Source organism: Acidobacteriota bacterium, assembly GCA_039028635.1.
Classification (GTDB): Bacteria; Acidobacteriota; Thermoanaerobaculia; order Multivoradales; family JBCCEF01; genus JBCCEF01.
Window position 1 is genome coordinate 1 of sequence record JBCCHV010000056.1, and the last position, 45,793, is coordinate 45,793.

Annotated in this window: 41 protein-coding genes; 25 read left to right on the top strand and 16 right to left on the bottom strand. The window is 67.4% G+C overall.

The features are described 5' to 3' along the window. The 4 genes from AAF604_19400 to AAF604_19415 all read right to left on the bottom strand — a co-directional run. The coding region (locus AAF604_19400; protein ID MEM7051841.1) for a hypothetical protein at positions 1-246 on the bottom strand (246 nt) is incomplete at its 3' end. Next, entirely contained in the window at positions 243-875 is a 633-nt protein-coding gene (locus tag AAF604_19405; protein MEM7051842.1) for a hypothetical protein, read from the bottom strand. The genes AAF604_19405 and AAF604_19400, both read right to left, overlap by 4 nt. A 128-nt stretch (positions 876-1,003) precedes the next feature. Further along, complete coding sequence (locus tag AAF604_19410) at positions 1,004-1,414, bottom strand: hypothetical protein (protein ID MEM7051843.1); 411 nt, start codon at positions 1,412-1,414, stop codon at positions 1,004-1,006. Further along, entirely contained in the window at positions 1,411-1,938 is a 528-nt protein-coding gene (locus AAF604_19415) for a 4a-hydroxytetrahydrobiopterin dehydratase (GenBank protein MEM7051844.1), read from the bottom strand. Before AAF604_19415 ends, AAF604_19410 begins: the two co-directional genes overlap by 4 nt. Before the next feature lie 237 nt (positions 1,939-2,175). On the opposite strand from AAF604_19415, the gene AAF604_19420 reads away from it, so the two are divergent. Further along, positions 2,176-2,658 carry a helix-turn-helix transcriptional regulator gene (locus tag AAF604_19420; protein MEM7051845.1) on the top strand — a complete coding sequence of 161 codons (483 nt, stop codon included), beginning with the start codon at positions 2,176-2,178 and terminating at the stop codon, positions 2,656-2,658. Further along, positions 2,655-3,728 carry a hypothetical protein gene (locus AAF604_19425; GenBank protein MEM7051846.1) on the top strand — a complete coding sequence of 358 codons (1,074 nt, stop codon included), beginning with the start codon at positions 2,655-2,657 and terminating at the stop codon, positions 3,726-3,728. The genes AAF604_19420 and AAF604_19425 overlap by 4 nt, the downstream gene beginning before the upstream one ends. A gap of 307 nt (positions 3,729-4,035) precedes the next feature. On the opposite strand, the gene AAF604_19430 is transcribed toward AAF604_19425, so the two are convergent. Together AAF604_19430 and AAF604_19435 are read right to left on the bottom strand one after the other, a co-directional pair. Then, positions 4,036-4,680, bottom strand: coding sequence for an outer membrane beta-barrel protein (locus tag AAF604_19430; protein ID MEM7051847.1), 645 nt, complete (start codon positions 4,678-4,680; stop codon positions 4,036-4,038). Positions 4,681-4,900: 220 nt separating this feature from the next. After that, positions 4,901-6,913, bottom strand: coding sequence for a M35 family metallo-endopeptidase (locus tag AAF604_19435; protein ID MEM7051848.1), 2,013 nt, complete (start codon positions 6,911-6,913; stop codon positions 4,901-4,903). A 193-nt stretch (positions 6,914-7,106) separates the two neighbouring features. Here AAF604_19435 and AAF604_19440 point away from each other — a divergent pair, with 193 nt between their 5' ends. Then, positions 7,107-8,318 (top strand): adenosine deaminase family protein, encoded by a 1,212-nt coding sequence (locus AAF604_19440; GenBank protein MEM7051849.1) that lies wholly within the window; start codon positions 7,107-7,109, stop codon positions 8,316-8,318. Positions 8,319-8,618: 300 nt separating this feature from the next. Continuing rightward, the gene (locus AAF604_19445) at positions 8,619-10,208 is read left to right on the top strand and encodes a SpoIIE family protein phosphatase (protein MEM7051850.1); all 1,590 of its coding nucleotides are present in this window, start codon (positions 8,619-8,621) and stop codon (positions 10,206-10,208) included. On the opposite strand, the gene AAF604_19450 is transcribed toward AAF604_19445, so the two are convergent. After that, a complete protein-coding gene (locus AAF604_19450) occupies positions 10,205-10,615 on the bottom strand; it encodes a DUF3224 domain-containing protein (GenBank protein ID MEM7051851.1) in 411 nt (136 codons plus the stop codon). The two genes, AAF604_19445 and AAF604_19450, sit on opposite strands and share 4 nt — an antisense overlap. Positions 10,616-10,837: 222 nt before the next feature. On the opposite strand from AAF604_19450, the gene AAF604_19455 reads away from it, so the two are divergent. The 10 genes from AAF604_19455 (at position 10,838) to AAF604_19500 (ending at position 22,526) form a co-directional block, all read left to right on the top strand. Beyond that, complete coding sequence (locus tag AAF604_19455) at positions 10,838-11,395, top strand: TIGR00730 family Rossman fold protein (GenBank protein ID MEM7051852.1); 558 nt, start codon at positions 10,838-10,840, stop codon at positions 11,393-11,395. Positions 11,396-11,598: 203 nt separating this feature from the next. Beyond that, complete coding sequence (locus tag AAF604_19460) at positions 11,599-13,035, top strand: hypothetical protein (GenBank protein MEM7051853.1); 1,437 nt, start codon at positions 11,599-11,601, stop codon at positions 13,033-13,035. Beyond that, positions 13,032-13,637 carry a hypothetical protein gene (locus AAF604_19465; protein MEM7051854.1) on the top strand — a complete coding sequence of 202 codons (606 nt, stop codon included), beginning with the start codon at positions 13,032-13,034 and terminating at the stop codon, positions 13,635-13,637. The genes AAF604_19460 and AAF604_19465 overlap by 4 nt, the downstream gene beginning before the upstream one ends. After that, positions 13,634-14,899: an ATP-binding protein gene (locus AAF604_19470; protein MEM7051855.1), complete on the top strand. Its 1,266-nt coding sequence runs from the start codon at positions 13,634-13,636 to the stop codon at positions 14,897-14,899. The genes AAF604_19465 and AAF604_19470 overlap by 4 nt, the downstream gene beginning before the upstream one ends. After that, positions 14,896-16,296: a sigma-54 dependent transcriptional regulator gene (locus tag AAF604_19475; protein MEM7051856.1), complete on the top strand. Its 1,401-nt coding sequence runs from the start codon at positions 14,896-14,898 to the stop codon at positions 16,294-16,296. Before AAF604_19470 ends, AAF604_19475 begins: the two co-directional genes overlap by 4 nt. A gap of 160 nt (positions 16,297-16,456) precedes the next feature. Next, positions 16,457-17,140: a DNA alkylation repair protein gene (locus AAF604_19480; GenBank protein MEM7051857.1), complete on the top strand. Its 684-nt coding sequence runs from the start codon at positions 16,457-16,459 to the stop codon at positions 17,138-17,140. An 11-nt stretch (positions 17,141-17,151) separates the two neighbouring features. Continuing rightward, positions 17,152-18,612 (top strand): ankyrin repeat domain-containing protein, encoded by a 1,461-nt coding sequence (locus AAF604_19485; protein ID MEM7051858.1) that lies wholly within the window; start codon positions 17,152-17,154, stop codon positions 18,610-18,612. 140 nt (positions 18,613-18,752) lie between these two features. Next, positions 18,753-19,697, top strand: coding sequence for a hypothetical protein (locus tag AAF604_19490; GenBank protein MEM7051859.1), 945 nt, complete (start codon positions 18,753-18,755; stop codon positions 19,695-19,697). An 11-nt stretch (positions 19,698-19,708) separates the two neighbouring features. After that, positions 19,709-21,214 carry a DUF1800 domain-containing protein gene (locus tag AAF604_19495; protein ID MEM7051860.1) on the top strand — a complete coding sequence of 502 codons (1,506 nt, stop codon included), beginning with the start codon at positions 19,709-19,711 and terminating at the stop codon, positions 21,212-21,214. A 16-nt stretch (positions 21,215-21,230) separates the two neighbouring features. Continuing rightward, the gene (locus tag AAF604_19500) at positions 21,231-22,526 is read left to right on the top strand and encodes a DUF1501 domain-containing protein (GenBank protein ID MEM7051861.1); all 1,296 of its coding nucleotides are present in this window, start codon (positions 21,231-21,233) and stop codon (positions 22,524-22,526) included. A gap of 743 nt (positions 22,527-23,269) precedes the next feature. Here AAF604_19500 and AAF604_19505 read toward each other — a convergent pair. The 3 genes from AAF604_19505 to dinB all read right to left on the bottom strand — a co-directional run bounded on the left by AAF604_19505 (position 23,270) and on the right by dinB (position 25,992). After that, positions 23,270-23,653 carry a S4 domain-containing protein gene (locus tag AAF604_19505; protein MEM7051862.1) on the bottom strand — a complete coding sequence of 128 codons (384 nt, stop codon included), beginning with the start codon at positions 23,651-23,653 and terminating at the stop codon, positions 23,270-23,272. A gap of 15 nt (positions 23,654-23,668) precedes the next feature. Next, positions 23,669-24,793, bottom strand: a complete 1,125-nt coding sequence (locus tag AAF604_19510; GenBank protein MEM7051863.1) for an AI-2E family transporter — start codon at positions 24,791-24,793, stop codon at positions 23,669-23,671. A 122-nt stretch (positions 24,794-24,915) separates the two neighbouring features. After that, positions 24,916-25,992, bottom strand: a complete 1,077-nt coding sequence (gene dinB, locus AAF604_19515) for a DNA polymerase IV (GenBank protein ID MEM7051864.1) — start codon at positions 25,990-25,992, stop codon at positions 24,916-24,918. Between the two features lie 168 nt (positions 25,993-26,160). On the opposite strand from dinB, the gene AAF604_19520 reads away from it, so the two are divergent. The 7 genes from AAF604_19520 (at position 26,161) to AAF604_19550 (ending at position 33,710) form a co-directional block, all read left to right on the top strand. After that, on the top strand, positions 26,161-26,715 hold the full coding sequence (locus tag AAF604_19520; protein MEM7051865.1) for a hypothetical protein: 555 nt from the start codon (positions 26,161-26,163) through the stop codon (positions 26,713-26,715). A gap of 67 nt (positions 26,716-26,782) precedes the next feature. After that, positions 26,783-27,724 (top strand): zf-HC2 domain-containing protein, encoded by a 942-nt coding sequence (locus AAF604_19525; protein MEM7051866.1) that lies wholly within the window; start codon positions 26,783-26,785, stop codon positions 27,722-27,724. A gap of 142 nt (positions 27,725-27,866) precedes the next feature. Next, positions 27,867-31,190 (top strand): CHAT domain-containing tetratricopeptide repeat protein, encoded by a 3,324-nt coding sequence (locus AAF604_19530; GenBank protein MEM7051867.1) that lies wholly within the window; start codon positions 27,867-27,869, stop codon positions 31,188-31,190. A gap of 58 nt (positions 31,191-31,248) precedes the next feature. Further along, entirely contained in the window at positions 31,249-31,530 is a 282-nt protein-coding gene (locus AAF604_19535; protein MEM7051868.1) for a hypothetical protein, read from the top strand. Positions 31,531-31,534: 4 nt separating this feature from the next. Then, positions 31,535-31,819, top strand: coding sequence for a hypothetical protein (locus tag AAF604_19540; protein ID MEM7051869.1), 285 nt, complete (start codon positions 31,535-31,537; stop codon positions 31,817-31,819). A gap of 83 nt (positions 31,820-31,902) precedes the next feature. Next, positions 31,903-32,778, top strand: a complete 876-nt coding sequence (locus AAF604_19545; protein MEM7051870.1) for a serine/threonine-protein kinase — start codon at positions 31,903-31,905, stop codon at positions 32,776-32,778. Positions 32,779-32,954: 176 nt separating this feature from the next. Further along, on the top strand, positions 32,955-33,710 hold the full coding sequence (locus AAF604_19550; protein MEM7051871.1) for an EAL domain-containing protein: 756 nt from the start codon (positions 32,955-32,957) through the stop codon (positions 33,708-33,710). A gap of 13 nt (positions 33,711-33,723) precedes the next feature. Here the strand turns inward: AAF604_19550 and AAF604_19555 are convergent, their stop codons facing one another. Further along, complete coding sequence (locus AAF604_19555) at positions 33,724-35,124, bottom strand: class II fumarate hydratase (protein ID MEM7051872.1); 1,401 nt, start codon at positions 35,122-35,124, stop codon at positions 33,724-33,726. Between the two features lie 245 nt (positions 35,125-35,369). On the opposite strand from AAF604_19555, the gene AAF604_19560 reads away from it, so the two are divergent. After that, the gene (locus AAF604_19560) at positions 35,370-36,203 is read left to right on the top strand and encodes an SDR family oxidoreductase (protein ID MEM7051873.1); all 834 of its coding nucleotides are present in this window, start codon (positions 35,370-35,372) and stop codon (positions 36,201-36,203) included. 255 nt (positions 36,204-36,458) lie between these two features. On the opposite strand, the gene AAF604_19565 is transcribed toward AAF604_19560, so the two are convergent. From AAF604_19565 to AAF604_19585, 5 genes are all read right to left on the bottom strand, one after another. Further along, positions 36,459-38,336 (bottom strand): hypothetical protein, encoded by a 1,878-nt coding sequence (locus tag AAF604_19565; GenBank protein ID MEM7051874.1) that lies wholly within the window; start codon positions 38,334-38,336, stop codon positions 36,459-36,461. 133 nt (positions 38,337-38,469) lie between these two features. Next, the gene (locus AAF604_19570) at positions 38,470-38,775 is read right to left on the bottom strand and encodes a type II toxin-antitoxin system RelE/ParE family toxin (GenBank protein ID MEM7051875.1); all 306 of its coding nucleotides are present in this window, start codon (positions 38,773-38,775) and stop codon (positions 38,470-38,472) included. Further along, positions 38,772-39,098, bottom strand: coding sequence for a type II toxin-antitoxin system ParD family antitoxin (locus tag AAF604_19575; GenBank protein ID MEM7051876.1), 327 nt, complete (start codon positions 39,096-39,098; stop codon positions 38,772-38,774). The genes AAF604_19570 and AAF604_19575 overlap by 4 nt, the downstream gene beginning before the upstream one ends. 239 nt (positions 39,099-39,337) lie before the next feature. Beyond that, on the bottom strand, positions 39,338-40,465 hold the full coding sequence (locus AAF604_19580) for a PEP-CTERM sorting domain-containing protein (GenBank protein ID MEM7051877.1): 1,128 nt from the start codon (positions 40,463-40,465) through the stop codon (positions 39,338-39,340). 127 nt (positions 40,466-40,592) lie between these two features. After that, positions 40,593-42,380 (bottom strand): hypothetical protein, encoded by a 1,788-nt coding sequence (locus tag AAF604_19585; GenBank protein MEM7051878.1) that lies wholly within the window; start codon positions 42,378-42,380, stop codon positions 40,593-40,595. Between the two features lie 241 nt (positions 42,381-42,621). Here AAF604_19585 and AAF604_19590 point away from each other — a divergent pair, with 241 nt between their 5' ends. Genes AAF604_19590 through AAF604_19600 form a run of 3 tightly spaced genes read left to right on the top strand, consistent with a single transcriptional unit; the run spans position 42,622 to position 45,571 of the window. Then, positions 42,622-43,488 (top strand): hypothetical protein, encoded by an 867-nt coding sequence (locus tag AAF604_19590; GenBank protein MEM7051879.1) that lies wholly within the window; start codon positions 42,622-42,624, stop codon positions 43,486-43,488. Between the two features lie 33 nt (positions 43,489-43,521). Beyond that, a complete protein-coding gene (locus tag AAF604_19595; protein MEM7051880.1) occupies positions 43,522-44,754 on the top strand; it encodes a peptidoglycan-binding protein in 1,233 nt (410 codons plus the stop codon). A gap of 46 nt (positions 44,755-44,800) precedes the next feature. After that, the gene (locus tag AAF604_19600) at positions 44,801-45,571 is read left to right on the top strand and encodes a hypothetical protein (protein MEM7051881.1); all 771 of its coding nucleotides are present in this window, start codon (positions 44,801-44,803) and stop codon (positions 45,569-45,571) included. The last annotated feature ends 222 nt before the right edge of the window (positions 45,572-45,793 follow it).

Sequence of the window (45,793 nt, forward strand, 5' to 3'; positions counted from 1 at the left end):
GTCGGCGAGGATCGCGGTCGAGCGAGGCGACGAATGGCGAGGCTGGTCGGCGGTCGCCGCCGAGCTCGGGTACGCCGGCGCCAGCACCAGGTTGCCGTTGAACAGGTTCACCGAATCCAGACCCGAGTAGTCGTAGACCTCACCGGGTGAGAAACCGCGCGCTTCCACCGGCTTTGGCTGGGCGAGGGCCGGGGCCACGAGCGCGAGAAGAAGAATGAGAATCGCGGCAAAGACGAGGCGGCTCACGGCGACACCTCCTCACCGGTCCAGATCAGCTCCAGGGTCGACGTGTCGATCACCACCAGCACGTCCTCCGGTTGCAGAGATCCCGGAAGCTCCGAGCCGCCGTCCTGGGCCGCCAGAGACGACAGCGAAAGGTTCACCGAGCCGTTCTCGAAGCCATCGCCGTCCGCCGAAGAACCGTCGCCGATCGACTGGCGCCAGCCGGCGGTTCCAGGACGCACCAGGAACGCCTCCACCTGGCGGTGCGGCAAGGTCAGCGACTCGCCGGTGGGGTCGAGCGCCGTCGCCGGCAAGCTCGACACCGAACCCTCCCAGCCCGGCGACGGGAGGACCGTCACCGCACCGGTGGAAAGATCCGCCACCCCCCAGGAGGCCAGCGCCGGCATCCCGCCGGCGGGCTCGTAGGTGATCCGGCCGTCGCCGTCCGAGTCGCTCAAGGTCTCCGAGTAGGTCGTCAGCACACGGTTGTAGCCGTCTCGGCCCTTGCCGACTCCGAAGACCCAGAGCTCCGAGTCTGCCGGGACCCGGGCGATCGTCAGGGACTTCGGTCCCGAAACCAGCTCCAGGCCCGATAGTGAGCCACCCAAGAACAACAGCCCCGACACCGCCAACATCAACGCTCGATGCATCACGTTCAACCTCCCAAGAAATGCCCTCGTCCTTCTAGGACAACGTAAAACTCGATTCAGTTCCTTGCCAAATCTCTAAAGCAAGCGCCATGCCGTGGAGGCCATCGCCGTTTGACGGGCGTTTTTGGCGATCAGGCCCGAAAAAGATGTCCGGAAGACGTCCGGAAGATGTCCGGAAATCTCGAAGAGGGCGGCGGCCTGCCCGCGGGCCTATGCAGGTTGCGGAGGCTTTCCAGGGAACGCGCCAGCAGCTCGAGGGAGTCGGCCGCGCGCTCGGCAAAGGCAGCGCGAGTGATATCGCAAGGCTCACCCTGCGGGTCCATTCGGCGCAGCAGACGGCAGAGGTACCGCAGGTCGCTGGCCACGGCGGCAAGCTCCGGGGCGAGGGAGCGGTCGACGCTCGGTGGCGTGGGCTGGCAGACGAGGCGCTCGTGGAGCGCCTCGCCCAGCCAGCGCAGGGCAGAGCGCGTTTCGGCGTCCGCCACCAAGGCGAGGGCCGTTTCTCGCAGAACCGATTCCGGCACGGGAGATCGCAAGCTCACGACACGTTCGCCTGCGAGGGATGGTCCGGCGACTGGCGCGACAGGCGCTCGGCGAGGGCGAGCTCGACCTCGGTCAAGCCCCGTACCCGAGGGTTAGTGAGGACCACCCACACCGTGTTGAGGACCACCGCCATCGCCGGGAAGGAACCCGCTGCCTGCAGAATGCCGGTGATGAACGCCGCAAAGCCAAGGGCTGCTTCCGAGCTGTCGAGCACGAAGGGCCGCACCAGGCTGCGGTTGTCATCCGCCAGGCGCCAGCCCGCAAAGGCCTCGGAACGCTCGCGCAGGGCGGCATCCCCCAGTCGCGGCAGGGTGATCGCGGGGCCTGGGGCGGATTTCTTGCCCGGGGAAAGGAGCGCCGCCCGGCCTTGAGCCAGGGTCTTCTGGATACGCTCCGGCTTCAGGTGGCCGGGCAGGTCGCCCGGGCCGGGAAAGCCGGCGAGGCCGCTCTCCCAAAGGAGTTGGTAGTAGGCCGCCGGTTCAAGATCTAGAGATGTTGAGACCGAAGATTGTCCTTTCGTCATCGGAGACCTCCCAATAGTCAAGTCGGGACTTCGCGAGACTGCGAACCGCGACAGAAGAACGTTACATTGACTTCGGAAACACAATAGATTTAAAGGGGAATTTTGTCAAGAATTCTAGACTTCTAGTAGACTTAAACAAAGGAACCAGGAACGCAGGAAGTCTCAATAAAGACTTGGCGAGAGTCGATTCGCTGCCTCTTTCGCCTGATCAAGATGTCGTGTATAGTCTTCCTGCAAATGCGACAGACCAACGATCCGCTAGGGAAAGCTCTGCGGGAGCTGCGGGAGCACGCAGGCCTGCAGCAAGGCCAACTCGGGCGCAAGTCGGGCGTGACGCAGTCGAACATTAGCGCCTACGAGTTGGGCAAGCGGGCTCCACAATGGCCCACCTTGGTGCGGCTGCTCGACGCCATGGGGGCTGACCTCCTCGACCTGAGCGTCAAGATGGAGGAGCCGGGCCGCCTCGAAGAAACACGGGAGGCTCTATGGCAGCTCTTGAAGCCCGCAGAACCCGAGGAGGCTGAACCGAGTCCTCCGGCAACAGACTCGCCGAGTGACGACGCCTCAGATCAGAAAGACCAAGAGCATCCGCTAGACTACTTAGTTGACGCAGTCATCGACCGAATTGCCGAGCGCACCGTCATGCGTCAAGCGGACAGAGCTACGGCCCAGCGGTCGGCGCTGGCGACACGGAACGCCTTGGAGAAGGCACTGCCTTGACCGACAAGCCCTTCAAAGCACTCGACGCCGAAGAGCTTGCGGCCCACGATCAAGCTGCTCGGTTGGCCGGCCTCGAAGATGAGGCGCGAGTAGATGCTGCCCGCAAGCTCTCGGGCTGCCATCGCCGGGCCTTCATCCAACTCGCGATGAGCTTCTGTCGTCAGGGAGACGAACCGCTCGTTTGGGGCCGAGTCGCTGTCGCTGCCGCCGAAGCAAGTCCGCTGTCTTACGGTCCCGAGCTACTTCCCCTCGCCTGGGCGACCCTCGGTAATGCATACCGGGTGGCGGATGACATGAGAGCGGCGGAGCGAGCTTTTCTCATTGCTCGGGACCTTACCGACGATATAACCGATCCCCTCGACCTAGCGAAGCTCAACTCTCTAGACGCCTCGCTCAGTCTAGACCTGTGCAACCACGGCAGAGCGGAGACTCTCCTTCGACGGGCCATACAAGATGTCCAGTACATTGCAAGCAGCGGTTTCATCGCCCGCCTAGAAGTCAAACTAGGCCTTGTCCTCACTGACGCCGAAGAAACTGAAGAAGCCCTGAAGTGGCTTATTCGAGGGCTCCTTCATATTGATGCCAAAGAAAGTGGGCGACTGTTCCTCAGTGCCGCCCATAACCTGGCATTCTGCCTAGCGGAACAGGGGCGCTACGAGTCCGCGATGCGACTCACTCATCGCCTTGCTGACGAGTACCAAGAGTCTGGGACCGCTAGGGATCGTGTCCACCGAGATTGGCTCGTCGCCAGAATCACAGCGAACCGCGGGCATCACCGAGAGGCCTGTGACCTCTTCCAGATGGCGAGCGAGAAATCAGAGGCCCTCGACCTCCTCAACGTCGCCGGAGCGATTCACCTCGATCGCGCCGGCCTCCTCCTGACGCTAGGTAGGTTCTCAGAGGCGAGCTTGGCTGCAGCCGCAGCCAGCAACGCCTTTACTACTTCCGGCTCCCCGCAGGAACTCCTGACGGCAGTGCTTGCGGTTCAGCGAGGACTCTCACAACAAGTTGCCCTCCCTCGCCTCCAGCATGCAATCGAAGCGGCAAGACGCAAGGCGAGACGTGCCTAGCCGTCGGGATCTATCCCAGGATTAGACTCGTTATCGCCACTCCCTCCAGTCGAGGCCGTCTCCCCTCCCAATCCCAATAGCTCGAGAATCCATTCCCACATAAGGCGCCTCCTTCTCGCTATGGACACGGCAGCGGCCTCCATGGCCCGCCGGGCCACAGTCTGCACCATTCTCTCATCTCCAGGGTTCAATTCCGGGCATGAGTATTGCCCCACATGCTCAGCGCACCTCACCCCTTCCGGAAACGAAAAAGCGGAGGGACGGAAAATTCCGCACCCTCCGCTCGAAGGCCGACGCTGGCGAATTCCTAGAAGCGCAGGATGAGGCCGACGCGGCCCTCCCCCTGGTAGAGGTAATTGCCATCGTCGTAGTCGTAGCAGTAGCGACGGTCGCAGAAGACCTCGTCGTCTTCGTCGACCACGGTCGAGAAGACCCGGCCCTCGAAGCGCAGGCCGAAGTTGTCGCTGAAGAATACCTTGACGCCACCGCCGACGCTGGCGGAGAAGTAGGTCTCGTCGCCGCTGCCGTTGTTGGGAGAAAGCTGCGTGACGCCGGCGCTCGCCACCACGAAGGGCTTGAGCTGGCCGGGATTCCACTCGTAGAGAATGCCGCCGTGGTAGTAGTCGACATCGATGTCGAAGAGAGTGTCGTCGGGCTCGAACAAGCCGCCGTCGAAAATCAGCTCCGACTCCTGGCGGCTGGCGAAGAGCTCGACGTAGAAGTTCTGACCGATCGGAAAGTCGACGATGACGCCGAAGCTCTCACCGTTGTCGACCTCGATGTCGGTGTCGAAGTCGAGGTCGCCGAAATCTTCGTCGAAGCGGTCGAATTCACCGCCGACGCGATAGCCGAAGAAGGGCGTGATCTCGAAGGATTGTGCCTGCACCACGGGAGCGGTGGCGAGCAGCGCCAGAGCGAACCCGATCACCCAGTTGTATTTCGAACGGTTCATCCGAACCTCCAGAAGGACTCGTGCTGCGTGTGTCGCGAGGAAATCTCGAGTTTCTTGGACTCCGCGGCCCCGACCCGTCCGTCGAGCAAGGGAAGTTTCGTTTCGGAACCCACTGACTTCTACGTAATCGGATACGAAAATATTTCCCCGATCCCGCCGTTCGACGGAGGTCGAGAGGAAGACAGCCTGCGACCGGCGGATCGGCGAGTAAGGCCGGCGATCAGAAGGCGCCGCAGTCGCTGACCTTCTCGGCCAGGTAGCGCAGCGCGGCCGCATTGAGGGCCGCCTCGTCCGGAGCCTGCTCGGCCAGCTCGCGCACCGCCTCACAGGTCTGCACCTTGCCGGAGGCACCGAACCAGCCGGCGATTGCCTGGATCAGGGCGCCGGCCTGGGAGTCTTGACCGCGGTCCGGCGGCAGCTGCCAGAACTCCGGACAGAGCCAGAGGGTGCGGTCGGAGCCGCCGACGCAGGAGAAGGCGACATTGCCCGCACTGCAGGAAGACGCGACGCCGTTGCACGCCACCTCACCGGAGCACGAAAAGGAGAGCTTCTTGTCGAAGGACTGGCGAACGTCGGCGAGCACGCTGATCGCCTTGGCGTGGCGCTCGCGGCTGTGCTCGCCGAGCCAAGCGTTGTAGCGCGCCGCCTTCGATGGGCGCGCCCAACCGCCGCGATAGAAGAGCAACAGCTCGTCGCCGTAGGGCACCAGCGCCGGCACCGTACCGGACTCCAGCCGCCCTTCGGGAGTCTCGAGGAAGCCGCGACCGACCCAACCCTTGCCGTCGTACTCGATCCAGGCGAGGTGAGCCTCGTTGAGCCCGCGATAGACCCCGTGGAGGCGGCCCCCGAAGCTGGCGAGGGCGCCACCATCGACGGTCAGCAGGCGTTCGCCGGCCCGGGTGGTGATGGCCTCGCCGCCGCTCCAGGACGCGCCGTCGAAGGTCGCCCAGGAGAGGGCCGAGTCGCGCCCGTCTCGGTAGATGACGTGCAGGCGGTCCCCGAAGACCGCCAGTGAAGGGCTGCCGATGGCCGGCAGGCGCTCTCCGGAGGCGAGCTCGATGGGGCGGTTGCCGCTCCAGGTCTCGCCGTCGAAGGAGGCGCTGTAGAGGACATCCTCATCCTGTCCGCGATAGACCATCTGGAGCCGCTCGCCGAAGACCGTGACGGCCGGCGTGCCGACGGTCTGGGGCCGCGACCCGTCCGCCGTGACCACCGGCTCGTTGCCATGCCAACCCTCGCCGTCGAAGCTGGTCCAGGAGATGTCCGTTCGGCCCTGGCTGCGGTAGAACAGGTAGAGCTGATCTTCGAAGACCGCCATGCCGGGACTGGTGGAGGTCCGCGGATGGCTGTCGGGATTGGTCTCGAGCTGCTTGTTGCCGAACCAGTCCTTGCCGTCGAAGATCGACTCGTAGATATTGAAGCGAGTGAAGCCGATGAAGTACATGAAGAGGCGCTCGCCGAAGGCCTCGACCCCCATCCGCGTCGGGGTCATCGGAACATCCTTGATGGTGGTCTGGATGCGCTCGCGGCGACGCCACCGCTGGCCATCGAAGGCGGCCCAGTAGATGACGTAGTCGGCGCGCGAATCGAGGTAGTCGAAGGCCTCTTTGGACCAGGAGGTGCCGCTGACGTTGGCCTCCGAGATATAGAAGCTCGAAGCCGCCTCGCAATCCTCGAACTCGACTCCCAGGGACTGGGTGGCGGTGCCGGTCCTGCCCGCGTCGCTGCCGCGACTGCCCTCGGCGGCGGCTCCGAGGCTCAGGGTCAGAGCTTCCGCCGCCAGCGACCGGTGAATCCAACCGCCGTCGTCGCCCCGCACCCACACGGGAACCGACAGCTCGACGCGATATTCGCCGGCCTCGTCGAGGCCGTAGGCGGCCGCCAGGTCGAGCAGGCGGTCGATGGAACCGCCCGAGGGCAGCTCGATCGGCTGCTCCATTGGCACTGCCTCGACGGGCAGCGAACCACGCACCGCCTGCGGCCCGCGATAGCCAAAGCGGCGATCGCCCCGGGTCACCGTGAAGAGATCCGCCGACAGCTCCTCGGCGGGTGTGTTCCAGGGCAACAGCAGGATCGGCTGCGCTTCCTCGGAGGCCAGCGTATAGCGCACCCGACCATCGTCCTCGGCGGTCAGGGAAGCGCTGAGATCACCGGCGGCGAGGCTCGGCACGGAGACTCCGGCCAGCAGAGCGAAAAGGCCCACGAGGCCCCGAAGACGCTGACTTCCCACCATCGCAAGAATCCTCCCTGGGAGCGTTGCCACTCGCCATCGCCCGATGGCCGACGAGAGCGGCGATCGAGGCTAGCACGCCGCTCTCCCGAGGGACTTCTCCCGCCTTGACCAGCCGACGACGGGAACGGGATGCTAGGATCCCGCCCCACCGTCGGCGCGCAGCGCCGCAGCACCCTCGGAGACCCGAAAAAAGATGTCGCGAGAGCCCTACTCCACCGCCTTTCTCGAAGCTCTGCCAAAGTCCGACCTCCATCTCCACCTGGACGGTTCGCTGCGCCTGCCGACGCTCATCGAGCTGGCTCGCGAACGCTCCGTCCCGCTGCCTTCGGAAACTCCCGAGGGCCTGCTCGAGCTGGTCTTCAAGGAGAGCTATCGCGACCTGCCCGATTACCTCCACGGCTTTGCCTACACCTGCGCCGTGATGAGCGACCCGGAAGCCCTCGAGCGCATCGCCTACGAGCTCGCCGAAGACTGCCTGGCGGAGGGCGTGCGCTACATCGAGGTGCGCTTCGCGCCGCAGCTCCACGTCCGGCCGGGCTTCGACATCGGCCAGGTGCTGACCGCCGTCGACCGTGGTCTCGATCGCGCCCGCAGGGAACACGAGAAGGACCTGCCGGAGGGCGAGCCGCCCTTCCGCTACGGCATCATCGCCTCCGCCATGCGCATGTTCACGGGCGGCTTCGCTCCCTACTTCAAGAACTTGATGGAGGCCCTCGACCAGTGGCCCGCCAAGGAGGTCTACGGCGTCGCCTCCCTCTCCCTGGCGCGTTCCGTGGTCGAGGCTCGGGACCGTCTCGGGGTACCGGTGGTGGCCTTCGACCTCGCCGGTGCCGAGGCCGGCAATCCGGCCTCGGACCACGTCGACGCCTACGAGCTGGCGAGCCAGCACTTCCTCAAGAAGACGGTGCACGCCGGTGAGGCCTACGGCCCGGAGAGCATCTTCCAGGCGATCACCCTGCTCAACGCCGACCGCATCGGTCACGGCACTCATCTCTACTCCGTCGACCAGGTGCAGGCCGATGAGCCGGAGCGCTACGTTCACCAGCTCGCCGAGTACATCGCCGACCGGCGCATCACCCTGGAGGTCTGCATCACCTCGAACCTGCAGACCATGCCGGACCTGCGCCGGGTGGAGAACCATCCCTTCGGACGCATGCTGCGCGAGAAGCTCTCGGTCACCCTGTGCACCGACAACCGGCTGGTGTCGCGCACCAGCGTGACCCAGGAGATCGCCCAGGCCTGCGACGCCTTTGCGATGACTCCCGAAGAGCTGCGCAACGTCGTCATCCACGGTTTCAAGCGCAGCTTCTTCCCCGGCACCTATCGCGAGAAGCGCGCCTACGTGCGCCAGGTGATCGACTTCTACGACCGCGTCGCCGCCGAGCACGGCATCGGTCCGAAGTAAGCGCCGCCGGGACTCCGCCGGCAGCGGCGGCCCCACCATGGGCCCGCCCGGTTGCGCCGCCCGCGGCGCGCCCTCACGAGCCTCCTCCGGGCACTTACTCCGCGCCGCGGCACCCTCCGATGGCCATCGTGCGGCCCACCGACGGCGGTGCCGCGCCGAGGACGCAGCGCCCCGGCGGCGAGCCCGATGGCATAATGCAAATTCGATCGCTGAGAATTCGTTGAAGATGAAAGTTACCGCCTTTTGCCGATGAGTTTCCACCTGGTCATCGAACCGCGGGAAGGGCCCACGCGACAACGCGTGTTCACCGGCGAGGAGCTCATCCTGGGGCGCTCCACCGGCTGCGATGTGGTGCTGCGCGACCAGTACCTGTCGCGCCGCCATACGCGCATGGTGCAGAGCGACGGTCGGGTGATGGTGGAAGACCTCGGCTCCCGCAATGGCACGCTGGTCAACGGCCGCGCCATCGCCGAGCCGACGCCGGTGGGCATCGGCGACGTCATCCAGCTCGGCGGTTGCCGCATCCACCTCGACGACGCCACCACCACCTCCGGCACCGGCACCCTGCCGACCGGCGTGAAGACCATCTTCCGCAAGGCCGCCGAGCTGATCGAGGACCAACCCGGCGACCCCGAGCTCTACAGCCACCGCCTCAAGCTTCTCAACCAGCTACACGTCGATCTCGCCCGCCCGATGAACCTCGCGGGGCTCCTCGACCTGGTCCTCGAGCAGGCGTTTCGTCATCTCGAGCCGGAGGAAGGAGCGGTCTTTCTCGAGCGTCCGGACGGCACCTTCGAGCTCAGCGCCAGCCGCTCCCTGGCGGGCGCCAAGGAGCCCTATCCCTACTCCCGCAGCCTGGTGCGGGAAGTGGTCGAGAAAGGCCTCGCCGCCCTCGTCCTCGATCTCCAGGCGGACGAACGCTTCGCCGCCTCCGAGAGCATCCTGAGCTCCGGCCTGCGCAGCCTGGTGGCCGCCCCATTGCTCGCCCCGGAAGGCACCCTCGGCATGATCGTGGTCAACTCTCGCCGCCACGTGCGCGAGTTTCGCGAGGAGGACATGCAGCTCCTCGCCTCCCTCGCCGGCGCCGCCGGCTTGCGGCTACGCAACCTCACCCTCACCGAGGAGGCCGTCGAACGACGGCGACTGGAGGGTGAGCTCCACCTGGCGCGCAAGATCCAGGTCGCCCTCCTGCCGCAAACCCTGCCGACCGTGGCGGGCTACCAGCTCCACGGCGCCAATGCGCCGTCGCGCGGCGTCTCCGGCGACATCTACATGGCCGTCGAGCGTTCGTCCCAGAGCAGCGAGGAGGCCCGCGAAGAGTGCGTTCTGATGGTGGTGGATGTCGCCGGCAAGGGCATGTCCGCCTCGCTCCTGACGGCCTCCCTCGAGGCCCTCTCGGCAGGTCCGATCGAAGAAGGCGACAACCCCGACGAAATCTGCAACAAGCTCTCGCGGCGGCTGTTCTCGCGCACTCCGCCGGAGCGCTACGCCACCGCCTTTCTGGCCATCCTCGACCCCGACCAGGGTGCCCTCGAGTACTGCAGCGCCGGCCACAGCCCGGCCCTGTGCATTCGTCTTTCCGGGGACGTCGAGCCGCTGCCCTGCACCGGCATGCCCCTCGGCCTGGTACCGGATGCCGGCTACCGTAGCTGCGCCCTTCAGCTCGCTCCGGGGGATACGCTGGTGGCCTACACGGACGGCATTTCCGAAGCCATGAACAGCGAGCAGGAAGAGTACGGCATGGAGCGTCTCGGCGAGGTCTGCAGCCGACACCGCGATCTGCCGCCGAGGGAGCTCGCCGCCGCCATCGAAGCCGACCTCGACGAGTTCGTCGCCGGAACGCCCTTCGACGACGACCGCACCCTGCTCATCCTGCGCCGCGAGCGTTAGTCCGTCTTCGGAAGGGTGTACTCGAAGCGGTAGGAATGCTCGCCCTGATCGATCTCGATCACGAAGTCGCCGGCGATGCCGGTCAGCTCTCCGGTTCCGGAGCCCGGCACCACCTGGATGGTCTGCTGCTGCGACTCCGGCGTCATGGTCGCCAGATGCTGCAGCAGGAAGGAACCCTGGCGACCGTGCAGGGTGCCGGTCACCCGCTCGATGGCGACATAGCCCGCGGAGCCTTCCGCCGGCGAGCCGCCGGAGAGCATCTCGCCGACGCTGCTGCCGGCGAGATCGCCGGCGAGGGTCTTGTCGATGGACATGCGACCGATCTTGGTCGCCTTGGCGTCGGCGTAGGTTTCGAGGGGCGCCAGCGAAACCTCGAAGGTGCCGGTGGCGGTGTGACGCGTCGTCATCTCTCGTTCTCCTTCGGCGGCCGCGACGGTTAGCGCCAAAAGCGCCGCAACCAGCGTTGCGAGGCCAGCTCGGCCAGTGGGGTTCGAAGCCATTCACAGATCCTCGAGTCGTTGCAGATCCCGACGAACCGATCTTAGCCCAGCCTCTTGCCGGCGATGCTTGGGGGCGCGTTCGTCCGCACCTCCATCCGGGAGGCGAGGGGCAAGCTACAATGCGCCCCCATGATCCGATCCGTCTGTGTCTTCATGGGCTCCAACGCCGGAGCCGATCCGATCTATCGCGACGCCGCCCTCGATCTCGGCACCGCCCTCGGTCACCGCGGTCTCGATCTCGTCTTCGGCGGCTCCCACGTCGGCCTGATGGGCAAGGTCGCCAACGCCGCCCTCGCCGCCGGCTCGTCGGTGGTCGGGGTCTTGCCCCAGGTGCTCTCCGATCGCGAGCTCGCCCATGAAAGCCTCACGGAGCTGCACATCGTCGACACTATGCACGACCGCAAGGCCCTGATGGCGGAGCGCGCCGACGCCTTCATCACCCTGCCGGGCGGCCTCGGCACTCTCGAGGAGACCTTCGAAGTGCTCACCTGGGGCCAGCTCGACATTCACCGCAAGCCCTGCGGCATCCTCAATGTCGGCGGCTACTACGACGGCCTGGTGAGTTTTCTCGAGCATGCCGGTCAACAGGGCTTCGTCAGGCCACAGAGCTCGCCCTTGATGATCGTCGAGGGCGAGGTCGAAACTCTCCTCGACCGCCTGACCGCGGCCACCCCACGCAGCTCCTGAGCGCCTCCAGAGCCTTCCTGTAGTTCCTGGCCCGCGGCGGGTCGACCGTCACGCCCAGCGAACGAGCGGATGATTTTTCATACACTCCTCGAGCGGCGGGGGTCGCGACGCAACCCCTGGACGGCGCCGGCGTAAACGGCATCGGCCTTGCTTGGAGGAGATTCACGAAGCTCCTCCCCACGCCGCATCCGAACGGAGACCGAATGGCGAAGAAGTCCGTCCTTTTCATCCTCTGCCTGGCCCTGTTGGCGGGATCCGTCGGAGCGCAGGCTTCGCCCACCCTCGAGGAGGGGAAGCCTGAGCTCGGACTGAGCGCGCCGATCTTCGCCATCGAGGCTCTGCGGGTCGAGGGCAACGATCGGGTGTCGGATGAGATCGTCCTCTCCGAATCGCGCCTCACCGCCGGCCGCTCCTACGCCGAGAACGAGCTGCGCCAGGCGGCCTACCGCATCGCCCGCCTGCCGTTTATCTACTCGGCCGACTTCTCCCTCGCCAAGGGCAGCGAGCGCGGCCTCTATGTGCTGGTCATCGAGGTCGAAGAGACCCGGCGCTTCTTCTTCGGCGGCGACCTGCTGTTCAACCGCTTCCAGCCCGAGGTCACCTACGCCGACGACCAGGAAGTCGACCTTCAGCCCACCGTCGGAGTGCGCTTCTTTCCCGGCCGCCACACCCTGCTCTACATCGCCACCGGCGGCGACAACCCCGGCTTCGGCATCACCCGCTATCGCCTCTTCGATCGCCCGGCCCTGCTCAACCTGTCCTATGCCCGCACTTCCTGCGAAGGCTCCCTCGAGATCCGCACGTCGGACACCGACGACGTCATCATCGGGACCGAGAACTCCGAGTGCCGCACCCGCATCTTCAGCCTCGGCACCGATCCCGCCTACGGTGCCTGGGATCAGCGCGGCACCACCCAAGATGCGCGCTTCGACCTGCGCCTGCCGATCGCCGGCGCCCACTCCGTCGCCCTGCGCGGAAGTTGGCTGAGCGGCGAGCGCGGCGAGCGCCCGCCGGTGATCGGAGACCCGAGGGACTCATCGACCTTCCTGTTTCGCGATCTCATCGCCACCGACCTCGAGCTCGCTTGGCTCTACGACACCACCGACGACCCGATCTTCCCGGCCCGCGGCCAGCGCCTGTCGGCGGGCCTCGGCTGGCGCACCCTCGAGGCCCGCCTGACGCGAGTCTCCTCGCCGACCATCGCCGGCGCCGGTCCAGCGACCTTCGACCTGCCGCAAACCGACAGTCGCGAGCTCACGGTGCGCTTCTCCGGCGACCGCCACTGGGCCCTCGATGACCGCCAAACCCTGTCCCTGGGGGTGAACGCCAGCCTCGGTCGCAGCCGCCTCGACAACTTCCCTATCGCGGCCGAGGTGGTCGACGACAATCTCGGCCTGTGGCGTGGCCAGCTCAGCCTGCGTCACACCCGCTCCCTCCTCGACCCCCAGTCGGCTCGCCGCTGGGGCGAGCTGCGCTGGGAGACCACCCTCCAGGTCGGCCACAGCGGCACCACCCCCAGCCTCGGCGTCGGCAACAACCCGGTGACCACCTGGACCGCCCACACGGGCCTCGCGCTGCGCAACCGCTGGGGCCTGTTCCGGGTCGGCTTCGCCTTCACCCACGCCGGAGATCGCGAGTGAGATCTCGCCTCCTCCTCGGCCTGGTGCTGATCGTCTGGCTGGGCTCATCGGCGGCCTTCGCCGCCCCTCGCCTGGAGGCCGTCGACGGCGCCTGGGCGATCGCCGGGCTGCCGGATCTGCTGACCGAGGAGGAGATCGCCGGTCAGCTCGAGACCGGCCTCACCACCACCTTCGCACTGGTCGCGAGCCGCGGCGGTCAGACCGTCGGCGGGGCCCGCATCGAGATCCGCTACGACCTCTGGGACGAGGTCTTCCGAGTCCGCCTGCTCGGCGCCGACGGACGACGCCAAGGGCACGACCTCGCCGGCCGCGATGCGCTCCGATCCTGGTGGCGATCGGCCCGCCCGGTGGTGCTGCGCTCGCAGGCCGTCACGGCGGGCCAGGAGGTTCGCCTGCGCCTCGACATCATTCCGTTTTCCCAAGCCGAAGGGCGCGACACGCAACGCTGGTTCAGTGACGCCCTCGGGGGCTCCGAGGCGGAGCTCGACAGCGATTCCGTGCCCGGCGTCGACGAAGTGCTCGGCGTGCTCATCGCCACCTCCATCCGGCGCCGCGCCCTGCGCACCTTCCGCTGGACGGTATCCGTTCCGAGGAGCCGATGATGCCTCCGACCCGCTCATCCGATGGCTGGCGAGCCCCCGCCTGGCGAGGTCCCCTGACCGTTCTTCTGCTGCTCGCCGCCGCCGCGCTTCTCTTCCAGTTCCTCCAACGTCGCATCTCGGGAGCCTGGATCGCCTTTGCTTCCCACCCCGAGGTGATGTCCGCCCTCGACCGTTCCCTCGACGACCCGAAACGCCTCGCCGAGCTCGATCCGGACGGCGAAACCGCTTACCGCAGCCGCTTCGCCGAGCTCGAGACCCTCAACCAGCGCCTGCGCATCCTGCGCCACAACCGCGATGAGATCGTGCGCCGTTACGAGCAGCTCCTGCTGGTCGCCTTCCTGGCCGCGGCCCTCCTCGCCGCCACCGTCGTCGTCCTCCGCCAGCGGCGCGACGAGCGCCGTCTGGCGCGCCTCGGCGAAGCCCTCGCCGGCCTCGCCGAAGGGCGCATCGATCTCGGCCTGGGGGAGCCGCGGCGCGACATCATCGGCCGCATCGCCGGCATGGTCGAACGCACCTCGCGGCGCATGGCGCGCGACCGCCAGCGCCTCGAAGCGCTCAAGAACCTCTCCGCCTGGCAGGAGGCGGCGCGCCGCCACGCCCACGAGATGCGCACCCCACTGACCGGTGCCCGCCTCGAGATCGAGCGCATCGAGCCCCTTCTCGGGACCGCCCCGGACGGTCAGCGGGACGAGGTCCGCCGCGCCACCGAGAGCGCCCTCCAGGAGCTCGAGCGTCTCGGCAAGTTCACCCAGCGCTTCGCTTCCTTCGCCCGCCTGCCGGCCCCGCGCACCGAGCGCCACGATCTCGCCGCCCTGGTGGAGGAGTTCGTCGCCACCTTCGCCAGCGCCTGGGACAACCTCGAGCTGCGCTTCGCCGGAGCGCCACGCTGCGACATCGAGATCGACCGCGAGATGCTGCGCCAGGTGTTGGTCAACCTGTGCGACAACAGCTCCCTGTCCCTCGCCGAGCACCCTCCCGAGGGCCGCACCCAAGGCACCGTGACCTTCGAGATCGCCGCTGGCGCCTTCGGTCCCTCGCTGGTGGTGGCCGACGACGGTCCCGGCGTCGCCCCGGAGATGCGCCACCGCTTGTTCGATCCCTATGCCTCGACCCGCACCCTCGGCGAAGGTCTCGGCCTCGGCCTGGCAATCTCGAAAAAGATCCTCCTCGACCACGGTGGCGATCTCGAGCTGGTGCCGAGCCAGCACGGCGCCACCTTCCGTTTGAACTTTCCGCAACCGCAGGAGACCTCCGCCCCATGAGCCGCGTGCTGATCGTCGAGGACGACCCCAAGATTCGCGCCAACCTGCTCTTCCAGCTCCGCGACCAGGGCCTCTCGCCCACCGCCATGGAGAACGCCGAAGGGGCCCTCGCTCAGCTCGAAGGCGGCAATGGATCGCTGCCCGACCTGTTGCTTCTCGACGTCCGCCTGCCGGGGATGAGCGGGGTCGATCTGGTGAAGCAGCTCGCCGCCATCGACCGCCTGCCGCCGACCATCATCCTGTCCGGCGAAGCCTCCATCACGGAGACCGTCGACGCCCTCCAACTCGGCGTCCACGACTTCCTCGAAAAGCCCTTCAGCCGTGAACGCCTGATGCGCTCGATCGAGAACACCCTCGAGCACACCGCCCTCAAGAAGCAGGTTCACGACCTCGAGCGCGAGCTCGCCGGCGAACCCAAGCTGCTCGGTGACTCACCGGCCATGGACCGCCTGCGCGAGCTCATCGCCCGCGCCGCCGCCACCGAGGCACGGGTGCTGGTCCAAGGCGAGAGCGGCACCGGCAAGGAGCTCGTCGCCGCCGCCCTCCACCACCAGAGCTCGCGCCGGGATCGCCCCTTCATCAAGCTCAACTGCGCCGCCATTCCCAGCAATCTGATCGAGGACGAGCTCTTCGGCCACGTTCGCGGCGCCTACACGGACGCCAAGGAGTCGCGCCCCGGCCTGTTCGAGGAAGCCGACGGCGGCACCCTCTTCCTCGATGAGATAGGCGACATGGACGTCCAGCTCCAGGCCCGCCTGCTGCGTGTCCTCGAAGACGGTAAGGTGAGACGCATCGGCGACTCCCGCGAGCGTTCCGTCGATGTCCGCATCCTGGCGGCGACGCACCGCGACCTCGAGGAAGCGGTACGCCAGCAGAGCTTCCGCCAGGACCTCTTCTTTCGCCTCGCCCACCTGCCCCTCGAAGTCCCGCCCCTGCGCCAGCGCGGCGACGACATCCGGCTGCTCTTCGACGTCTTCATCGAGCAGTACAGCCGCCAGCATCGGCTGCGCCCGCGGCGCGTCGACGAGCAGGTCTACGAGCAGCTCGGGCGCTACTCCTGGCCCGGCAACGTCCGCGAGCTCAAGCACCTGTGCGAGCGGCTGGTGGTCTTCGGCGGCAAGGAGATCACCGTTGACCAGCTCCCGACGCCGCTCTTCGCCAGCTCACCGAGCGCCGCCGCCGGCGCCGAGGGCACCGACCTGCTGCGCCTCGAGGCCGCCGGCAGCCTGCCCCTGCGCGAGCTGCGGGCACGCTGCGAGCGCGAGTACATCGAAGCCATGCTGCGGCGGAGCAACTGGAACATCTCGGCCGCCGCCCGCGCCCTCGACCTGCAGCGCACCTATCTGCACCAGAAGATGGCCACCCTCGGCATCCGGCGCCCCAACAACCAGGATTGACGCAGCAACCAGGACTGAGCCGAGACGCGCTCCGCAGCACCCCCTGGTGCCGCCCTCGGCGGGCGCGTTCAATACGCCTTGACGCAGAGACATCCTTGGGGTCGGGGACGGGATGCGATAGAAACGGGCGGGGCCGATAGCGACCAAGGGGGTGGACACGATGGACTTTCAAGCAGTCATGGGCGAGCTCGAAGCGCTGGGCACGGCCCAGAACCGCAAGGTCTATCCGCGTCACGGCGTCCAGGAACCGCTCTTCGGAGTCAGCTTCGCCAACCTCGGCAAGCTGCACAAGAAGATCCGCCAGGACCATGCCCTCGCCCTCGAACTCTGGGCCTCCGGCAATCACGACGCCCGCGTCCTCGCGACCATGGTGGCCGACGCCAGCGCTCTGGGCCTGCGCGAGCTCGACGGCTGGTGCCGCGAGATCGACAATTACATCGTCGCCGACGCCTTCTCGAAGCTCGTCGCCCGTGGCCCCCACCGCCGCCGCAAGGTCGACACCTGGACCCGCTCGCCGCGCGAGTTCGTCGGCCAGACCGGCTACAACCTGCTCGCCAGCCTGGCCCTCGACGATGGCGAGGAGATCGAAGACGCCTACTTCGTCGCTCACCTCGAGCGCATCGAAGAGCACATCCACGACCGCGCCAATCGCATCCGTCACGCCATGAACCAGGCGCTCATCTCGATCGGTGTGCGCACCCCGCCGCTCACCACCAAGGCGCTCGCCGCGGCCGGCCGAATCGGCAAGGTCGACGTCGAACACGGCGACACCAGCTGCAAGACGCCGGATGCTGCCGACTACATCCGCCGCACCCTCGAGCACCGGCAGAAGAAGGCCGAGTAGGAGCCCACGCCTTGACCCTCGAGGCCGGCAGCGAAGATCGCGCAGAGATCGCCTTCCCGGACGCCGCGGGCGTCAACCGAGAGGCCGGCGATCCCGGGGCTACCATCTGCGGCAACTGCGAGAGGCCATTGCAGGGCGAGTTTTGCAGCGCCTGTGGGCAACGCCACTGGCACGACCGCCTCTCCGTAAGCGGTCTCCTCGGCGATCTCTTCCACCGCTTGTTCAACTTCGATCGCGGCATCTGGGTCACGATTCGCGACCTCACCGTCGCCCCGGGACAAACCGTGCGCCGCTACCTCGACGGCCAGCGTCGGCGCTACTTGAACCCCTTCACCTACCTCGCCGTCACCTCGGCGGCGTCGATCCTGGTCCATCACCTGGCGGTCCGTTTCTCGGGCCAGCAGCTCTTCGAAGGTGTCGTCGAGCAGTACCAGACCCTTCCTCCCGAAATGCAAGCCTTCATGCTGCAGTTCATGAACTGGATCATGAACAACGCGATCTGGGTCAACCTGCTGATTGCGGGGCCCTTTGCCTTCGTGGTGTGGGCCCTGAGCCGCCGATCGAACTTGAGGCTCGCCGAAACGGGGGTCTTGGCGCTCTTCGCCTTCGCCCACGTCCAGCTCCTCGGGATCGCAATCTACTTGCCCCTGTTTGTGCTCCCGGCGTCGATCTACGACTTTCAGACCATGGCTCGGCTGTCGCAAATTCTCCAGTTCGTCATCCCCGTCGCGGCGGTGATGGGCGTTCTCGGAAAGACCTTTCCATCTTTCCTCAAGGGCGCCGTCGCCGTCGCCGTCGGCTGGGGCGTGATGCTGACGACCTTCGGCATCGCCGCTGGCATCTACGTGTTTCGCCACCCAGAGCTCCTCACCGGCCCGCAACAACGCTCCCTCTACCAGGCCATCGAGGACCGTCGCATCGACGAGATCGACGCCCTGATCGCCTCCGGCGCCGACATCAATGCGCCGCGCATTCAACCGCCACTCCATCTCGCCATCGCGGCCGGCGATTCCGAGATCATCGACCTCCTGATCGGCGCCGGCGCCGATCTCGACGCCCTCGACTCGAACGGCCACCCGGCCCTGCGTTGGGCGGTGCAGCGGCGCAAGGTCGCCCTGATCGAGCGCCTCCTCGCAGCCGGCGCCGACCCCACGATCACCGCTCCCGATGGCACCACCCTGGTGATGCTCGCCGCCGACGCCAGCGCCCGCAGTCTCGCTCCGCTGCTCGAGGTCGCCCCCTCCCTGGTCGACCAGACTCGCGACCATCGCCTGGCCACCGCCCTGATGATCGCCGCCGATGACGGCAGCCGAAAGCGGGTCGAGCTGTTGCTCGCCGCGGGAGCAGATCCGGCGATCACGAACAACGACAGTGAGACGGCCCTCGAGCTCGCCGCGCCGCGGGTTCGAGAGCTGCTGGCGGCAGCGAGTCGGCCGCAGGACACGCCGACTCCGAGCCCAGAGCCTCCCTGAAGGTTACTCCTCGCCACCGCGGGATTCTCCTGCCATGTAAACCAACCACCTCCCGACGGTCATTCACGGTTGCCTGATGCGAAACCGGGCTCCGAACCCCGGGGCGAGCGGTCGCCCCCAACCGACCACGGGAGGTCCCCATGGAGAAACGCGTTCTCGGCCCTGCCGGCGGAGGTTGGCTGGTCTTCTCCCTGCTCACCCCGGCGCTGCTCCTCGCCGGAGGGCTGCTGCTCGGCGATTCGCCAGCGATGGCGGCGAGTCGGCCCGATCCGAGCGGTGACTGCACTCCACCCTGCGCCGACATCGTTCGCCTGTCGGCGACCACGGACCGCCTCGAGCATCGCCTGGTGCTCGAGTTCGACCAACCCATCGCGACCCCCGGCAGCGACGCCAGCGGCGCCATCTTCGGCTTCGTCGAGCTCGATCTCGACCGCGACCGACAGACCGGTGAGCTCTCCTTCGTCGACTTCCTGACCCCCTTCGAAAGCGGTCTGGGAACGGACGCCTACATTCCCCTCGCCAGCTACCGCGAGTCCGACCGCAGCGCGCTGCTGATGGACGAGTCCCGCCAGGTCGCTCTCGGTCGCGTGCCGGTAGAGCTGGCCGGACGGGAGCTGGCGTTGCGAGTGCCGCGAGCTCTGGTATCGAGCCTCGGGCCGGTGCACGCCGCGGCGGTGGTGGGCAGCGAGAACCGGGTCGGCGATGTCGCCCCGGACGGTGGCTTCGTGGTCAGCACCGGCAGCGCAGCCGCCGACGCGGTGCACCTCAACGGCGAGCGCTTCGCGGTCGAGATCGACTGGCGCAAGCCGGACGGCGAAACCGGCGTCGGCTCGCTGGTGACGCGTTCCGACGATTCGGCCCTGTTCTGGTTCTTCGAGGCCTCGAACTGGGAGTTCCTGGTCAAGGTGATCGACGGCTGCCCGGTGAATCAACGCTTCTGGGTGCTCGCCTCGGCGTCGACCAACGTCGAGTACACCCTACGAGTCACCGACACCCGCAGCGGCCACTTCCAGGAGTACCGCAACGAGCAGGGCAACAGCGCCGCGGCGATCACCGACACGGCGACCTTCGCCGTCTGCCCCTGAGGAACGTCGCCATGAGAACCTCCTCGATGGCGTTCTTCGGCAGCCGCCGCCCGCTGCCCCCGACCTCCCGCCCGGCCCGGCTGCCGGTCCTGCCGACTCGGCTGCGCAACGCCCTTCGCCAAAACCAGCAGGCCGCCGCCGGGGCCCAGACCGCCAGCCGCCACGGTGCTCGCAACCCGCAGCATCGCCTCCTCGACCGCATCACCCTGGGTTGGAACGCCGGGCTTCAGAGCCAGGCCGACAGCCTCGGCTACGAAGACTTTTTGGAAGCCCAGCTCCATCCCGAGGAAATCGACGACTTCGGTCTCGAGGCCGCCCTCGAAGCCGCCTTCCCGACCCTCACCATGACGCCCTGGGAACGGCTGGCGGCCTTCAACGGCCAGGAGAACGTGCCCTTCTTCGAGCTCATCCTGGCGGCCCTCTACCGCGCTGTCTACAGCCCGCGCCAGCTCTTCGAGCGGATGGCGATCTTCTGGACGGACCACTTCAACATCGACATCCTGAGCGACTTCGGAGTGTGGCTCAAACCCACCGACGATCGCGACGTCATCCGCCGCCACGCCCTCGGCAAGTTTCCCGATCTGCTGCGCGCCAGCACCAAGAGTGCCGCCATGCTCGACTACCTGACCAACGACTCGAACGTCAAAGGTCACCCCAACGAGAACTACGCCCGCGAGCTGATGGAGCTCCACACCGTCGGCGTCGATGGCGGCTACAGCCAACAGGACGTCCGCGAGGTCGCCCGCTGCTTCACCGGCTGGGCCTTCGACCACTACGACAGCGGACCGACCTTCGGCCGTTTCCGCTTCTTCCCGGAGTACCACGACAGCGATCCCAAGACGGTCCTCGGAGTCGCCTTTCCGGGCGGGCGCGGCGCCGCCGATGCGGAGCAGGTGATCGACCTGCTGCTGGCTCACCCGGAGACCGGGCGCTTCGTCGGCCGCAAGCTGCTGCGCTACCTGTGGGGCTACGAGCCCGACGGCACCAGCGTCGAGCGCATGGCGCGGGTCTACCGCAGCACCGGCGGCGACATTCGGGCGATGGTGCGCTCGGCCCTCTCCTGGTTCGAGGCGGCATCGGCGACTCCCAAGCTCAAGCGCCCCTTCCACCTGGTGGTTTCGACCCTGCGCGCCCTGGCGGCGAAGGTGGTCGATCCCTTTCCCCTCCTCGTCGCCATCCTCTCCGCCGGCCATCTGCCCTTCAACTGGGCACCGCCAAACGGCTATCCGGACAGTGCCGGCTACTGGTCCGGGCTGGTGCTGCCGCGCTGGAACTTCACCACCCGCGCCCTGCTCGGCCCGGAATCGGGCCTCGCCGTGGACCTCTCCTTCTTGGCCACCGACGCCGCCCCAGCGGCCCTCGTCGACGCCCTCGACCGCCTGCTCCTGAACGGCACCATGACCCAGACCACGGCACAGGCGGTGACCGCCTTCCTGGCCCGCTGGCCAGTGACCGAAGACCGCCTGCGAGCCGCCGCCGGCCTGGTGCTGGCAGCACCGGAGTTCCAACACTACTGACCCCGGAGGCCACCCCATGAGCTCTCACGACTGCAAAGGTTGCGGCGAGTACCGCCGCGTATCGCGCCGCCAATTCCTGCGCTTCGGCGGCACCGCCATGGCCGGCCTGGCGACCAGCCTGGCGCAGCCCTCCTGGTTGCCGAGAACGGTTTTTGCGGATTCCGAGAACAGCGCTCGCGATGTCGTGGTCTCGGTCTTCCTGCGCGGCGGCGCCGACGGTCTCTCCCTGTGTGTACCCCACGGCGAAGCCGCCTACCATCGCCTGCGCCCCAACCTGGCGGTGCCGAGAACGGGACCCGCCGCGGTGATCGACCTCGACGGCTTCTTCGGCCTCCCACCGGCCCTGCGCCCCCTGCTCGAGGCCTACCGCGGCGGCGACCTGGCGATCGTCCACGCCTGCGGCCTGGAAAACTCCAGCCGCTCCCACTTCGACGCCATGCACTTCGTCGAGGTCGGCCAGGGGGATGCCCCTGCCAACCGCGTCACCGGCTGGCTCGGCCGCCACCTCGCCGCCACCGCCCCCAGCCAGCGCGACGCCGTGCTGCGCGCCGTCGCGATCGGCTACGGCGTCCCACGAACCCTCGTCGGCGGCCCCCGGACGGTGCCGATCGACGACCTCGGGGACTACGGCTTCGATGGCGGAGCCGGCGAAATCGCCGAACGCCGACAGGCCCTGGCGGCGATGTACACAGAGGCTCCGGAGCTGCTCCGCAGCTCCGCCGAAAACACCTTCCGCACCGTCGACCTCCTCGAGCGCATCGACTTCGCCGGCTACCGTCCGGCCGGCAGCGCCGTCTATCCGGAAAACGAGTTCGGCCTCTCCCTGCGCTCCTCCGCAGCGCTGATCAAGGCCGAGGTGGGGGTCGAGGCCATCTCCATCGACCTCGGTGGCTGGGACACCCACGAAATGCAGGGCACCACCGAAGGCGACCTCGCCCAGCTCATGACCACCTTCGGCCAGGGCCTCGCCGCCTTCCACCGCGACCTCACCGCCGACGGCTTCGACCGCGTCAGCCTGGTCGCCATCTCCGAGTTCGGTCGCAACGCCGCCGAAAACGGCAGCCGCGGCACCGACCACGGCCACGGCGGCGCCCTCTTCGCCCTCGGCGCCGGCGTCCGCGGCGGCCAGATTTACAGCAACTGGCCCGGCCTCGAGCCCGACCAGCTCTACGAAGGCCAAGACCTCCAGGTCACCACCGACTACCGCGACATCTACACCGAAATGCTCAGAAAACGCCTCGGCAACAACGACCACCGAACCGTCTTCGACGACCCCACCTACACCCCAAAAGACCTCGGCATCTTCACCTGAGCTCCCATCTCCCCAGCCGGCCGGCACCTCCAAATAACACCCGGTCAACGAGGCTCGCCGACCAAACCAAGCGAATCAGCCAAGGAGTCCACCACGGAGCCGGCCGAGGATCCATCGAGCGAGCACGGAGCGCAGATGTCTGAGCGCTCAGAACCTCCCCGAAACCAACTGTCCTAGAAAGTCCGACCAAGGCCTGCGAAGCCACCAACAGACGCGCGAGTTCCGAGCACCGAGCGCAGCCGATGAATCCACGGCCGGCGGCCCCGACCGCGCAGCTCCCAAGCCATCCGCCGTCCTGAGCCAGCATCCCAGGAGCCGGCCGTGGGCCCGGCGAGCGAGCACGGAGCGCAGATGTCTGAGCTCACATAACGGACTCGAAGCCGTGACCACCCAGCAATCGAATTGACTCTCCGAAGCCACCAAAAGACGCGCGAGTTCCGAGCACCGCGCACAGCCGACGGGACCCGCGGACGGCGGCCCAGCCGCGCAGAAACTCCCGGACCGCCTCAGTCCCAAGCTCTGGAGGGCCCCCAGCCTTCCTCAATCACCAGCCGAGGGGGCCGTCGAGCGAGCACGGAGCGCAGATGTTTGAGCGCTCACAACCTCCCCGAAGCCAACTGTCCTAGAAAGTCCGACCAAGGCCTGCGAAGCCACCAACAGACGCGCGAGTTCCGAGCACCGAGCGCAGCCGACGGGACCCGCGGCCGGCGGCCCGCTTCAGAAGAAGCCCCGCAAGCGCAGTTTCACTCCTCCGAAAGACGCCGCCAGCGATCCACCTGCCTGCGATCCCGCTTCGTCGGCCGCCCCGCCCCCTTCTCACGCCGCACCGCCGGCTTCTGCATCAAGCGCTCCAGCGAATCGCGCGGCGGCGGTGGCGGACTGTGGTCCTCATAGAGCTCGCGCGCCAGCGCCTTCGCCACCGGCTTATCGGCCAGTGTCTTCACCACCACGATGCGCGTCCAGTCCCCCTTATCCACCTCCAAGCGGTCACCCACCTTCAGCGCCCGATGCGGCTTCACCTTGTCCCCCTCGATACGCACCCGGCCCAGCGTGCAGGCACGGGTCGCCTGACTGCGCGTCTTGAACAGACGCGCCACCTGCAGCCACTTATCGATGCGAACCGCCATGGCAGCAAGCGCAGGTCAGACCAGCTCGCGAATGTACTTCTCGCGCAGCAAACGCCAGAACACCACCAAGAACGCGGTCAACGGAATCGCCAAGATCATGCCCATGATGCCGCCCAGCGCCGAGCCCCAGAAAAACACCGCGACGATGATGGCGAGGGGATGAAGCCCGGTGCGCTCCCCCATGATGCGGGGCGTCAACAAATAGCCCTCGATCATCTGGACGATGGTGAAGACGGCGATCACCAGACCCAAGAGCAACCAACCCCCGCCTTCCTGGAACAGCGCCAAGGGGAGCGCGATCCCCAGGCCGACGATGCTGCCGAGGTAGGGAATCACGTTGAGGAAGCCCAGCGCCAAGCCGAGCACGAAACCGTAGCGCAGGCCCACCGCGCTGAAGCCGACCGCGAACAGCAGGCCCTGGAGAAAGGCGATCACCAGCTGGCCGCGGAAAAAGGCCACGATGATCGACACGAACTCCTCGACCAGGTAGACCAGATCGCGCCGCGTCTCCTCCTTGAGGAAGGGCAGGTAGTCTTCCAGCCGACCGACGGACTTCGACTCCGCCATCAGAAAAAAGGCGAAGTAAACTGGCAGCACCGCCCAGCCCAACAGCGTGCCGACGCCGCGCACCAACACGCCGCCGATGTCGAGGGCCTTGCCACCGAAGATCTGCACCCCTTCCATCAGGGTCGACTGCTGACTCTCGGCGGCTTCCTTGATCCGCTGACCCCAGGGATTCTCATTGAAGAACTGGGCGATCCGCGGCACCCGGCGCTTGATCGACTCGAGCTGGGCCGCCCACCAGTCCGGGAACTGCGCCACCAAATCCGAGATCTGGTCGACCAGCAGCGAGCCGAACTTCCACAGGAAGGCGCCCACCGGCAGCAGAATCGAGAGAAACACCAGCGCCACCGCGATGGATGCCGGCATGCGCGACCGCAGCCACTCGAAATAGGGGTTGAAAACCAACGCCGCCACCCCGGCCACGGCGAGCGGCAGCAGCACTCCCGAGAATCGCTGCACAAAAGCGCCGAGGAGCCAGAAGAGGCCAGAGACGGCGGCCAGGATGACGAGAGCTGCCAGGATGGTGACGGCACTGGCGACGGCCGCCTGCTGGCGCTCACTGAGCGAGAACGGCATGGGCATTCCTCCCTCCAGGATGCGGAACTTGCGTGGCGCGATCGTAACTCACCGCTGAGTTTCCTACGACCGAAGGACCGCACAGATTCCTGGACGTCGCATCGCCCAGGCCGGTGAAGAGCTCAGCTCTCGAACAGCGAGAGCTGCACCTGACCGCCCGGCCAGAGCTTCGCCGCGCCGAGGCCGAGCAGGCGTACCGAGCGCGCCCCGGCGTCGGTCTTGCGCAGCAGATCGCGGCCGTGCCAGGCGAGCGTTTCCACCGTCCGGGACGGGGTCAGCAGGGTGCGCGACCGAGTGATGGTGGTGAAATCGCCGTAGCGCACCTTCAAGGTCAAGGTCGAGGCCATCAGATCGCGCTTCTCGAGGCCGGCGGCGACCCGCTCCGCCAACCGGCCGATTTCGCGATCCATCTCGTCATGGGTGCGGAGGTCTTCCGCATAGGTGTTCTCGCTGCTCAGGCTCTTGCGCTCGCGATGGGTGGTCACCGGACGGTGATCGATCCCGCGGGCGGAATTCCACAAGCCCTCGCCCCAGCGCCCGAAGCGCGCCTCCAGGAGCTCCTGGGGCAGCCCTCGCAGCTCGGCGATGGTCTTCACGCCGAGGCCTTCCAGGGACTTGGCAGTGGCCGGCCCGACACCGTGCAGGCGCCGTACCGAAAGCGGCGCCAGAAACGCCATCACCTCCTGCGGCCGCACCACCGTCAGGCCGTCCGGCTTGTCGTGATCGGAGGCGATCTTGGCGACCAGCTTGTTAGGCCCGACACCGACCGAAACGGTCAAGCGCCGCTCCTCCTGCACCCGACGACGAATTTCCCGCGCCACCGCCGTCGCGCTTCGCAGCTCGCCGAGGTGATCGCTGACGTCGAGGTAAGCCTCGTCGATGGAGACCCCCTGCACCACTGGCGAGAAGGAGCGGAAGATCTCGAAGATCTTCTCCGACTCGCGGCGGTAGCGGGGGAAATCGGGGCGGATGAAAACCGCCTGGGGACAGAGCCTGAGGGCGCGCGCCGCCGGCATCGCCGAGCGCACCCCGAAGCGCCGAATCTCATAGCTGGCGGCGGCCACCACGCCACGGCCGGAGGGATCGCCACCGATCGCCACCGGCAGACCGACGAGGGCCGGATCGTCGCGCATGTGCACCGCGGCATAGAAGCAATCCATGTCGCAGTGCAGAATGCGGCGGACGCGATCGCTGGCCATCTCCCCCACCCTATCGCGGGCAGAGTAGAATCTAGGCTCTGGTTCCCTGAAGCCCTCCGGGGCTGAGTTTTTCGTTGCCGTCTGCGCTGAAGTTCCTGAGGACACCTTCGTGCCTTCCAAGCCCGAAGAGAATCGCCGCCCCGTAGCTGGCCGCGCCGCGAGGAGATGATGCTCACCGACAAGGCCTTCGACAGTCTGATGGGCTATCTGGGTCCGGACGAACAGTCGGCGGGGCGCCGTTACGAGGAGATTCGGCAGCGTCTGATCCGGCTCTTCCAGTGGCGCGGCTCGCTCGATCCGGAAGAGCTGGCGGACGAGACCATCAACCGCGTCGCCCTCAAGCTCGCCTCCGGCGTCGAGATTCGCTCCGAGGATCCCTTCCGCTACTTCTGCGGCGTCGCCCACTTGGTGTTCAAGGAGATTCTGCGCCGCCAGAAGCGCGAGCGCACCATGATGGAAGAGGTGCGCCAGACCCCGGAGGCCGTGCCCGAAGACTCGGAAGACCCGCGCATGGACTGGCTGCGTCAATGCCTCGACCAGATGACACCCGAGAACCGCCGCCTGATGATCGAGTACAACCAGGGCGAGAAGGGCCAACGCATCCGGCACCGCAAGCGTCTCGCCGGCGAGCTGGGGATTCAGATCAACGCCCTGCGAATCCGAATTCACCGCTTGCGGAGCCGCCTCGAGAGCTGCGTCAAAGAAAGAGCCGCCGCTTCGTGAAACGTATTTCAACAATTCGACACCTCTCCATAGAAGCCCACGGAGGGCGGACCCGGAGAAGCGACGGATGAACGAACAGAACCAACTAGAACGCTACCTATTGGGCGGTCTCTCGGAAGCCGAGAGGGACACCCTCGAAAACCGCCTACTGGCCGATGGCGAGCTCGTCGAGGCGATGGCCATCGCCGAAGAAGAGCTGCTCGACGCCTACGCCGCCGACGAGCTCACGGCGGAGCGCCGGCAGGCCGTCGAGGCCCACTTGCTGACCACCCCGGAGCAGCGCCAGCGGCTGGCCTTCGCCAGCGCCTTGCAGGCGGTTGCCAACGCCGAGTCCGGCGGACGGGTGATCGGCGGGGCGCAGCGCTTCCGGCGCTGGGCGGCACCGCTGTTGGCCGCAGCGGCGGCTCTCATGCTGGTCGTCGGTGGCGTTCTGTGGCAGGACAATCGTCAGCTCGGTGAGCGCATCGCCGGCCTCGAAGCCGAACGCCAAGAGCTGATCGCGACGCAGCAGTCCCTCGAGGCCCAGCGGCGCGCCGACAGCGAGCGTTCCGGTGACCACGAGACGGCACGCAAGCAGCTCGAGGAGGATCTGAGCAACGCCAATCAGCGCCTCGAGGAGCTGACCTCGGAGCTCGAGCTCGCCAAGCGCCGCTCGCCGCGACCGCCACGCCGCGCCAGCTTCGTGCTGGCAGCAGCACTGCGCTCCGCCACCGGACCCCGCGACCTGGCCGTTCCGGCGGCCACCGAGGTCGTCGACCTGACTCTCGAAATCGGCTCCGAGGAGTCCTACTCCGCCTATGTCGCCCTGCTCTACGGCCCCGACGGGCGTGAGCTGTGGAGCCGAGCCGACCTCAGCGGCAAATCCGGCGAGGCAGGAACCGCGGTCACTCTCGAGGTGCCCGCCTCGGCCTTCGGGAACGGTCTCCACGAAGTCTTGCTCCACGGCCGCCAGGGCGCTGCAGAACCGGAGCTGCTGGGCTCCTACGAATTCTCCGTCAGCGGCCCCTGAGCCGACGGACGAGAGGCGCGGCCAAAGCCCCGCGGCGAAGCCCGCCGTCGCTCGCCTTGGCCCGCCCCACGGGCAGGGTTAGAATCCTGCCAGTACTTCGGAAGTCTTTTCTTCGCCATGGGGCGGATTCTCTTGGGGGGAGATGAAGCGCACCGCTCGGATCCTCGTCTGGTTGGCGACCGCGATGCTTCTCTCCTCGGCGCTGCTTGCCGAGGCCATCGGTACGGCCGTCATCGAACAGCCACTCGCAGGTGGCCAAGAGCATCGCTACGCGCTGACCTCGGAAGCGGACCGCTACCTCCACCTGCGAGTGGAGCAGATCGGCATCGACCTGGTGGTCGATCTGGTCGACGCCGCCGGTGAGCCCCTCGCCCATGCCGACAGCCCCCACGGCAATCGCGGCCCCGAGCATCTCCATGCGCTGATCCCCGAGGCCGGCCCCTACGAGGTGGTGATCAAGGCTCCCTACGAGGACGAGCCTGCGGGGCGCTACCGCCTCGAGCTGATCGAGCACCGACCGCCCCGGCCTGCGGACCACACGCGAGTGCTGGGCGAACGCCTGCAGGGCGAAGCCCTCGCTTCCTGGGCGAGCGGCGGCGAAGCCCGGCGCCGTGCCATCGCGCTGTTTCACGAAGCACTCCCTCACTGGCAGACCCTAGAAGACGTCGCACGGCAGGCGGAAACCCTGACCTTCATCGGCAACGTTCACCGCTCCCTCGGCGAAGCGGCCGAAGAAGCTCCCTTCTACCGCCGCGCCCTGCCCCTCTGGCGCAGCCTCGGCAATCGTCAACAGGAAGCCCAGGTGCTCAACAGCCTGGGAGCCGCCAACCGCCGCCTCGGCAACAGCCAGGAAGCCCTCGAATCCTCGGGGCGCGCCGCCGAGCTGTTCCGCGCCCTCGGCGACCAGCGCAACGAAGCCGCCGCCCTCAACAGCTTGGCCGGCATCCACATCGAGCTCGGCGATCTCGCCCAGGCTCGGCGCCTGTTCGAAGACTCCTTGAAGCTGCGCCGCCAGGTCGGTGATCGACGCGGCGAAGGTCGCACCCTCAACAATCTCGGCCGGGTCCTGCAGCGCCAGGGCGAAGCCCAGGCCGCCGTCGCCGCTTTTGAACAGGCTCTCGAGCTCTCCCGCCAGACCGAGGATCGACTGGCCGAAGCCGGCGCCCTCAACAACCTGGTGGCGATCTCGAGCTCCCTCGGCCGCCTGCGCCGCTCCCTGGACCTCTACGGCCAGGTCTTGGAGCTCGCCCGCGAGCTCGACAACCGCCGTGCCGAAGCCTACGCCCTCAACAACATGGGCACCCTGCACAAGAGCCTCGGGGAGAGCGCCGAGGCGATCATCTACTACCGCGACGCCCTCGACCTCGCCCAGAAGCTCGGCGATCGCCGTATCGAAGCCAAGGCGGTCGCCAACATCGGCTGGGCCTACCTCGCCGACGACCAGGCCGAAGTCGCCCTCGGCTATCTCGAACGCGGCCTGGCCCTGGCGCAAGAGCTCGGCGAACCGCGCCGGCGGGCCTTCGCCCTGATCAACCTGAGCATGGCCCACTCGGAGCTCGGACAATCGGACCAGGCGCTGCAGCTCGCCCGGGAGACGGTGGCGCTGACCGCCGAGATGGATGACCGCATCGTCAAAGCCGAGGCCCAACGTCGACTCGGCGAGGCGCTGCGCGATGGCGGTCAGCTCGCCGAGTCGCTACCCGCCTTCCACCGTGCCCTCGAAACCTGGAGCGCGCTCGAGTTCCACAGCAGCCGCGCCGGAGCGCTCTTCGAGCTGTCCCTGGCGGAGCGCCGCCTCGGTCAGCTCGAGGATGCCCGCCGTCATCTGGTGGCGGCCCTCGAGACCATCGACGACCTGCGCACGCAGGTGGCGGTGCACGACCTGCGCGCCTCCTTCCTGGCGGCCAAGGGGGACTATGCCGAGACCTACATCGACCTGCTGATGGAGCTTCATCAGGCCGAACCGCGGGCCGGCCATCAGCTCACCGCCCTCGAAGCCAGCGAGCGTGGCCGAGCGCGCACCCTCCTCGATGCCCTCACCGAGGTCCATGGCCGCATCCGACAGGGCGTCGAGCCCGCGCTGCTCGAACGGGAGGCGGCGCTGCGCGCGGCCCTCAACGAACGCGAGCGACAGCGGGTGGCGCGCCTCGGTGAAGGCGCCGACGAGACCGTCGTCGCGAACCTCCTGCAACAGATTCAGGATCTGCGCAGTGAGCACCGGGCGGTCGAAGAACGGATCCGCAGCACCAGCCCTCGCTACGCCGCCTTGACTCGCCCGGCACCGCTCGGCGTCGGCGCCCTGCAGGACCTGCTCGATTCGAACACCACCCTGCTGCACTACAGCCTGGGTGAAAAGCGCAGCTTCCTCTGGGTGCTGACGGACGACAGCGTCGAAAGCCACCGGCTGCCACCGCGGGCCAAGATCGAGCAGGCGGCGCGCCGCCTCTACGAGCTGTTGACGGCCGCCAACGTCTCGCGCCAGGGCGAGACTGCCCAGCAACGGCAGGAGCGCCTGGCAGCAGCCGAAGATGATTTCGAAACCGTCGCCGGCAGCTTGTCGGCGGACCTCCTGGGACCGGCCGCCAACCGCCTCACCGGGGGGCGAGTGGTGATCGTCGCGCCGGGGGCGCTGCAGTACATCCCCTTCGCCGCCTTGCCGGCCCCGGGCGGCAACGGTCGTCCGATGGTCGCCGATCACATCCTGGCGAATCTGCCTTCGGCTTCGGTTCTCGCCATTCTGCGCAGCGAGGCAGCGCGACGACAGGCACCGGGCGGCGAGCTCGCCATCGTCGCCGATCCGGTGTTCCGGCGGGAGGATCGCCGGGTGCGCCAGGCCAAGCTGGCGGCCGCCGAAGCCTTGCGCTCGACGCCGGACGATAGTCTCGATTTCCGCCGCCTCTATTTTTCGCGCCAGGAAGCCCGCACCATCGCCGCCATGGTGCCGCCGGAATCGCGCCTCGAAGCGCTCGACTTCGCGGCCCGCCGGGAGCTCGCCGTCGACGGTGCGCTGAGCGACTACCGGCTGGTGCACTTTGCCACCCATGGCGTCCTCAACACCGACTACCCGGCCCTCTCAGGACTGGTGCTGTCACTGTTCGACGACCAGGGCGAAGAGCGCGAGGGATTCTTGCGGCTGCACGACATCTACAACCTCGAGCTCAACGCCGATCTGGTGACCCTCTCCGCCTGCGAGACCGCCCTCGGCCGTCAGATCCAGGGCGAGGGGCTGATCGGCCTGACCCGCGGCTTCATGTATGCCGGCGCACCACGAGTGGTCGCCAGCCTGTGGAAGGTCCAGGATCGCGCCACCGCCAAGCTGATGGAGCGCTTCTACGCCGGCATGCTGCAGAAGAACCTCCCTCCGGCGGAAGCCCTGCGCGCCGCCCAGGTCTCTCTGTGGAGCTCCGAGAAGTGGTCCTCGCCCTACTACTGGGCCCCGTTCGTTTTTCACGGCGAGTGGCGATGACGCCCGTCGTTTCGAGGCCCTCGCGGGCCTATCCCTCCATGCAATCGAGGAGATCACGATGAGAGTAGACAACGGTACGACCGACCCGGTGGACTTCGAACAGACTGGTGGCGGCGGTGATCCCCAGGACCCCGCCGACAGCAAGCAGAGCAAGTCCGGCCATCTCAATCCTTCCGGTCAGTCGGGGGATGACGAGAGCTTCACCCCGGCCGGCAAACCGAACTACACGGTGAGCTTCGAGAACTCCAACAACAAGAGCCAGACGGCCACGTCGGCGCCGTTCTCGAACGCCAGTGCCACCGTGACCTTGAACAGCGACTGGACCGTTTCGGTCAGCTAGGGCAATGCGAGTCGACAACGGCACGACCGACCCGGTCGACTTCGAGCAGACCGGCGGGGGAGGAGACCCCGACGACGAGCTCGAGAACTGTCAGGTGACCGGCAACCTCAAACCAGGCGGCAGCGCCACCTTCGTCCCCGGCTGTCGCCCCCCGTGGACGGTGGTCTTTCGGGACAACAGCAAGCACGCCAAATCGCGCCCTCTACAAGCCAACGAGGCCAACGCCAAGGTGGTCTTGTGCGCCACGGCCGGCAAATGGAAGGTCAAGATCAACGCCGACTGCGACTGATCGCCAGGGTCGGCGGAGCTTTTTTCCGTCGGCCCTGAAATACTTTGCCGCGCCACGACACTCTCGACTGAAAGGTCGAGATCGTGTCCCTCTTAGCCCATCCCTCTGCAACGCTCCCCAAGACGGAAGCGTTTCCGGTGCCCTGGCGCCGGCCGACGGCGCCGCTCGTCCGGGACCAAGAACCCGCGCCCCTGCGCTACCGCGGTCTCGAGCTGATCGGCGAAGGCGGCATGGGCAAGGTCTATCGAGCCTGGGACCCGGTTCTGCGGCGCACCGTCGCCCTCAAGCGCCTCTTCGGCGCCGGCTGCGATTGTCGCGAAGAAGCCCGCCTGCAGTCGCGGGTGGGCAGCCCTTGGGCGCCGACCGTCTTCGAGGTCGCCACCGACAGCCAGCCGCCGTTTTTCGCCATGGAGCTGATCGATGGTCCGACCCTGCGCCAGGCACGCCCACGGCTCGAGCTGGCCACCAAGGTGAGCCTGGGCCGCGAGCTCTGCCGGGCCGTTGACGCCTGCCACCGCAGCGGTGTCCTGCATTGCGATCTCAATCCCAGCAACGTCGTGATCCGCCCCTGCGGGACGCCTTGCCTGATCGACTTCGGCGTCGCCATCGACCGCGCCGCCCGCCGCCCCCATCACGTCGCGGGCACGGCCCCCTTCATGGCCCCAGAGCAAGCCCGCGGCGACTTCCTGGCGATCGACGAGCGCACCGACGTCTACGGCCTCGGCGCGACCCTCTACCAGCTTTTCTCCGGCCGCCAACCGTTCCGCGGCGAAACCGCCGAGGCGATTCGCGACCGCGCCGTCCATCAGCCCCCACCGCCCCTCGCCAGCTTCGCCCCGGAGCTGCCCAAGAGCCTCTGCCAGATCGTCGAGCGTTGCCTGGCGAAAGCTCCCGAAGAGCGTTTCCAGAGTGCCGCTCAGATCGCCGGCGCCCTGGACGACGCCTCGATCGCGGCCTGAGAGCCGGGCTTTCACCGCCGGCGAGGCCCGGACCTCGCCTCCTCTTTCCCCAGCGCCACCAGCGCTCTCCCGGCGCGCCCAAGGCCGGTGAGCCGGGTGCAGATGTGGCCAAAGGGCTCTGCTATGATTTCCAATGTATGGATTCCCGTCATTTGATGGATTCATCTCTTCTTGCCATGACATCTGAGCCTATTTCCGGCCCTAGCAGCCACCACGACGAGATCGAGGCCCTGCATCGCGTCATCGACGGCAAGCTGCTGCGCATCGCATTTCAGCCGATCGTCGATATCCGGACTCGCAAGGTCTACGCCTACGAGGCGCTGGCGCGCTCGCCCTTCCCGATTTTTCAGGGGCCGCAGCATCTCTACGAGGTCGCCGTGCGGGCCGGTCGGGTCGGCGAGCTCGGTCGGCTGCACCGCATTCAGGCGACCAAGACCTGCACCGGCTGGCCGCTGTTCCTCAACGTCAATCCCAACGAGTTCGACGAGGGCTGGCTGGTGCGACCGGACGACCCCCTGTTCTGGCATCGTCACCAGGTCTTCCTCGAAATCACCGAGTCTGCGCCGCTGATCTATTTCGAGCAGTGCTACGGGGTGATTTCCGAGATCCGCAAGAAGCGGGTCAACCTGGCGGTCGACGACTTCGGTGCCGGCTACTCGAACCTGCGCTACATCTCGGATCTGTCGCCGGACATCGTCAAGCTCGATCGCCAGCTAGTGGCCGGTCTGCGGGAAGGGTCCCGCCTCTTCCGGCTGGTGCGCTCGATCGTCCGCCTGTGCAAGGAGATGGGAGCCCAGGTGGTCGCCGAAGGGATCGAGACGGTGGAAGAGCTCGCCGCCGTCGAGTCGGCACGGGTCGACTTCGTGCAGGGCTTCCTGCTCGCCCGCCCGGGCCTGCCGCTGCCCGAAGCCACCTGGCCCGCCTCCCTCTAGCGGACGGCATCCCCTAGCTGGTCAGGCCGCCCTCGGTCATGGCGTAGGCGTCGAGAGCCTTTTCGAGCTCGTCGTCCGGCAGCAAGCCCTTTTCCTGCACCAACTCGCGCACGGTGCGTCCGGTCTTCCAGGACTCCTTGGCGATCTCGGCGGCGGCGTCGTAGCCGATGCGCGGCGCCAAGGAAGTGACCATGGCGAGGGATTTCTCGACCAGCTCGGCGGCGCGCTCGCGGCGAGCCTCGATGCCGTCGACGCAACGCTCCGCCAGCAGACGCGAGGCGTTGGCGGTGATCTCGATCGACTGCAGCAGGTTGTAGGCGATCACCGGCATCATGACGTTGAGCTCGAAGACACCGCTCATACCGGCCACGCCGACAGTGGCGTCGTTGCCGATCACCTGGGCCGCCACCATCAACACCGACTCCGGAATCACCGGATTGACCTTGCCCGGCATGATCGAGCTGCCCGGCTGCAGGCTCGGGATCTCGATCTCACCGATGCCACAGCGCGGCCCCGACGCCAGCCAGCGGATGTCGTTGGCGATCTTGGTCAGGGAAACGGCGAGGGTGCGCAGAACTCCCGACATCTCGACCGCGGCATCCTTGGCGGCGAGGGCCTCGAAGCGATTCGGAGCGGGGACGAAGGGATGGCCGGTGCCTTCTGCGATGGCGCCGATGACGGTGTCGGCGAAACCCTCCGGGGCATTCAGCCCGGTGCCGACGGCGGTGCCTCCCAAGGCGAGCTCGGCGAGGCGCGGCTTGGCCGACGCCACCCGCGCCAGGCCGTAGCGGATCTGCTGCGCGAAGCTGCCGAACTCCTGACCGAGGCGCACCGGCACCGCATCCTGCAGATGGGTACGGCCGATCTTGACCACGTCGTCGAGCTGGGCAGCCTTGCGCTCCAGCGACGAAGCGAGGGCCTCGAGGGCCGGCTCGAGATCCTCCACCACCGCACCGTAGGCGGCGATGTGAATCGCCGTCGGGATGGTGTCGTTGCTCGACTGGCCGGCATTGACGTGATCGTTGGGGTGGACCGGGCTCTTGCTCCCCAAGATACCGCCGAGAATCTCGATGGCGCGATTCGAGATCACCTCGTTGGTGTTCATGTTGGTCGAGGTGCCGGAACCGGTCTGGAAGATGTCGAGGGGGAAATCGCCATCGAGCTTGCCGGCGATCACTTCGTCCGCCGCCTCGACCACCGCCGCCGAGAGCTCCGCCGGCAAGATCTCGAGATCGGCGTTGGCGCGCGCCGCCTCGCGCTTGATCCACCCCATCGCCGCGATGAACCGGCGCGGGAACCGCAGGCCGCTGACCGGGAAGTTCTGCCGCGCCCGCTCGGTCTGGGCGCCGTAGTAACCCCGGGCCGGAACTTCGACTTCACCCAGGCTGTCTTTTTCGATTCGGGTCTCGCTCATCGCCATCTCTCCTCCGGCTCCACCATGGGCCGATTCACCCTCAAATCCTCTCATAGACCCGCGCCGTTGGCAGCGCCGAAATCCAGCTTCGGGAGGCCCGGAGGAGAGCGCCTTCGCCGCTCTCGACGGGACGATCTCGCCACCGTCCGGCGAGCCGCGATGCAATCCCGGGCGGGCAGCCGCGGGGACCTCGAGATGGCGGTGATAGGGTCTCGGCCTCTGCAGATTTCCATGAGGGCCCGGCCATGAAGATCACCGATTATTTCTCCCCCCGCCTGTTTGCCGACAAGACCGTTTTCGTCACCGGTGGTGGCAGCGGCATCAACCTCGGGATCGCCCGCAACTTCGCCGCCGTGGGCGCCAAGCTCGCCATCTGCGGCCGCACCGAGAGCCGTCTCGACGCCGCCCGGCGCGATCTCGAAGGGCTCGGTGCCGAAGTCTTCACGGCGGTCGCCGACGTCCGCGACTACGATGCCTTGGCGAGCGCCTTCGAGCAGACCGAGCAAGCCCTGGGGCCGATCCACACCTTGGTCTGTGGCGCCGCCGGCAACTTCCTGGCGCCGGCCGAGGAGCTCACCGCCAACGGCTTCAAGGTGGTGATCGACATCGATCTGCTGGGCAGCTTCAACGCCAGCCGGGCGGCCTTCGAGCAGCTCAAGAAGAGCGCCGGCAACATCCTGTTCATCTCTGCCGGACAGGCCTTCGTGCCCTACTGGGCGCAGACCCACGCCGGTGCCGCCAAGGCGGGAATCGACAACCTGATGCAGAACCTCGCCCTCGAATGGGGGCGCTTCGGAATCCGCTCCAACAGCATCGCCCCGGGCCCCATCGAGGGCACCGAGGGCATGCGCAAGCTGGCCCCGACGGACGCCGGCTTCCACCAGCGCTTCAAGGCCGCCGTCCCGCTGCAGCGCTACGGCACCGTCGACGACATCGGACAGCTCGCCGTCTTCCTGGCCTCGCCTCTGGCCGACTACATCACCGGCACGCGGGTAGTCGCCGACGGCGGTCAGAATCTCCCCGGATCGGGCATCTTCACGGCCATGGCGCTCGAAGCGCTCAGGTCCCAGGGGGGCTAAAGGCGCCCCCCTCGAGCGAACGCACATGTCGTTCGCTCTCACCCCCATCCTCGGCGGCTATGCCGCCGCCTCGCGACTTCGCGCTCGGGAGCCGTCTGCTCATCTAGCAGGCGGCCTGCTCGCTGCGGTTGGATGACCGAGGGCTGAACAGTCCCCTCGAGCCTGCGCGGCCCGGCGACGCACATGCCGTGCGCCTCGCGGCCGGCCAGGCACCCCAATCCAGGGCGGCCCCGTCCTCGGCGGCTCTGCCGCCGCCTAACCTCCGTCGAGCAACCCTTCGATTCCGCGGCCCGGGCGGATCGGGAAGATCGGCCCGTCGGGGCCGTCGCCGCGCGGCGCGTTGGTCTCCGGGATGCCGCGGCGGTGGCCGCGAGGCCTCGGCGCCGAGATCATGGCGCCGTCGAAGATCACCAGATTGCCGACGTCGATGGCGTTTGGCGCCACGCCGTTGCCGATCATTTCGTTGGTGATGATGTCGGTGCGCCCGTCGCCATCGACGTCGCCGGCGGCGGCGCTGTAGCAGAGGGTGTCGCCTTCGTCCGGTGAGGGCCCCTGGCCCGACGCCTGAATCCCGCCTTTGGCGCCTTCGATCAGGGTGACGCGCACCCAGTGGGACGGCGGCAGTCGACCCTCGGCCGTGTCGATGGTCTTCGGCCAGCGGCCACGCTTGCCGAAGATGACGTGCATGCTGCCGGCATGGAAGCGGCCCTGCGGATTGTCGTGCGGATTGCCGATCATCAGGTCGCTGATGCCGTCGCCGTTGAAGTCCCCATGGGCCACCGTGTCGGAGCCGATGGCTCCGGCGACCGGGCCCAGAATGGTGACTTTGCGCTGCCAGCTCGGCAGATCGTCGATCGAGTGGGTGCGCCCCTTGAGCCGCTCGGCGCGGTACAGCACGTAGCCGACGCCGGAAACCGGGCGACTGCCGCTGGCGTCGCCAACCAAATCGCCGATGAAGAGGTCGCCGCGGCCATCGTCGTCATAGTCGAGGCCACCGAGCACCTCCTCGCCGAAGGAGACGTTGTTGCGTCCACCGTTCAGGGTGGTGAGCGAGGCCGGCGGCGTCGCCAGGTCGATCAGCAGATCGGCCGGCCAGGGCGCCGAAGCCGGAAAGCTGTCGTCCCAGATCACCCACAGGCGCCCCCCCGGGGGGCCGCCCTGGGCGTCGCCGGAGAACTGACCGTCGGGACTCAAGATGGCTCCGGCCCGGTTGAGGGCGGCGGCGACGAAAAGCTCGGCGCGGCCGTTGCCGTCGAGGTCACCGAGCTGCAGCGTGGCCCCGAAATGGAAGTCGGCGGCACCGCGCGGCGGCACGATCTTGGCCACCTGGCCGGCCACCGGCGAGCCGGCGACGGCGCCGAGGTCGATCCTCGCGCCGTTCGCCAGGTGTGGCCCGCCGCGCACCACGTACACGGCGCCGCGGAAGCGCTCCCCCGGGATCGATTCCTGATCCGCCGCCATCACCAGTTCGTCGATGCCGTCGCCGTCGATATCGCCGGTGCGGGTCCAGATGCCGAGACGATCGTTGGCGGCGGCGCCGTAGAAGGTGACGATCGGCACCCCCGGCGGCGGATCTCGCAGATCGAGCGGCCGGCCGCTGGCGGCGAGGTTGCGCAAGGCCGGCCCGCCCACCAGCACGGTGACGCTGCCGGCACCGACGCGGCCCCCGGGGTTGAAGTTCTGGCGACAGACCAGGAGATCGCCGAGACCATCGCCGGTGACGTCGCCCATCCAGACCTCGGAACCGGCGGCCTCGTGAGCACCATCCCCCTGAATGCGCAGCACCCGACCCTGCGGGGCCGCCAGATCGACGGCCAGGCTGGTGGTGCCGTCGCCGAACACCAGCTCGACCTCACCGGCGAAGGGTCGCGCCCCGACGGTGGTCGTCATGTGACCGACGGCGTAGTCACCGAAGCCATCGCCATCGACGTCGAAGCCCCCCGCCACCGGCGTGCCGAGACGGCCGGTAGTGGTCGCCCCGGGAGCACCGGAAACGCGAATCATGGGGTCGACGCCGGCGGTGAGCTGGGCGACATCGATGATCAATGCCGGGCCCCGGGCAAGGCCTGCCAGCACCGGCAGAGCCAGCCCGAGGAGTACGAGAGTCAGGAGGATGACCAGCGGCTTCTTCATGATGAATCTCCCGAGTATGTAGCGCCTGAGTAGCGCCATTCTACGCCACCCTCCGACGGCCTTCGGGAGTTCACGCGAGTGCGACCGGCCGCGGGCAGCGTCTGCCGGGCCCCCTGCCCTCAGGGGGTCGAAGTCAGGGCTCGCCGCTGAAGATTTGGTCCAGGTCGCGGGACGAGTGAAGGATCCGCATCACGGTCAGCGGCTCGGCCTCTGGGTCGTAGAGGATCAGGAAGCGATAGACCGGCCACCATCGCAAGGTGCCGCCGGTGAGTCGCCGCTTGCGATGGCCGATGCCAGGGGAAGATGTCAGGTGATCAAATGCATCGAGAAGGCGCACAAGGACACGTTCGGCACGGCCTCGGCCGTCCCGCTCAGCGATGAAGAATAGGATCTCCTCCAGCTCGCCCTCAGCCGTTTCTGTGAGGAGATAGCGCTTCATTCAGGCCGCGCCCGCAGCTCCTCCCGCATGCGGGCCAAGGCACGAGGCCCGTCGACGACCCGGCCCGCTTTGACGTCCTCTATCGCCTCGTCAACGAGACCCTGGAAGTAATCCCGCGTGCGCTGCTTCAACTCGTCGGGCAGCAGCGCCAGCTCCTCGTCGCTCAGATCCTCGTAAATCCACTTCTCGACCAGCCGGCGGTGTTCAGCCTCTTGCAGCATGCGAAGCCCATCGCGCACGACCTCGCTCGCGGTCCGATACCGGCCCGTAGTGACCTGCGTCCGCACGAACTGCTCCTGCGCTTCGGGCAGCGACACGTTCATGGTCTGTCTTTGTGCCATACCTCAAAGTGCCACGAATCAGCACCTGTGTCAATAAACGACACAATTACACTCGAAGACCACTCCAGAAGATCCAGCGAAGCGAAAGCAGTCTCGATTCGACCGCGCCCTCCGAACCGAGGGCGCGCAACGCGATGCGTTGTCCTCGGGGGTGAGGCCGCACGACATGTGCGTGCGGCCGGGCCGCGCAGGCCGAGGGGGGCTGGAACAGCACCCCTCTTCTAAGGAATTGCCGCCAGCCAGGCCTCCTGTCGGCCCTTCGGGTTGGTGCCGACGCCGACGATGGTGTGGCCGTCGGGAGTGATGTCGGCGGCACTGGTGAGGGACCATCCCACCAAGCCCTTGCCGGCACCGGCCTGGGCCAACACATCCCACAGCCGCCGCAGGCCGTTCTCCGCATCCCACACGAAGGCCTCGCCGTCGCCGCTGGCGTTGGAGGCGAAGCCCACCACCCGCGCGCCATCGGCCGAGACCGCCGTCGCCTGGCTGGCGCCGCCGCCTGGCAGAGTGCCGAGATCGACCGGCGAGCCATCGCTACCCCACAGGGTGGCCCGCGGCAGCAGGCCCTGGGAGGTGCTGAAGTTGCTGTTGCCGACGGCCACCGTGCCATCGACCGAAACCCCACCGCCATTGCTGCCATCGGTCGCACCCGGCAGCGGCTGCAGCGCCACCATGCCCTGGGCGGCGGTCCAGCGAAAGGCGAAGTCCTGCTGGCTGGCATCGGTGCTGATTCCCACCACCACGGAGCCATCTCCGGAGACGCTCTGCCCTTCGCTGGTGCCGGTCGAGCCGGAGATCACCCCAAGGTCGCGAAAGCCCGCCGCCGCGGTCCACAGAAAGGCGTGATGACCGGTCGCCGTGTTGGCCGCTCCCACGATGCTGCCGCCGTCGGCGGAGACATCGAGGGCAAAGGAAGGCACCACCGGATCGCCGCCCTGGGGCAGCATCTGCATGCCGCTCGATGAGGTCCAACGGAAGGCCGTCTCGCCGGCTCGGGAGAAGCTGATACCGACCACCACCGAGCCGTCCGAAGACACCCCGTTGGCGCCGCTGCCGGTGAGATCGGGGACGAAGCCGAGACCGATCATGCCGCTCTCGGCACTCCACCGAAAGGCCTCCTGAGGACCGTTCTCGACGAAGTTCGAGCCCACCACGAAACGACCGTCCTCGGAGACGGCGAAGGCTTGGCTGGTCTCCGTCGCGGGATCCCCCAGCACCCCCAAGGGAATGAACTTCACCGGTCCCGGCCGGATCTCCTCGGTCGGCAAGTCGCCCTCGAGATCCGGCGCCGGCTGACGGCAGCCCACCATCAAGACGAGAAGCCCCAGAACGATCGACAGGGTACGCATGGTTGTCTCCTTTCGCGCCTGTTCTACCACCGGTGTCCTCTGCCAGGCGAAAGCTTTCGGCGCCGCAACCACGAAAAAGGCCGGCCCCTGAGGGGCCGGCCGTCCTCCCAACGAAGAGCGTTCGCCGCTACCAGGGCCAACGCGGAGCGGTCACCAGACCGCCATCGAAAATCACCAGGTTGCCGACATCGATCGCCGCCGGATCGACCCCGTTGCCGATCATCTCGTTGGTGATGATGTCGGTGCGGCCATCGCCATCGACATCGCCGGCGGCGGCGCTGTAGCAGAGGGTGTCGCCGTCGTCCGGCGGCGGGAAGGTACCGTCGGGATTGGGCAGGCCCCCGCGGGCGCCTTCCACCAGCGTGATGCGAGCTCGCCACCAGGGGGGCAACTTACCGGGGGCGGTATCGATCAGGCGCGGCCAGCGGAAGTAGCGCCCGAAGAGGATGTGCATGGAGCCGGCGTGAAAGCGATCCTGCGGGTTGTCATGGGGGTTGCCGATCGCGATATCGGCGAGGCCATCACCATCGAAATCACCGTGCGCCACCGTGTCCGAGCCGATCGCCCCGGCCACCGGACCGAGGATCTTGGTCATCCGGAAACGTCGCGGTAGATCGTCGATGTTGAAGGTCTTGCCCTTCAAGCGACGGGCCGTGTAGAGCACATACCCCACCCCGGAAACGGGCCGGTCCTGGGCCGCCGTGCCGTCCCCCACCAGATCGCCGATGAAGAGGTCGGGCCGACGGTCGCCGTTGTAGTCGAGGCCACCGAGGACCTCCTCACCGAAGGAGACGTTCTGGACGCCACCGCTCAGGGTGGTGAGCGACCGCGGAGGTGAGCTGAGATCGATCGTGAAGCCCGCCGGCCAGGAACCGCCGTAGGGAAAGGAATCGTCCCAGAGAATCCACAGCCGACCGCCCGGCGGACCGCCGACGGCGTCGCCGCTGAAGTTGCCGTCGCCGCTCAGCACCGCGCCGGCGCGGTTGAGAGCGGCGGCGATGAAGATCTCGGCGCGACCGTTGCGATCGAGATCACCGAGCTGCAGGGTCGATCCGAAATGGAAATCGTCGGCACCGGCCGGCGGCGTGATGCGGGCCAGATTGCCGGCCAAGGAAGTGCTGCCGAAGTCCGCCAGGTCGATGGTTCCGGACTGCGCCAGATGATCGCCACCGCGCACCACGTAAACGGCACCGCGGAAGGTCTCGCCGGGAATCGACTCCTGGTCCGCCGCCACCACCAACTCATCGATGCCGTCGCCGTCGACGTCGCCGGTGCGCACCCAGATGCCGAGGCGATCGTTGGCGGCGGCGCCGACGAAGGTCAACACCTCGACGCCGGCCGGCGGCGAGCGCAGGTCGAGGACGCCACCCCCGGCCGCAAGGTTGCGAACTTCGGGGCTACCCACGATCACGGTCAGCGCGCCGGCCCCGAGACGGTCGCCAGGATTGAAGTTCTGACGGCAGATCAGCAGCTCGCCGAGGCCGTCGCCGGTGATGTCCCCCATCCAGATCTCGCTGCCGGTGGCCTCGAAGAAGCCGTCACCGAGAATCCGCAGCACCCGGGGCTGCGGTACCGCGAGATCGATGTCGCCGCGGGTGGTGCCATCACCGAAGACCAGCTGAACCTCGCCGGCGAACACTCGGTCGGGACCGTTGGTGGTGGTCATGTGACCGACGGCATAGTCCGTATGACCGTCGCCATCGATATCGAAGCCACCGGCGACGGGCGTTCCGAGCTGACCGAAGGTGGTCGGTCCGGCAGCACCGGAAACGCGGATCAGGGGATCGACGCCGGCCACCAGATCGGCGACGTCGAGGGTGAGATTGGGTCCAGAGTGATTGTGTGACCCCCAAGCCAGGGGTGCGACCGCCAGGGAAGCCATCAGGCTCAATGCTGTGGGGTACTTCAATCTCAAGGTCATTCTCCTTTGGAGTCCAGCCATTGCGAGAATTTGGAACGACACTTTTCGAGAGACCGAAGACGTGACCAGCCCTTCCATCGAAAGGCGCGGTCGAACCGCGCTCAAGATCAGCCGCCTCGCGGGCGAGCCGTGAATATCAGTACTACGACATCTGTACGCGCTGCACCAAGGGGGGTTTCAGAGACTCCCCAACTGAGTTGCCTCTTATAGTTTTTTATAGTAAAATATCTATAATATGACTCGTATTCCCCCTTCTCCGATCTCCCGACCGGCACCTCCCCTGCCGTCGTCCGGAGACCCCCTATCGGCGGGAAAGCCCGCGTCGCTGGACGATTTCGAGACCGCCCCCGGACGCACTCAGCAGCCGGTCTCGATCGCCGAGCTGGTGCAGCGGCAACCAAGCCCTCCGCCGCCGGGCCTGGCCACCGGCCGCGGGCTCTCGGTGTTGGGCCAGCTCACCTACCGCATCGTTCAGAGCTTCCAGGAACCGCCCGCCGATCTCGCCGCCTTCGACACCGTGAGCGCCGACCGCGAGGGCGCGGGCTTCTCCCTTGGCCTGCTGCGCTGGAGCCTTGGCAGCGGCGACCTCCAGCCCCTCCTGCGCCGCTTCCTTTCCGGCTTCCGCGACCTGGCGCGAGAGGCCCTGGGAAGCGAGGAGCGCCTGCAGCTCCTCGAGCGCATTGTCGACACCGAGCCCGAGGTCGGTCTCGACCTGACCCGCCGTCACCTCGTCGAGGGCGACTCCTTCCGCGATGGCTGGGGCGAGTCCCTGACCCGCCTCGCCGGCGACGCCGCCTTCCGCCGCCTGCAGTGGCGACGCGCTGCCGCCCACATCCTGCAGCGCCAGACCTTCCGCGAGCTGCAGCTCCTCAGCGTCGAGGAGATGCAGGAGCTGATCGATCGCCTGAGCCGAACCGAGATCGCCGCCGTCTCCGACGACGAGCGCTCCGAGGCACCCGACCCGACGCGCCGGTTCGAGCCTTTCGCCGGTCTCGAAGGCGACCCCGACGACCAGGCGGCCCGGCGACGCGACGAAATCGCGCGCGAAACCCAGCGACGACACTTCGAAAACGGTCGCCGATCCATTCCTCACCCGCCCTGACCGACTTGGCCGAAAAACAAGGAGGTTCAAGCAATGGCAACTCCCCTCAGCGGCACCAACGCCGAAGGACTCGATCCCCAGTCCCTGCAACGCCTCGTCGGTACCGGAGAAGGTGTCACCTCCGACACCGACGCCGCGGCCGGCCTCACCAGCGGCGGTACCGATCTGGTGCTGGCCGGTGCCGACACCTTCACTCAGGCGCCCGGAGATTCGCTCTTCATCCTCGCCCAGGGTCGGCAGCCGGCCGGCGGCGTCGACGATGTCGCCAACTTCCGCGGCGAGCTGAGGCCCGGCGACCAAGGGCCGGGAGTCCTCGAGCTCCACGGTGAGCTGCAGGATTTCGGTTTCCGGGTCAGCAATGTCGGCCCGGACCAGTATGGGCCCAGCGTCACCCAGGCGGTGCGCGGCCTGCAGACCGCCTACGGCCTGCCCGTCGATGGGCAGTTCAAGCCCCTCGACGCCCAAACCCTACAGCAGGCAACGGACCCCTTCCGCGGCGTGATTCCGGAGGGTCAGACCAACGGTGCCGCCTTCGGCTACCCGCAGGTTCGGGTCCCCGTTTCCGGCTACTGGGAACCCGGTCAGCGGCTCGAGATCAGCGGGGCTTTCATGGAGCCCTCGGGTCACGGTGGAAAATCGGAGAAGTTCGCAATCTTCAGCGACGCTCCCAACACCGTCGAGCGTCGACCGCCGTCGAACATGAACCTCGGCATCGACTACATCGCCCGCCACTCGGACAACACCATCAACTACGACGTCCATAGCTGGTTCAACGGCACCGTACGGCAGATCCAAACGGATCCCGTCTTTGGCGGTAGCGGAGCCGAGGGCTACGGTCGGCGAGTGGTGGTGGAAACGGACTTCACCTACCCGGTGACGGGAAAGGACGGCGTCACCCGGGACTATCCCGTGATGGTCCACTACGGCCATCTGGCGAGCTTCGAGAGCGGCCTGCAGGTGGGCCAGCGAGTGCAGTCCGGGGACGTGCTGGCGCAAATGGGCGGCGCCGGCAGTCGCGGCGATGGCCAGTACGGCGCCCACGTCGACCTGCGCACCTGGGTGGTCACGGAAGACTACGGTCGGGTCGACATCTCACCCAATCTGCTCACCGGACGCGCCGCTTGGGAGAGCAAGGCCAACGATCCGGCCGGCTACCAGCTCGCCGTCGAGGAATACGCCGAGCAGGCCTCGCCGCCACACATCGGTCCCGATGGTGCTTGGGCCGAAGGACAGCTCGATCAGGTGATCAGCCCGAACGTCCCGTAGGGAGCTTCCCGGCCTCCGGACACCCGGAGGCCGGGGGAGAACACTCATGATCAAGCGACCGATTCTCCTGCTGGCCTTCATCCTGATGGTCTCTTGGCCAGCCGCACCACCCTCCGATGGCGCACCTTTCATCGAGCTCCGGAACCTCGACCCGACGGACAGCACCGCCGCCCTCGGAGTCGGCCACTTGCGGCTCGCCGACCTGTCGTTTCTGAAACGAGGGGACTGGAGTCGGCACCCGGACAGCGGCGCCGGCTGGATCCAACGTCTCGACCTGCCCCTCTACAATGCGCCCGGCGGCCTGCCCTGGCGATCACTATCGCGCGGCCGCCTGCAGCCGGCGACGGCGAGCGACGAGGCGATAGCGATGGCCACCGTCACGACCGCCTACGGCTATGCCTCGATCCCGGTGCTCGAAATGCGAGCCGACGGCTGGTTCCGGTTCGGCCCGATGCAGCCGGCACCGCTCGCCGATGGCACCGCCTGGGCCCGCCGGCAGGATCTCGACCAACACTTCGTCCTCGAGCCCTATGGCGACCTGCTGCTGCAGCACCCGGATCCGCTCTACTTCCGCTCCGCCAGGGCCGGCTCCCTCCATCCCTCTCCCGGCGGTCCGGTGGTCGATCGCGTTCGCGGCAGCCACGATATCCATCCCCTCGAGCTGCGCGGCCCCTGGATGAAGGTTCGGGTCATCCGGCCGGCCATCGCCTGCGATCCGGATCCGCCACAGCAGGAGCCACGCACGGCGGTCGGCTGGATTCGCTGGCGCGACGCGACCGGCAATCCCACCGTCTGGTTTCCCGCCAAAGGCTGCTAGCAGGCTGCTGAAAAAGTCCGCTTCGCGACTTTTCCAGCGCTGCTAGCTGTTTTTTCCGAGAGGGGCTGCGCGCCCCTGACTGCGCGTCCCGCTCCGGCCCAAGACGCGCGGTTCTTGGGCCTCCTCTCCTGCCGCGGCGGCCGAGCCGCCGCCGGGCCCTTCCGGGCCCGGAAGCAGGTTGCCGACGAGTTTTTCAGCAACCTGCTAGCAGGCTGCTGAAAA

Coding starts and splice junctions, on each gene's coding strand:
- AAF604_19415 (MEM7051844.1), bottom strand. CDS start 1,938: ATGACGAAAGGACAATCTTCGGTCTCAACATCTCTAGATCTTGAACCG.
- AAF604_19420 (MEM7051845.1), top strand. CDS start 2,176: ATGCGACAGACCAACGATCCGCTAGGGAAAGCTCTGCGGGAGCTGCGG.
- AAF604_19430 (MEM7051847.1), bottom strand. CDS start 4,680: ATGAACCGTTCGAAATACAACTGGGTGATCGGGTTCGCTCTGGCGCTG.
- AAF604_19435 (MEM7051848.1), bottom strand. CDS start 6,913: ATGGTGGGAAGTCAGCGTCTTCGGGGCCTCGTGGGCCTTTTCGCTCTG.
- AAF604_19440 (MEM7051849.1), top strand. CDS start 7,107: ATGTCGCGAGAGCCCTACTCCACCGCCTTTCTCGAAGCTCTGCCAAAG.
- AAF604_19450 (MEM7051851.1), bottom strand. CDS start 10,615: ATGACGACGCGTCACACCGCCACCGGCACCTTCGAGGTTTCGCTGGCG.
- AAF604_19455 (MEM7051852.1), top strand. CDS start 10,838: ATGATCCGATCCGTCTGTGTCTTCATGGGCTCCAACGCCGGAGCCGAT.
- AAF604_19460 (MEM7051853.1), top strand. CDS start 11,599: ATGGCGAAGAAGTCCGTCCTTTTCATCCTCTGCCTGGCCCTGTTGGCG.
- AAF604_19470 (MEM7051855.1), top strand. CDS start 13,634: ATGATGCCTCCGACCCGCTCATCCGATGGCTGGCGAGCCCCCGCCTGG.
- AAF604_19475 (MEM7051856.1), top strand. CDS start 14,896: ATGAGCCGCGTGCTGATCGTCGAGGACGACCCCAAGATTCGCGCCAAC.
- AAF604_19480 (MEM7051857.1), top strand. CDS start 16,457: ATGGACTTTCAAGCAGTCATGGGCGAGCTCGAAGCGCTGGGCACGGCC.
- AAF604_19490 (MEM7051859.1), top strand. CDS start 18,753: ATGGAGAAACGCGTTCTCGGCCCTGCCGGCGGAGGTTGGCTGGTCTTC.
- AAF604_19495 (MEM7051860.1), top strand. CDS start 19,709: ATGAGAACCTCCTCGATGGCGTTCTTCGGCAGCCGCCGCCCGCTGCCC.
- AAF604_19500 (MEM7051861.1), top strand. CDS start 21,231: ATGAGCTCTCACGACTGCAAAGGTTGCGGCGAGTACCGCCGCGTATCG.
- AAF604_19505 (MEM7051862.1), bottom strand. CDS start 23,653: ATGGCGGTTCGCATCGATAAGTGGCTGCAGGTGGCGCGTCTGTTCAAG.
- AAF604_19510 (MEM7051863.1), bottom strand. CDS start 24,793: ATGCCGTTCTCGCTCAGTGAGCGCCAGCAGGCGGCCGTCGCCAGTGCC.
- dinB (MEM7051864.1), bottom strand. CDS start 25,992: ATGGCCAGCGATCGCGTCCGCCGCATTCTGCACTGCGACATGGATTGC.
- AAF604_19520 (MEM7051865.1), top strand. CDS start 26,161: ATGCTCACCGACAAGGCCTTCGACAGTCTGATGGGCTATCTGGGTCCG.
- AAF604_19525 (MEM7051866.1), top strand. CDS start 26,783: ATGAACGAACAGAACCAACTAGAACGCTACCTATTGGGCGGTCTCTCG.
- AAF604_19530 (MEM7051867.1), top strand. CDS start 27,867: ATGAAGCGCACCGCTCGGATCCTCGTCTGGTTGGCGACCGCGATGCTT.
- AAF604_19535 (MEM7051868.1), top strand. CDS start 31,249: ATGAGAGTAGACAACGGTACGACCGACCCGGTGGACTTCGAACAGACT.
- AAF604_19540 (MEM7051869.1), top strand. CDS start 31,535: ATGCGAGTCGACAACGGCACGACCGACCCGGTCGACTTCGAGCAGACC.
- AAF604_19550 (MEM7051871.1), top strand. CDS start 32,955: ATGACATCTGAGCCTATTTCCGGCCCTAGCAGCCACCACGACGAGATC.
- AAF604_19555 (MEM7051872.1), bottom strand. CDS start 35,124: ATGAGCGAGACCCGAATCGAAAAAGACAGCCTGGGTGAAGTCGAAGTT.
- AAF604_19560 (MEM7051873.1), top strand. CDS start 35,370: ATGAAGATCACCGATTATTTCTCCCCCCGCCTGTTTGCCGACAAGACC.
- AAF604_19565 (MEM7051874.1), bottom strand. CDS start 38,336: ATGAAGAAGCCGCTGGTCATCCTCCTGACTCTCGTACTCCTCGGGCTG.
- AAF604_19570 (MEM7051875.1), bottom strand. CDS start 38,775: ATGAAGCGCTATCTCCTCACAGAAACGGCTGAGGGCGAGCTGGAGGAG.
- AAF604_19575 (MEM7051876.1), bottom strand. CDS start 39,098: ATGAACGTGTCGCTGCCCGAAGCGCAGGAGCAGTTCGTGCGGACGCAG.
- AAF604_19580 (MEM7051877.1), bottom strand. CDS start 40,465: ATGCGTACCCTGTCGATCGTTCTGGGGCTTCTCGTCTTGATGGTGGGC.
- AAF604_19590 (MEM7051879.1), top strand. CDS start 42,622: ATGACTCGTATTCCCCCTTCTCCGATCTCCCGACCGGCACCTCCCCTG.
- AAF604_19595 (MEM7051880.1), top strand. CDS start 43,522: ATGGCAACTCCCCTCAGCGGCACCAACGCCGAAGGACTCGATCCCCAG.
- AAF604_19600 (MEM7051881.1), top strand. CDS start 44,801: ATGATCAAGCGACCGATTCTCCTGCTGGCCTTCATCCTGATGGTCTCT.